The sequence below is a fragment of the Phycisphaerae bacterium genome, from assembly GCA_041652575.1.
GTDB lineage: Bacteria > Planctomycetota > Phycisphaerae > Sedimentisphaerales > UBA12454 > UBA12454.
The window spans coordinates 1-57,671 of sequence record JBAZHC010000010.1 but is presented as its reverse complement, the minus strand read 5'-3'; the positions used below and the strand labels follow the sequence as shown (position 1 = coordinate 57,671).

General features: G+C 44.0%; 53 protein-coding genes and 1 pseudogene (1 of these 54 running past the window's edge). 33 read left to right on the top strand and 21 right to left on the bottom strand.

Going from position 1 to position 57,671, the window contains the following annotated elements:
- Both WC496_08570 and WC496_08565 read left to right on the top strand, forming a co-directional pair.
- Positions 1-218 carry the end of a hypothetical protein gene (locus WC496_08570; protein MFA5293071.1) on the top strand. The gene continues 280 nt to the left of window position 1, outside the view, so 218 of the gene's 498 nt are visible here — the last part of the coding sequence; its start codon lies off the left edge, out of view; it ends in the stop codon at positions 216-218.
- Positions 215-1,033: a nucleotidyl transferase AbiEii/AbiGii toxin family protein gene (locus tag WC496_08565; protein MFA5293070.1), complete on the top strand. Its 819-nt coding sequence runs from the start codon at positions 215-217 to the stop codon at positions 1,031-1,033. Before WC496_08570 ends, WC496_08565 begins: the two co-directional genes overlap by 4 nt.
- On the opposite strand, the gene WC496_08560 is transcribed toward WC496_08565, so the two are convergent.
- Both WC496_08560 and WC496_08555 read right to left on the bottom strand, forming a co-directional pair.
- A complete protein-coding gene (locus WC496_08560; protein MFA5293069.1) occupies positions 1,023-2,270 on the bottom strand; it encodes a tagaturonate epimerase family protein in 1,248 nt (415 codons plus the stop codon). The two genes, WC496_08565 and WC496_08560, sit on opposite strands and share 11 nt — an antisense overlap.
- 26 nt (positions 2,271-2,296) lie before the next feature.
- Entirely contained in the window at positions 2,297-2,989 is a 693-nt protein-coding gene (locus WC496_08555; protein ID MFA5293068.1) for a FadR/GntR family transcriptional regulator, read from the bottom strand.
- Between the two features lie 170 nt (positions 2,990-3,159).
- On the opposite strand from WC496_08555, the gene WC496_08550 reads away from it, so the two are divergent.
- The 5 genes from WC496_08550 (at position 3,160) to miaB (ending at position 8,195) form a co-directional block, all read left to right on the top strand.
- On the top strand, positions 3,160-5,004 hold the full coding sequence (locus tag WC496_08550; GenBank protein ID MFA5293067.1) for an amino acid permease: 1,845 nt from the start codon (positions 3,160-3,162) through the stop codon (positions 5,002-5,004).
- A gap of 81 nt (positions 5,005-5,085) precedes the next feature.
- A complete protein-coding gene (locus tag WC496_08545; protein MFA5293066.1) occupies positions 5,086-5,661 on the top strand; it encodes a flavodoxin family protein in 576 nt (191 codons plus the stop codon).
- Positions 5,662-5,672: 11 nt separating this feature from the next.
- The gene (locus WC496_08540; GenBank protein ID MFA5293065.1) at positions 5,673-6,542 is read left to right on the top strand and encodes an alpha/beta hydrolase; all 870 of its coding nucleotides are present in this window, start codon (positions 5,673-5,675) and stop codon (positions 6,540-6,542) included.
- A 1-nt stretch (position 6,543) separates the two neighbouring features.
- Complete coding sequence (locus WC496_08535) at positions 6,544-6,831, top strand: GIY-YIG nuclease family protein (GenBank protein ID MFA5293064.1); 288 nt, start codon at positions 6,544-6,546, stop codon at positions 6,829-6,831.
- Positions 6,828-8,195, top strand: a complete 1,368-nt coding sequence (gene miaB / locus WC496_08530) for a tRNA (N6-isopentenyl adenosine(37)-C2)-methylthiotransferase MiaB (protein MFA5293063.1) — start codon at positions 6,828-6,830, stop codon at positions 8,193-8,195. The genes WC496_08535 and miaB overlap by 4 nt, the downstream gene beginning before the upstream one ends.
- Here miaB and tsaB read toward each other — a convergent pair.
- Positions 8,184-8,912: a tRNA (adenosine(37)-N6)-threonylcarbamoyltransferase complex dimerization subunit type 1 TsaB gene (gene tsaB, locus WC496_08525; GenBank protein ID MFA5293062.1), complete on the bottom strand. Its 729-nt coding sequence runs from the start codon at positions 8,910-8,912 to the stop codon at positions 8,184-8,186. The two genes, miaB and tsaB, sit on opposite strands and share 12 nt — an antisense overlap.
- Positions 8,913-9,250: 338 nt before the next feature.
- Between tsaB and WC496_08520 the strand changes: the two genes are divergently transcribed.
- Complete coding sequence (locus WC496_08520; protein ID MFA5293061.1) at positions 9,251-12,151, top strand: hypothetical protein; 2,901 nt, start codon at positions 9,251-9,253, stop codon at positions 12,149-12,151.
- 69 nt (positions 12,152-12,220) lie between these two features.
- Here the strand turns inward: WC496_08520 and WC496_08515 are convergent, their stop codons facing one another.
- From WC496_08515 to pyrR, 9 genes are all read right to left on the bottom strand, one after another.
- Complete coding sequence (locus WC496_08515; GenBank protein ID MFA5293060.1) at positions 12,221-13,549, bottom strand: chorismate synthase; 1,329 nt, start codon at positions 13,547-13,549, stop codon at positions 12,221-12,223.
- 63 nt (positions 13,550-13,612) lie between these two features.
- Positions 13,613-14,890, bottom strand: coding sequence for a 3-phosphoshikimate 1-carboxyvinyltransferase (aroA, locus tag WC496_08510; protein MFA5293059.1), 1,278 nt, complete (start codon positions 14,888-14,890; stop codon positions 13,613-13,615).
- Complete coding sequence (locus WC496_08505; GenBank protein MFA5293058.1) at positions 14,890-16,299, bottom strand: L-fucose/L-arabinose isomerase family protein; 1,410 nt, start codon at positions 16,297-16,299, stop codon at positions 14,890-14,892. The genes aroA and WC496_08505 overlap by 1 nt, the downstream gene beginning before the upstream one ends.
- 63 nt (positions 16,300-16,362) lie before the next feature.
- Positions 16,363-17,055 (bottom strand): L-ribulose-5-phosphate 4-epimerase AraD, encoded by a 693-nt coding sequence (gene araD / locus WC496_08500; GenBank protein MFA5293057.1) that lies wholly within the window; start codon positions 17,053-17,055, stop codon positions 16,363-16,365.
- Positions 17,055-18,740, bottom strand: coding sequence for a ribulokinase (locus tag WC496_08495; protein ID MFA5293056.1), 1,686 nt, complete (start codon positions 18,738-18,740; stop codon positions 17,055-17,057). Before WC496_08495 ends, araD begins: the two co-directional genes overlap by 1 nt.
- 16 nt (positions 18,741-18,756) lie before the next feature.
- Positions 18,757-19,236, bottom strand: coding sequence for an NYN domain-containing protein (locus WC496_08490; protein ID MFA5293055.1), 480 nt, complete (start codon positions 19,234-19,236; stop codon positions 18,757-18,759).
- Positions 19,237-19,264: 28 nt separating this feature from the next.
- Positions 19,265-20,557, bottom strand: a complete 1,293-nt coding sequence (locus tag WC496_08485) for a dihydroorotase (GenBank protein MFA5293054.1) — start codon at positions 20,555-20,557, stop codon at positions 19,265-19,267.
- A 1-nt stretch (position 20,558) separates the two neighbouring features.
- The gene (locus WC496_08480; protein MFA5293053.1) at positions 20,559-21,506 is read right to left on the bottom strand and encodes an aspartate carbamoyltransferase catalytic subunit; all 948 of its coding nucleotides are present in this window, start codon (positions 21,504-21,506) and stop codon (positions 20,559-20,561) included.
- Complete coding sequence (gene pyrR, locus WC496_08475) at positions 21,503-22,030, bottom strand: bifunctional pyr operon transcriptional regulator/uracil phosphoribosyltransferase PyrR (protein MFA5293052.1); 528 nt, start codon at positions 22,028-22,030, stop codon at positions 21,503-21,505. The genes WC496_08480 and pyrR overlap by 4 nt, the downstream gene beginning before the upstream one ends.
- A gap of 209 nt (positions 22,031-22,239) precedes the next feature.
- Between pyrR and WC496_08470 the strand changes: the two genes are divergently transcribed.
- The 4 genes from WC496_08470 to WC496_08455 all read left to right on the top strand — a co-directional run bounded on the left by WC496_08470 (position 22,240) and on the right by WC496_08455 (position 26,374).
- A complete protein-coding gene (locus tag WC496_08470) occupies positions 22,240-23,715 on the top strand; it encodes a S8 family serine peptidase (GenBank protein ID MFA5293051.1) in 1,476 nt (491 codons plus the stop codon).
- A 265-nt stretch (positions 23,716-23,980) separates the two neighbouring features.
- Positions 23,981-24,748 (top strand): hypothetical protein, encoded by a 768-nt coding sequence (locus WC496_08465; GenBank protein MFA5293050.1) that lies wholly within the window; start codon positions 23,981-23,983, stop codon positions 24,746-24,748.
- 17 nt (positions 24,749-24,765) lie between these two features.
- Positions 24,766-25,653, top strand: coding sequence for a hypothetical protein (locus WC496_08460; protein ID MFA5293049.1), 888 nt, complete (start codon positions 24,766-24,768; stop codon positions 25,651-25,653).
- Between the two features lie 34 nt (positions 25,654-25,687).
- A complete protein-coding gene (locus tag WC496_08455; protein ID MFA5293048.1) occupies positions 25,688-26,374 on the top strand; it encodes a hypothetical protein in 687 nt (228 codons plus the stop codon).
- A 59-nt stretch (positions 26,375-26,433) separates the two neighbouring features.
- On the opposite strand, the gene sppA is transcribed toward WC496_08455, so the two are convergent.
- Positions 26,434-27,462, bottom strand: a complete 1,029-nt coding sequence (gene sppA / locus WC496_08450; GenBank protein ID MFA5293047.1) for a signal peptide peptidase SppA — start codon at positions 27,460-27,462, stop codon at positions 26,434-26,436.
- A gap of 173 nt (positions 27,463-27,635) precedes the next feature.
- Between sppA and WC496_08445 the strand changes: the two genes are divergently transcribed.
- The 6 genes from WC496_08445 (at position 27,636) to WC496_08420 (ending at position 32,995) form a co-directional block, all read left to right on the top strand.
- On the top strand, positions 27,636-28,553 hold the full coding sequence (locus WC496_08445) for a magnesium transporter CorA family protein (protein MFA5293046.1): 918 nt from the start codon (positions 27,636-27,638) through the stop codon (positions 28,551-28,553).
- A gap of 92 nt (positions 28,554-28,645) precedes the next feature.
- Entirely contained in the window at positions 28,646-29,056 is a 411-nt protein-coding gene (locus WC496_08440) for a zf-TFIIB domain-containing protein (protein MFA5293045.1), read from the top strand.
- Complete coding sequence (locus tag WC496_08435) at positions 29,046-30,086, top strand: aldose epimerase family protein (protein MFA5293044.1); 1,041 nt, start codon at positions 29,046-29,048, stop codon at positions 30,084-30,086. The genes WC496_08440 and WC496_08435 overlap by 11 nt, the downstream gene beginning before the upstream one ends.
- 14 nt (positions 30,087-30,100) lie before the next feature.
- Positions 30,101-31,183: an aldose epimerase family protein gene (locus tag WC496_08430; protein MFA5293043.1), complete on the top strand. Its 1,083-nt coding sequence runs from the start codon at positions 30,101-30,103 to the stop codon at positions 31,181-31,183.
- An 18-nt stretch (positions 31,184-31,201) separates the two neighbouring features.
- Entirely contained in the window at positions 31,202-31,756 is a 555-nt protein-coding gene (locus WC496_08425) for a LemA family protein (GenBank protein MFA5293042.1), read from the top strand.
- A 42-nt stretch (positions 31,757-31,798) separates the two neighbouring features.
- The gene (locus tag WC496_08420; protein MFA5293041.1) at positions 31,799-32,995 is read left to right on the top strand and encodes a M48 family metallopeptidase; all 1,197 of its coding nucleotides are present in this window, start codon (positions 31,799-31,801) and stop codon (positions 32,993-32,995) included.
- Positions 32,996-33,091: 96 nt separating this feature from the next.
- Here WC496_08420 and WC496_08415 read toward each other — a convergent pair whose 3' ends face one another.
- On the bottom strand, positions 33,092-33,733 hold the full coding sequence (locus WC496_08415) for a hypothetical protein (GenBank protein MFA5293040.1): 642 nt from the start codon (positions 33,731-33,733) through the stop codon (positions 33,092-33,094).
- 44 nt (positions 33,734-33,777) lie between these two features.
- Complete coding sequence (locus tag WC496_08410) at positions 33,778-34,632, bottom strand: TIGR02757 family protein (GenBank protein MFA5293039.1); 855 nt, start codon at positions 34,630-34,632, stop codon at positions 33,778-33,780.
- A 185-nt stretch (positions 34,633-34,817) separates the two neighbouring features.
- Here WC496_08410 and WC496_08405 point away from each other — a divergent pair, with 185 nt between their 5' ends.
- Together WC496_08405 and WC496_08400 are read left to right on the top strand one after the other, a co-directional pair.
- The gene (locus tag WC496_08405; protein ID MFA5293038.1) at positions 34,818-35,600 is read left to right on the top strand and encodes an amidohydrolase family protein; all 783 of its coding nucleotides are present in this window, start codon (positions 34,818-34,820) and stop codon (positions 35,598-35,600) included.
- A gap of 18 nt (positions 35,601-35,618) precedes the next feature.
- The gene (locus tag WC496_08400) at positions 35,619-37,211 is read left to right on the top strand and encodes a sodium-dependent transporter (GenBank protein MFA5293037.1); all 1,593 of its coding nucleotides are present in this window, start codon (positions 35,619-35,621) and stop codon (positions 37,209-37,211) included.
- A gap of 500 nt (positions 37,212-37,711) precedes the next feature.
- Here WC496_08400 and WC496_08395 read toward each other — a convergent pair whose 3' ends face one another.
- From WC496_08395 to WC496_08375, 5 genes and pseudogenes are all read right to left on the bottom strand, one after another.
- The gene (locus tag WC496_08395) at positions 37,712-38,413 is read right to left on the bottom strand and encodes a peptidoglycan recognition family protein (GenBank protein ID MFA5293036.1); all 702 of its coding nucleotides are present in this window, start codon (positions 38,411-38,413) and stop codon (positions 37,712-37,714) included.
- A 587-nt stretch (positions 38,414-39,000) separates the two neighbouring features.
- Positions 39,001-39,348, bottom strand: a pseudogene (locus tag WC496_08390) (Bro-N domain-containing protein).
- An 87-nt stretch (positions 39,349-39,435) separates the two neighbouring features.
- Complete coding sequence (locus tag WC496_08385) at positions 39,436-42,318, bottom strand: TaqI-like C-terminal specificity domain-containing protein (protein ID MFA5293035.1); 2,883 nt, start codon at positions 42,316-42,318, stop codon at positions 39,436-39,438.
- A gap of 896 nt (positions 42,319-43,214) precedes the next feature.
- Complete coding sequence (locus WC496_08380; GenBank protein MFA5293034.1) at positions 43,215-43,643, bottom strand: ATP-binding protein; 429 nt, start codon at positions 43,641-43,643, stop codon at positions 43,215-43,217.
- Between the two features lie 60 nt (positions 43,644-43,703).
- Complete coding sequence (locus WC496_08375) at positions 43,704-44,057, bottom strand: STAS domain-containing protein (GenBank protein MFA5293033.1); 354 nt, start codon at positions 44,055-44,057, stop codon at positions 43,704-43,706.
- Between the two features lie 433 nt (positions 44,058-44,490).
- On the opposite strand from WC496_08375, the gene WC496_08370 reads away from it, so the two are divergent.
- The 5 genes from WC496_08370 to WC496_08350 all read left to right on the top strand — a co-directional run bounded on the left by WC496_08370 (position 44,491) and on the right by WC496_08350 (position 49,843).
- Positions 44,491-44,889, top strand: coding sequence for an Rrf2 family transcriptional regulator (locus WC496_08370; GenBank protein MFA5293032.1), 399 nt, complete (start codon positions 44,491-44,493; stop codon positions 44,887-44,889).
- Between the two features lie 8 nt (positions 44,890-44,897).
- Positions 44,898-45,170 (top strand): MazG nucleotide pyrophosphohydrolase domain-containing protein, encoded by a 273-nt coding sequence (locus WC496_08365; GenBank protein ID MFA5293031.1) that lies wholly within the window; start codon positions 44,898-44,900, stop codon positions 45,168-45,170.
- A gap of 527 nt (positions 45,171-45,697) precedes the next feature.
- Positions 45,698-46,939: a hypothetical protein gene (locus WC496_08360; GenBank protein ID MFA5293030.1), complete on the top strand. Its 1,242-nt coding sequence runs from the start codon at positions 45,698-45,700 to the stop codon at positions 46,937-46,939.
- 11 nt (positions 46,940-46,950) lie between these two features.
- The gene (locus tag WC496_08355; GenBank protein MFA5293029.1) at positions 46,951-48,603 is read left to right on the top strand and encodes an ATP-binding protein; all 1,653 of its coding nucleotides are present in this window, start codon (positions 46,951-46,953) and stop codon (positions 48,601-48,603) included.
- 124 nt (positions 48,604-48,727) lie between these two features.
- Entirely contained in the window at positions 48,728-49,843 is a 1,116-nt protein-coding gene (locus WC496_08350; GenBank protein ID MFA5293028.1) for a Druantia anti-phage system protein DruA, read from the top strand.
- Positions 49,844-50,108: 265 nt separating this feature from the next.
- Here WC496_08350 and WC496_08345 read toward each other — a convergent pair whose 3' ends face one another.
- The gene (locus tag WC496_08345) at positions 50,109-50,675 is read right to left on the bottom strand and encodes an AP2/ERF family transcription factor (protein ID MFA5293027.1); all 567 of its coding nucleotides are present in this window, start codon (positions 50,673-50,675) and stop codon (positions 50,109-50,111) included.
- A gap of 358 nt (positions 50,676-51,033) precedes the next feature.
- Here WC496_08345 and WC496_08340 point away from each other — a divergent pair, with 358 nt between their 5' ends.
- The 8 genes from WC496_08340 to WC496_08305 all read left to right on the top strand — a co-directional run bounded on the left by WC496_08340 (position 51,034) and on the right by WC496_08305 (position 57,464).
- Positions 51,034-51,468 (top strand): hypothetical protein, encoded by a 435-nt coding sequence (locus WC496_08340; protein ID MFA5293026.1) that lies wholly within the window; start codon positions 51,034-51,036, stop codon positions 51,466-51,468.
- Positions 51,469-51,581: 113 nt separating this feature from the next.
- The gene (locus tag WC496_08335; protein ID MFA5293025.1) at positions 51,582-53,063 is read left to right on the top strand and encodes an endo-1,4-beta-xylanase; all 1,482 of its coding nucleotides are present in this window, start codon (positions 51,582-51,584) and stop codon (positions 53,061-53,063) included.
- A gap of 62 nt (positions 53,064-53,125) precedes the next feature.
- Positions 53,126-53,467 carry a helix-hairpin-helix domain-containing protein gene (locus tag WC496_08330; GenBank protein MFA5293024.1) on the top strand — a complete coding sequence of 114 codons (342 nt, stop codon included), beginning with the start codon at positions 53,126-53,128 and terminating at the stop codon, positions 53,465-53,467.
- A 47-nt stretch (positions 53,468-53,514) separates the two neighbouring features.
- Entirely contained in the window at positions 53,515-54,009 is a 495-nt protein-coding gene (locus WC496_08325) for a hypothetical protein (GenBank protein ID MFA5293023.1), read from the top strand.
- Positions 54,002-54,856, top strand: coding sequence for a hypothetical protein (locus WC496_08320; GenBank protein ID MFA5293022.1), 855 nt, complete (start codon positions 54,002-54,004; stop codon positions 54,854-54,856). The genes WC496_08325 and WC496_08320 overlap by 8 nt, the downstream gene beginning before the upstream one ends.
- On the top strand, positions 54,856-55,767 hold the full coding sequence (locus WC496_08315) for a homocysteine S-methyltransferase family protein (GenBank protein ID MFA5293021.1): 912 nt from the start codon (positions 54,856-54,858) through the stop codon (positions 55,765-55,767). Before WC496_08320 ends, WC496_08315 begins: the two co-directional genes overlap by 1 nt.
- A gap of 42 nt (positions 55,768-55,809) precedes the next feature.
- A complete protein-coding gene (locus tag WC496_08310; protein ID MFA5293020.1) occupies positions 55,810-56,373 on the top strand; it encodes a hypothetical protein in 564 nt (187 codons plus the stop codon).
- The gene (locus WC496_08305) at positions 56,373-57,464 is read left to right on the top strand and encodes a glycoside hydrolase family 88 protein (protein MFA5293019.1); all 1,092 of its coding nucleotides are present in this window, start codon (positions 56,373-56,375) and stop codon (positions 57,462-57,464) included. Before WC496_08310 ends, WC496_08305 begins: the two co-directional genes overlap by 1 nt.
- Positions 57,465-57,671: the final 207 nt, after the last annotated feature.

Genomic DNA, 57,671 nt, shown 5'->3' with positions numbered 1-57,671 from the left:
TTGTTGCTCGGCCGGAAAAAGCTTTACTCGATTTGGTGTATTTAACTGCCGGGGGTGATACTGAAGAATTTCTCGATGAACTCAGGCTGCAAAATTTGAACAGGCTCAATAAGGACCTGCTTTTTCGATATGTTGAAAAGTCAAAAAATCATAAACTTAAAAGGGCGGTATTGAATATCAAAAAAATAATTGATGAAATGGAAGGCGTAGAACTGTGAAAGATTATATAAAACAAATCATTGAAAACGTTCAGGACAACAATCTCGCAAGATGTATCGTGAGAGAATACCTGCAGGCAAGATTGCTTGAGGGTCTTCAGGAAAACGGAGCCTTTGAAAACTGGGCATTTGTCGGCGGGACCGCTTTGAGGTTTCTTTATTTGATGCCGCGTTTTTCAGAAGACCTGGATTTTTCTATTTCAGCTTCCGGAGTCGAAGATAATTTCACCGGGATTATGAAAAGAATCAAAAGCCTTTTTCTTGCCGAGGATTATTCTCTGATTATTAAAGGAAAGACCGAAAAGGCAGTAAAAAACGCCTTTTTAAATTTTGAAGGCCTGCTTTATGAACTTGAACTTTCACCGCATCGTTCAGAAACTATTTCGATTAAGGTGGAAATCGATACGAATCCGCCGGCTGGGGCTAATTTTGAGACAAGCGTAATAAGAAAACACTGTTTATTAAATGTGCAGCATTACGACAGGGCTTCTTTGCTTGCCGGTAAATTACACGCATTGTTAAGCCGTAAATATGTTAAAGGCAGAGATGTTTACGATTTATTTTGGTACCTGTCCGACAGAAACTGGCCTGCGCCAAATACCATTTTTTTAAATAATGCCCTGCAGCAGACGGGTTGGCAGGGACAGGCAATTACCATTGATAACTGGAAAAATGAAACCGCTCAACGTATTTCCCAATACGATTGGAATAAAGTAATTGCCGATGTCCGGCCGTTTATTGAGCGACAGCAGGATTTAAAACTTCTTGCAAAAGAAAATCTTCTCAAACTGCTCGAAAACGACGTCAATCGATAAAAATTCTCTTTATGTGCCTGTCGTAGATATTTTCTGTTACTGTTTTTGCGATTGTATCTTCGTATTTTTCCAGCGCTTCGATGTAGCAGCTTCCCATCTTGGCGGCGATTTTATAACCGACGTGGATTAACTGGCGGAAGTGAAGATTATAATCTTTACAGCTCTGGTCATGGCGAAGCGTATTGGCGAATTTTACACTGTCCCATTTTGCGACCTCTTCCGGACTTGGCAATTTCGATTTATCGATATCTATGACCGTTGCGTAAGGGCCGCAAAGTTCATCGAAATGTTCGAGAGCCTGGCTGTAAACTTCCTTTGCGATCTCAAGGCCGCATCCGCCGGCCAGAGCCAGACCGATAATTTCCTCCAGCCATGTCGTGCCCGCGGTTTTTAAATGCAGACCGGCGCCGGTCTTCTTCAATGCTTTTTTAATCGGCGTGTAAATTGAAAATTTGTCGCTGCCGGAATGAACGCTTAATTTCAGATTATTCGGCAGGCCGAACTGTTTAACTGCGAAATTAATAACGGCTATATCTTCGTTGAATTCCTTTTCGAATTGTGCAACATTGCCGACGTAATCGACACCTTTGTTAAATCTGCCGGTGAATTTCGGCGCGATTGTCTGGGCTGGAATTTTTTCAGCGGCGATAGCCGAGAGTATAAATAGCATCTCAACTGGACTTTGCGGCTCGTTTGATTCGTCCATTGAAACTTCAGTTACGAAATTATCGGAGCCTTTCTTCTCGGCAACGTGCCTGTAAATTTCACCTGCTTTTTTAACGGCCAGCAGAAATTTTTCGCCGATTTTCTCAAGGTCGCCCTGTGTAATATTTAATTTTTCACTAATTCCGGGGATTTCGATTGTGCCGATGAATTTTTTATTTTGTGCGACAAAATCCTTTAAATCCTTTTCGTCGCATTTTTGGCCGATATAGTCTGCCACATCGAGCGTGAAGAAATTGCTCGGTTCGATGAATGAATCGACCGTGCTTAAATTTATATGGTCTGCATCGACGTAATACGAATCTTTCCAGCCGAGCGCCTTTACGGCCCCGTCCGCTTCGGTTCTTAAATCCGCCGGTTTAGTGCCGATGATGGAATGTTCTCTGTTGGATTTATTCCAGACGGGAACTATATTACAGCCCTGCTGTTTGGCTTTTATTATAGCGGCAAGCTGTGCCTTGCCCTGGTGAGCGAATCTGTCGCCAGTGCCGATGGATAATTTTTCAAGTTTCATTTCATAAGCCTTTCAGTAATTTTTTGTTAAGCGGAGGGATTTTTCCGTTTCGCTGACTTTGCGATATGTTCGGTATGCTCCAGATGTTCGGTAATCGCCTTTGCGGCGTTTTTCACGTTATGGTCTTTCAAAGCGGAAAGCATCTTTTTATGAAATTTTATCGCTATCGATATCTCGCTTTCGTAAAGACTGGAAAAGACCTGTGAATATTTGTGGTATTCCGCGATTGACTCGAACGCCGTGACAAGCGGCACGTTTCCGCTCGCGTGGATTATAAACTGGTGAAATTCCATATCTAATTTTAGGAACTCTATAAGATTATCTTCTGACAGTTCCATTTTTAGTATCAATTGCTCGAGTTCTTCAATCTGACGGGCACTTATTTTTTCACAGGCAAGAGTTATCGCCGCCGTCTCTATTACCTTGCGGGCGCAAATGATGTCCGAAATGGTTACATTGACAAAATCCGGCGGCAAAAAATGTGTCGGCAGTTTACGTTGAGAGACCTTCTGAACATAAGCTCCTGAGCCGGCCCTGATTTTCAGTATGCCCAGCTTCTCAAGGTCGTAAAGAGCCAGCCTTACCGTGCCGCGGCTGACATTAAACTGCGAGCATAGTTTTCGCTCGGCAGGCAGCCTCGTGCCGTCGCCGTATTTGCCCGATGATATCATGGCAATCAGTTCCCGCACAAGTTTTGTATGAAGCAGCTCTTTGTTCATTGACGCCGACGCCTTAAAATAAGACAATTGGTATATTTCATATACCAATATTGTCTGTTCGTCAAGGATAAATCATTAATATAGCGGTTTTTTCGGGTATTGGCATTTATTAGGTTGCACATAAATATCAGCAGAGTATATTATCTGACAAATTACCAGAGGCTTGTTTTATGCTAAAAAAACAATTAGGGCTTTTAAGTGTCTTCAGTATTGCCGCTGGCGCAATGATTAGCAGCGGTCTTTTTATTCTGCCCGGTCTTGCGTTTGCAAAGGCAGGACCATCAATCATTATATCATATTTTCTTGCCGGCCTTTTGATGATTCCTTCGATGCTGTCCAATGCGGAACTTGCAACGGCGATGCCCAAGTCAGGCGGAAGTTATTTTTTTGTCGAGCGAAGTCTCGGCCCTTTGATGGGCACTTTTGCCGGTTTTGCCAACTGGCTCGCAATCGCGCTCAAGGCGACATTTGCGATGGTTGGCATTGGCGCTCTTGCAACGGTTTTTGCCCCGGACACCGGCGAATTGACAATAAAATTTGTCTCGGCGGCGGCGTGCCTGTTCTTTCTGCTTGTAAATCTTCTGAGTGTTAAAGGAACAGGGGGCCTGCAAATCGGTCTTGTTGCCGGTCTCATAGCAATTCTTATCGCGTTTATAGTTAAATCGCTGCCTTTCGTTGTGCCGCAGCAGTATTCGCCATTTGCGCCGTTCGGGGTCAAAAGTATTTTTGCTGTCTCAGGAATGGTATTTGTTTCTTTCGGAGGTCTTACAAAAGTTATAGATGTTTCCGAAGAGGTGCATAACAGTCAGAAAAATATTCCTCTTGGTATGTTTATAGCTTTTTTTGTGGTAAACATTCTTTATGTGCTGGTTGTTTTTGCGACGGTAGGAGTGCTTAAGCCGGAGACTTTAAGCGGTTCACTGACCCCGATTGCTCTTGCGGCGAAAATAGTAGCCGGCAATGCCGGTGAAATCCTGATAAGTATTGGCGCATTTCTCGCATTTGCTACAACCGCCAACGCGGGGCTTTTAAGCGCTTCTCGAACTCCTATGGCTATGAGCAGGGACGGCCTTGTGCCGCAATTTCTTTCCAAATCGAGCAGCCGTTTTCATACGCCGCATTTCTCGCTTATCCTGACCGCGGCTGTTATGCTGGTGGTAATTTTTGCGTTATCCGTCGAAAACCTTGTCAAGACCGCCTCGGCGATAATGATTATTATGTTTATCCTGATGAACGCCTCGGTCGTTATAATGCGGCACAGCGGTATTCAATCATATCGGCCCACATTCAAAGCTCCTTTTAGTCCATGGCTGCAGATTGGCACGATAATAATATACCTGTTTCTTATTTTCGAGATGGGCTATGTGCCGCTTGCACTGACAGGTATCTTTGCGGTTATCGCGATGATATGGTTCCTGTTTTATGTTCAAAGACGCATCGACCGCGAGTCGGCGATTGTTTATCTTGTCAAGACAATCGTTTCAAGACATATCCAGAGGTCGGGACTTGAGGAAGAATTGAAACAGCTTGCGCTCGAGCGAGATGAAATTGTCACCGATAGATTTGACGGGCTTGTCAAAAACTGCGATATTCTCGATATTCCCGACAGAATTACCGCGACTGAACTTTTTCATACGGCCTCCAATGCGTTGTCTAAAAAACTTAATATTGACTCAAACAAACTCTATGATTTGTTCATACAAAGAGAAAGAGAATCCACAACCGTCATAAAGTCCGGCCTTGCCATACCGCATATTGTTGTTGACGGGCTGAATGTTTTTGAGATTCTGCTTGTGCGCTGCAAAGAAGGCGCGATTTTCTCCGAGCTTCACGAACCGGTTAAAACGGCGTTTATCCTGCTCGGCTCATCCGATGAGCGGAATTATCATCTCAGGGCGCTTATGTCCATCGCGCATATCGTCAGCGAGCCGGAATTTGAAAAACGCTGGTTTGCCGCAAAGAACACCGAACAGTTAAGGGATATAGTTCTGCTTTCTGGAAGACGGCGGGACTAAAATTTTTTAAGTCCTCTTTCTTTTTCCGCATTTCTGCATTATTATGCTTTTGTATATGAAAAGCTATAAAGGATAGTTCTTATGTCTAAAAAAATCCTGATACTTAATGGAAGCCCTAAAAAGGATGGAAATACCGCCGTGCTGGTAGATTGGTTCAGCGGGGCCGTCCGTTCGAAAGGCGCCGATGTTGAAATTATCCGTACGGCATTTCTTAAATATAAAACACTGGGTTGTATATCCTGCCGGGCTTGTCAGAAAAGCGATAAATACGAATGTGCCGTTAATGATGAAGCGAAACCTGTTTTAGCCAAAATGGCGGATGTCGATGTGATTGTTTTTGCGACGCCGTTATATTTTTTCGGCGCAAGTGCACAGATAAAACTTATTTTCGACAGGATGTTCTCGCTTTATAAATGGGACAACGATGCCGGTACGATGAAAACCCCGTTGAAAGGAAAAACTCCTGTTGTTCTGGCAAGTGCGTTTGAGGATATCGGTCTTGATGCACTTGAAAAGCCTTTTGCGCTTACCGCTGAATATACCGGAATGAAATTCGAATCAGTTCTTGTTGAAAACGCAGGCGTTTCAGGCGAGATTGCAAAAAAAAGACCTGACGCCAAAGAAAAAATAGAAAAATTGGCTGTGAAAATTTGTTAAGGAGAACAAAAATGAAAAAAGTATTATTAATTATTGTCGTTATAAGTGCATTATTCTCATCTTATTGCGATGCGAAAAATGTTATAGTATCATCTTCTGATGGGCAGTTGATTAGCTATAACGTATTCGGCAAAGGTGATGTTACGCTCGTATTCGTTCACGGCTGGGGCGGCGACAGCAGGTATTGGCGATATCAGATTCCGTATTTCTACAAAAAATACAGAATTGTTTTAATCGATTTAGCGGGGCACGGAAATTCAGAACAGAACCGGAAAGTATATACGCCCGAAGCGTTCGGCCGGGATGTGAAAGCCGTTGTCGAAGATGTCAATGCCAAAAAAGTTATACTAATCGGTCATTCATTCGCAGGCGAGATTGCCGCAGAAGCCGCGGTTTTAATGCCGAATCGCGTGATAGGTATTATCGGAGCCGATTCGATACAAAATGTTGAAGACACTATGCCCAAAGAGCAATTTAAACAAATGCTCGATGGATTTCACAAAGATTTTAAAGGCGAAGTTAAAAATTTTGTCGGGCAAATGCTCGGAAATTTGAAACCTGAATTAAAAAGATGGATTATCGATGATATTTCCTGCGAGCCTCCTTATGTGGCTATAAGTGCATTTAAGGAATATGTTGAAAAATTTGAAAATAAAGGAATGGCGAATCTTTTTAAGAGAGTTAAAGTGCCTGTGCGATGCGTTAATGCCGACCTTTGGCCGACAAATCCACAGGCTAACCGAAAGTATATGTCTTCTTTCGATGTGACGATAATAAAGGGCTGCGGCCATTTTATTATGCTCGAAAGGCCGAAAGAATTTAATAAAAAACTTAACGACACTATTAAAGAGATAATAAAAATAAATAAAGAAAAACATTAAAATGTCGAAGGTGCCGATTCGTAAAGCGGATTACTGGGTTTACATACTTAGATGTAAAGACGGAACGTATTATACCGGCTACACGAGCAATCTTGAAAAAAGAATTGCTTTGCATAATAGCGGCAAAGGGGCGAAATACGTTAGAAATAAACGGCCGGCAACGCTGGCTTATGCCAAAAAATATAAGTATTACAAAAGTGCTTTAAACGGAGAAAAAGATATTAAAACGTTAACAAGACAAAAAAAAGAAGAGCTTGTTAAAAAGCATGGAATCAGGAGGATGTTGTGAAAATATTCCTCCGAAGTTTTGGCTGTCAAATGAACAAGCTCGACACAAATCTGGTTGTTAACTCCTTTATACAGGCAGGTTTTGAATTTACCGAAGAAGTCGGAGACGCTGACGTTGTGCTTGTAAATACCTGCTCTGTCCGCAATCATGCCGAAGAAAGAGTACTTTCGCTTTTGGGGCATATGAAGCACATAAAGAAAACAAATCCTCATCTTGTCGTCGCTGTCTTCGGCTGTATGGCTCAAAGGTTAAAAGAGGATTTGCTCAGCCATCAGGCGGTTAATATTGTCTGCGGGCCGCTGCAGATACCTGAACTTGTAAATCTTGTAAACAAAACCATCGAGCAAAACACGAAATTAACTGCCGTCAGCAGTGATATCAGGCATAAATCTTCACAGCAGCAATCGAATCAGCTTGACGATTTTGAATATTCTTATGACTCAGCGGAAAATAATCTTCCCGCACAGGCGTATGTTCGTGTAATGCGGGGCTGCGACAAGTTCTGTTCATATTGTGTTGTGCCTTATGTAAGAGGCCCGGAAGCGTCGAGGCCGCCTGAAAAAATCGTTGCCCAAATTAAAAAACTTGTCGATGCGGGCATAAAACAGGTAACACTGCTCGGCCAAACGGTAAATTCATATCATTATGAAAAATTTTCATTCGCGGATTTGCTTTACGAAGTAAGCAATATAGGTGGTATTGAATGGATTAAGTTTGTTACCTGCTATCCAAAAAATTTTGACGAAAGAATTTTTAAGACGATGATTGACCTGCCGAAAATTTGCCGGTATCTGCACATACCCGCACAAAGCGGCTCGGACAAAATCCTCAAAACTATGAATCGCGGCTATACCTGCGCCCAATATCTTCAAATTGTAGACAAAGCAAGAGAGATTGTCCCTGATATCGCGATAGCGGGCGATTTTATTGTCGGGTTTTCGGGCGAAACCGATGAGGATTTTCAAAAAACTGTAGAGCTTGTCGAAAAGGCTCAATATAAAAATTGCTATATATTCAAATATTCGCCTCGTCCCGGCACAAGAGCCGATGAAAAACTGGCCGATAACGTGCCGATGGAAGTAAAAAAACAGAGGAATATCGAACTTCTTGCGGTTCAGGAAAAAATCAGTGCCGAACTAAACAAATCTTTCATTGGCAAAACTGTAAAAGTCCTCGTTGAAGGCATAAGCAAAAAATTTCATCTCGATGAAGCCGGCAAAAAGGAACATCCTCAGCTTATCGGCAGGACGGCAGGCGACTATATTGTTGTTTTTGACGGCCCGGCTAATCTGGCGGGGCGGTTTGCGGATGTAAATATTGACAGGACAAGTGCGTTAACACTTTTTGGTAAATTAGCTGATTGATTTAACCTGTTTTTTCTCCCAGTTCTCTTCGGCTTCCGGTCGGCGGATATAGAATGGTACAAGGCTGACCGGGTTGGCGAATTTTCCTTCCGCTGCCATTTGTGTTCCGATTCTGAAAACATTTGACGCTCTCGGCGACCAGTATTCCTTATCGAGTATTTTAATATTGTCTGTCTCAAATTTTTTGGCGTAGTAAAGCAGACCTTCGCCGAGCAGCCATATTGGCTCGCCGCCGAATTTTTCTTTGAACTCTCCGGCCTTTATCATGCAGTCCGGCAAAATCTTCTGCCATGAGCCGTTGTTTTTTTCAAAGACCGCGACGAAAAACTGCTCACGCTTGGCGTCGATTATCGTGGCAATTTTTCCGATACTGTCGTCCTCGACATTCATCGCCATCGCATCGCTTGTGTTTACCGCGACAATTTTACTTTGTGCCGCCAGTGACATCATTTTTGCGACCGCCACCGAAATTCTTATGCCGGTAAAGCTGCCGGGACCGATAGAAATGTAGATATGGCTTGTCTGGTTAGCCTTTTGATTGAACTTTTTAAATAGTTCAGTTGTAGTATCAAATAGTTCGGCACTATGACGAAGCGGGGCAGAAAATGTTTTTTCGTCCGATAAATCTCCATCGCACCCAAGGGCGACAGACCCGATTCTGCCGGTGGTTTCCAGTGCCAGGGCTAATATTTTGTGTCTAATTGCTGATTTTGTCATAAGTTCAGTTCTTTTAGAGAATTATCGGTTTTATATATTTTCTTAAATCGCTCTTTTTTTAAAAATTTTACTCCATAGTCAGCCTTCTGCGGCCGATGTAATAACCGGAATAATAGGATTATATGATGAAATCCAAAAAACGCAAAATACTCTTGAAAACAGTGTTGATTAAAAACATAAATTTAGCTTGAAAAAAAATAGGGTTTTTGTTAAGATGGATAATCTCAGTAACAGTAGTAGATTATATAAAGTATACGGAGCCGAACGGCTTTACGAAATTGGGATGTTGCCTGAGCATCTTAAACTTTTAAGTAATTATAAATTATAGGAGATAACCAGTGTCTATCGGTGTATCGACGACGAGATGGCCTTTGTTGGGTGTCATTTTGGCGGCGCTATTTATTTTTGGCTCGGCAGCTTCGCTTGGTTTAACAGCGGATGATGCTTCTGCCAAAGCTCAGGCTATGCGCCAGACAGGGAAGCAGATTTTTGAAATTGGTTATGAACAGTACCAGAGAGGTATGCATGACCAGGCAAAGGTAACGCTCCAAAAAGCAGCAGCATATCGAGACTATCTTAGCGCCTCTGATGTGAGCAAACTTGACGAACTTCTCGGTGAGCTGGACTCGCAATCCAGTCCGCAGGAAGTTAATCAGGTTGCGCCACCAAATATCGTAACAGAACTGTTAAGCCAGGCAAGAAATTTTGCCGCACAAGGCGAATATTTACAGGCAAAACAAAAGTATATGCAGGTCAAACAAAGCGGTCTGCTTTCCAGTCAGGAACTTGCGGCTGTTGATGCAGAACTTGCCGCCCTTGACCAGACATTTACAGCGGACCAGACACAGACTCAGTCGTCGACTGTCAATCCTGACTATATCAAATTTGTATCTGTAGACGCCAACGACATCAACAATACAGAACAGGTATCGATGCCTGTTGAGCAGCCGCAGGTTGACCAGGAGTTTATCGTTCCTGTCCCGCAGGTAGAGGCTAATGATGCCGTAATTGAGTCGGAGCCTGTCCAGGTGCCGCAGGAACTGGCAAAAGAGAATTATATTGAGGTTGTTAAGCAAAAACAGCGCATTCAGCAAAGCTACACGAAGGCTGTGGTCAATGAAGCCATTGCAAAGGCGAAAGATTATGCAGACAAGCAGGACTTTGCCAAGGCCAGAGATGAAATATCGCGTGCCTCAGCAGTTGTCGAAAAGAATAAACTGCTTTTAGGCGATGATTATACACAATATACTGCCACACTGCAGCAGCTTTTAACCGAGGTTGGTACTCGTCAGTCGGAAACGGAACTTCAGAAAGCTGAAAAGGCCAAGACCGAGGCTCAGGCATCACAGGAAAAGCTCAGAGCCCAGCAGGCTGCCGACAAGCAGAAGAGAATACAGGACCTCCTGACGCATGCTCAGGAATATCAGGAGCAGCAGAGATATGATGAGGCTCTTGCCCAGATGGATACGCTTTTGGCAATTGACCCGCAAAACAGAGAAGCAGCAAGAAACAAGCAGATGCTGGAGGATATTATAAATCTTCGGACACAGCTTGAAATTAAACGTGAAATCGGCAAACAGGAAGAGGCTGTTTTAACTGATACGCAGAGGTCTATGATACCTCATGCAGACTTATACACATATCCGCGTAACTGGCAGGACATAGCTGCTAAAAGGAAGCCGGAGATAATCTCAGGTCTTCCGTCTGTCGATGTCGCGGTTTACAAACAGCTTGAAACGATAGTTGATTTAAGCGCTCTTACTCCGGATACTCCGTTGAATGAGGCGATAGAAATCATAAAAACATCTGTCGAGCCTCCGCTGAAGATTATCGTCCGATGGAAAGACCTCGCCGACAATGCATATATTGAACAGGACACAGTAATAGGAATGCAGGGTTTTACCGGCATCCCTGTTGGGAAAGCCCTGAAAGAAGTGTTGAACACGGTTTCCGGCGGTATTGCAAACATAGATTTCGCTGTTGAAGAGGGTGTTATGACAATAGCGACCAGAGAATCGCTTCCGGGCAAACTTATTCCTAATGTTTATGATATTACCGACCTTATAGCCCCACCGGTTAATTTCGAGTCGCAAATGCAGTTGCCCAGCGGTGGCGGCGGCGGCGGCGGTCTGAGCGGCGGCGGCGGACAGGCTGAAGATACAAGTACAGACTCTGAAGAAAAGGCTACTATTTTAGCACAAACAATACAGGATGCGGTTTCTCCTGAGAGCTGGTTAATCAATGGCGGTCAGGGCACGGTCACTATTTACGGAATCAATGGATTAGGAATCTACAGGCTTGTTATAAGCCAGACGCCTCAGATTCACGACCAAATCAAAGAGTTTATGAAAGAGCTGCGTAAAACAAGCAGCCAGCAGGTCTCGATTGAAGCCAGATTTCTTTTTGTTACAGAAAACTTCCTCGAGGATATTGGTCTTGACACAAATCTCTTTATCAGACCGTTTGGAAAATTTGGCGCAATGATATTTGAGCAGGGCTCATATGAGTTTTCAGCTCCATCTTCTACAACTGTTCCCGGCTCTCTGGGCGGCATAGCCAGCGCGATAGACCTTGTCGGCGGTGGTACGTATGGTTCGATTATGGATGATTTGTCTGTCTCGTTTTTCTTAAGAGCGACACAGGCACACAGAGATGCTAAAATGCTTACAGCTCCAAGGGTTACGGTTCTCAGCGGTGAACGGGCTTCTATCGTGGTAGCCAAGGAATCCGCTTATATTTCAGATTATGAATTTGAGGATATAACTGCTAACGCCGATTTTGCTGCGATAAGAACCATTGCCAATCCTACAACTGAAATTGTTGCAGACGGAGTTACGCTTGATGTAACCCCAAGGATAAGCGACGATAAAAAATATGTTGACCTTGTAATAGTTGCTAATTATTCAAAAGTAGACCTTGACAAGCAATATCCTGTTTATTCTAACACCACTGGTGATCAGTATAATATTCAGCTTCCTGTCGCGGAAATTTCCGAAGTTCAAACGCATGTAAGTGTGCCGGACGGCGGTACATTGTTGATTGGCGGCCAGAAACTCAGTGCTGAAGTTAACAGAGAGGCAGGCGTACCGGGTTTTTCAAAAATGCCTATTATCGGAAGACTGTTCAGTAACCGCAGCAAGATCAAGGATCAGGATGTATTGCTGATACTTGTAAAGCCTACGATTATGCTGCAGAATGAAGCCGAACGCGAATATTTCGCTCCTCTTGAAGAAAAATAGATTTATAACTTTTACTGAATTTAAAAGGCCGACATTAACGTCGGCCTTTTTTTTGACCTGTTTGACGGGCTATTCGAATTTTTGTTTTACCGCTTGATAGCCGTAATGCGCCAGCAGATTATCAAGAATAATCATCGCGGTATAATTTTCAGCTACCGGCCAGATTCGTGCTACAATTGTAGGGTCTCTTCTTGTAATTGCGGCCAGCATTTTATTCTCAAGCGTGTATTTGTCGACGGTTCTTTGTTGTTTATCGATTGTCGGCGTTGGTTTTACTGCAAGTCTTATGACTATATCCTGTCCCGTTGAAAGTCCGCCGGTTATACCGCCGGCATTATTGGAATCGAATACTACTTTACCCTTTTCCGAGTGCATCTGGTCGTTATCCTGCGAGCCGGTCATATCCTTTACAGCAAAGCCCGCACCTATTTCAACGCCTTTTACTGCTCCTATGCCGAGCATTTTCCCCAGTTCGGCGTCGAGCTTGTCAAAAACCGGTTCTCCGAGACCGGCAGGAACGCCCTTGACGACAACCTCCACAACGCCGCCCGCTGAATCACCGCTTGCGGAAATCCTGCTGCAGGCACTTACCATTTCTTCTGCCGTCTCTATGTCGGGACAGTTTAGGATGTGATGTACGCCGTATTTTTCCTCTATTTCAAGAGCATTTGTTTTCGGAGTTTTATTGCGAATCTTATCGATTTCTTTTTCCACCTCTGCAAGAACAGCTATTTTTTCAAGAAATCGCATTTCGGCATTTATTCTGCCGTTTACATATAGTTCCTGATAAAACGGGTCAAGGTCCCGCCGCATCTTTTTATAGTTCTGCGTGGATTTGAAAGCTTTGGAAACATCTAATTGTCTGCATCGTATGCCCGCAAGTTCCCTGACGAAACTAAAAATCTCTATGCCGCACTTCTGAAGCACCTTTTTGGCGATATAACCTGCCGCTACGATAGTTGACGAATATCTTCCGCTGAAGATTCCTGCGCCAATGGCGTCATCGGCAGGCCCGTATTTCATAAACGATGCGTAAGAGGCATGTCCCGGCCGAGGTGTACGGTTTGTATCCTGATACTGCTTTATATGGATAAAGTGCCTGTCGAGATTCGGAATAAGAATAGTCAGCGGAGTGCCGTTGGTTAGTCCCTTGTTATTGGCGTTTTCAACGGTATCTGCGGCGTTAATACCGGTATATATTACCGGCAGGTCGGGTTCTTTGCGAGGCGAGCTAAGCTCATCGGCTCCGGGCTTCCGCAAAAGCAAATCGCCGTAGATTTCCTGTTCAGTTATCGGCATGGCAGGGGGATGACCCTGTATTACAGCGGTTAATCCGTCCTGATACGAGCCTCCGGCTACAGTTACCTGAAACATCCGTCCAAAATGACAGCCTAACATTATATATCTCCTGTTGTTATGAGTAATTCGTTCGCAAGAGTATAAATAGGAAGATTATATTGTTCAAGCTAAATTTATATTTGCGCCCAGTTGCTTCATTAATTTGACGAAATCCGGAAATGTTACATTCATCGCCTCTGCTGTGCCGATTGTGCAGGGTTCATCCAGCCCCATAGCCGCAAGAGAAAGTGCCATTACAATCCTGTGGTCGCCTCTGCCGTTAAGAACAGCTGCCTTTAATTTGCTGCCGTGAACTATCAGGCCGTCCGCCAATTCTTCGACTTTCGCGCCTAACCTGGTCAATTCCTCGGCCATACATTTTATACGGTCGGTTTCTTTTTTCCTTGCCTGCGGAACATTCAGAAATTTTGTAGTTCCCCGGGCAAATGCCGCCGTTACCGCCATCGCAGGCAAAGCGTCAGGCGTTCTGTTCATATCGATTTCGACACCTTTAAGTCGGCTCGATTTTATATGAACGCCGTCAGGAGTAATGTCGATTTTCGCTCCCATCTGTTTAAGATATTCGACAACGGCTTTGTCCGGCTGGCTGTCCGAAAAATCAAGGCCAGTGATGGTAATATCGGCATCGAGTATCGCAGCGGCGCAAAGGAAAAATGTCGCGCTCGAAAAATCTGCCGGAATCTGTTTGTCAAAGGCTTTGTAATTCTGTCCGCCTTTAACAATAAAACGCTTCATATTCTGATTTTCATATTTGATGCCCTGCCAGTCGAGCCAGTCGAGCGTTATCTTCACATAATCAGGCTCATTGAGCAGGGGCACAATAATTTCAGTGTCTTTCTGTGCCAATGGTGCCGCAAGCAGCAGACTGCTCAAATACTGGCTTGTGAAACATTCGATTGTTGTTTTGCCGCCGACGAGCCGGCCTTCGATTTCGACAGGGGCCGAACCGTTATTTTTCAAACTCCCTGCTTTTGCGCCGAGTTCATTTAACGAATCGAGCAGGGGCTGTATCGGTCTTGTTTGTATTTGTGCGTCGCCGGTGAAAGTTGCCTTTTTACCCTTTGGCAAAAGAGCCGCCGAGCCGACTGCTAATCGCAGCGTTGTGCCGGAATTGCCGACGTCGATAATTTTATCGGGAGCATTTAATCTTCCGCATGTGCCGGTAATTTTCCAGCAGGTTTTATCCGAGCAGTCTGTTTTTGCTCCGAGTAGGCTATAGCATTTTATAGCGCTTAATGCGTCATCGGAAATCAGGGGGTTCCTGATAAGACTTTGACCATCGGCCAAAGACGCGATCGCGACTGCGCGGATAGTATGCGATTTGGACGCGGGGATAGCGATGGTGCCTCTTAATCGGGATTTACTTGCCTGCAGTTTCATTATTGATGCCGGTAAATTTCCCAGCCCAGATAATTATCAAGGGCTTCTGTGATTGCATCGGCACTGGAGCAGAGATTTACCGCGACATGATGTTCGAAACCGGCCTTGCAGATATATTTCAGGAGCGACTGAAGGTTTTTAATCTTCATAACGCCGTAGCCGCCGAAACTGTTTATTGTATCGTTGGTGAATTCTCCCTGACCGGTATATGCCGTCATCATGCCGGACGTATCGTCTGTCGCGACCCTGCAGAAAGTAGCCTTGTTCGGAGCGATTCTTCCGACAATAGTTCCATAAGTATTATCTTTTCCGACCGAGCCTGCGATAATTGCCTGGTAGTCCATCTTTGCCGACCTGAAAAATGATTTCGGCAGATTGCTGCAGTGGAACAGCACGCATTTATCGGGATTGGTTCCGAAGTTATTGTTCCAGTCGAGCAGTGCGCTCGGCTTGTTTCCTGCAAGCTGCAGGATATACATTCCCAAAAGGCCGGTTATATCAACTTCGCAGGCGCTTGGACAAAGTCCCTGACTCATCATACTCATAACAGTGCACGGTACTACGCCGAAAAATTCTTCCATACTTGTCCAGCACTGAATCGCCGTTCCGGCCAGATTAAGTTCTTTAATCCAGCAATCGACGACGCAGCCGAATTTCGCCATCCTGACAAGGGCGTTATTCGGAATGCCTTTTGTCGAGACGTATTTTTTTATCGCCGTCAGTTTGTCCTTTACGGCTTTGTCGTTTTCTCTTAATTTTTCAGTTCTGCCGAAAATTTCCGACAAATCGAGTGTTTCGACCGAGACCCCGGCAAGCTCGAGAATTTTTTCGCTGTAACGGACTGTATTGAATGCGCCTGTTCTTGCGCCGATTGCCCCGAATCTTACGTTCTTAAGACCCTTTACAATTCGACAAACTGCGGCGAACTCATCGAGTTCCGCTTTAAACTCCGGCGAGTTTACCTTAACGGTATGTGATTTTGTAAGGGTGAATGGAACTCCAGATTGCCTGAGATTGTTGCAGACGCTGATTTTTCCGCAGAATGAATCGCGTCTGTTTGCGACCTTCATCTTTGCCGCGTCGTCAGATTCGGCCTGGATGAGAATCGGCACATTCAGACCGCAGCTTTTGATAACCTCGGCGGCGCCTTTTTCATCGCCGAAATTAGGCAGCGTTATTATTATGCCGTCGATTTTATCAGCGTTTTTGGCAAACAGCTCCGCGCATTTTTTCGCGTCGCTGTAAGTCTCGACGCTTCCGAACTTCGTATCTTTTTCAGTAAGACAAACAGCGTCATAACCGTTTTTCTTAAGTATGTTCAGTATATCCTCACGGCCCTTTTTGGCCAGCAGTGCCGGGAAAAAACCTCTATTGCCGACTATAACTCCGAATGTCATCTTGTTTGCCATATTTTGTAACTCCTTTTTTAAATTATATATGGAGCGGTATCATATATTCAATAATTAACACGGTCAAGTTTTTTGCCCGTAGTAAGCGTTTTTCCCGTGCTTGCGTAAATAATGCTTGTCGAGCAGCAGTTTCGAAATCGGCGTTATATCCAGATTTAACATTACCGTCCCGAACGCAAGCTTGGCTGTGTTTTCCAAAACTACCGCATTTTCCACGGCCTTTTCCGGACTTTCGCCCCATGTAAACGGCCCGTGACAGGCGACCAGTATCGCCGGCATCTGAAGCGGGTCGATATTTTTAAATCTCTTTGCTATTATCCTGCCGGTATTGAGTTCGTAATCATTTTTGATTTGAGAATCGGTTAAGCAATCCGTAACCGGCACCGCTCCGTAGAAATAATCGGCCCCGGTCGTACCAAGCGGCGGAATCTCCCGGCAGGCCTGTGCCCACATCGTCGCGTATGTCGAATGTGTATGACAAATTCCTCCGATATCGGAAAATATCCGGTACAGTTCGAGATGAGTCAGCGTATCCGATGATGGTTTCAGTTTGCCTTCGATTACGTTGCCCTGCAAATCGAGTAGAACGATTTTCGCGGGCGTTAATTTATCATAAGATATTCCGCTGGGCTTTATGGCGACAACGCCTTTTTTACGGTCAATGCCGCTGACGTTACCGAAGCTGTAGATAATGAGGTTTTGTTTTTGAAGTTCTAAATTTGCTTTGCAAACGGATTTTTTTAATTGTTCAAACATTATTTATTGACCTTTTCTTTAATTTCGAGCAATTTTTTCATAACATCTGAAAGCACAATTTTATTGTCTTTTATGCCGAAGGCATCGTGAAGTTTTTTATAGAGTTTATAAAGCTCTGCGTAAACTTTATGATTTTTCGCGTTTGGCTTATATGTTTTTTTCTTTACGCCGCACATCGCGGATTGTGCCGAGGCGAAATTATCAAAACCGCCTGCCTTTTTGCCTGCGATTACCGCCGCTGCGATTGCCGAACCCAGCGCACAGCTTTGCGATGAACGTGAGACCTTCATTTCCCTGCCGGTAATATCCGCGTAAATCTGCATTACCATCGGATTTTTCTCTGCGATGCCGCCGCAGTTGACGACCTCATTTATTTTTACTCCGTATTCTTCGAAACGGTTAAAAATTGTCAAGGCGCCGAAAGCTGTCGCCTCAATCAGTGCGCGATAAATTTCTTCCGGCTTTGTATGAAGTGTTTGGCCGATAAGTAATCCTGTCAATCTCTGGTCAACGAGAATTGTCCTGTTGCCGTTGTTCCAGTCCAGTGCGAGCAGGCCCGACTGGGCAGGTTTTAATTTCGCGGCTTTTTTTGTCAGTTCTTCGTGCGAGCCTTCGATTTTCCCGCCCGGCTGGATATAATTTACGAACCAGTTAAAGATATCTCCGACAGCCGATTGTCCCGCTTCCAGACCCCAGAAATTCGGCAGTACCGAGCCGTCAACGATTCCGCAAACGCCGGGTATATCTTTTAATTTGCCTTTTTTCGGGCTTACGAGAATGTCGCAGGTGCTTGTTCCTATTATCTTTACGAGCGTACCATTCTTGACGCCGCTGCCTACCGCTCCAAGATGTGCATCGAATGCACCGACAGCGACAGGAATATTTTCAGCAAGTCCGAGTTTTTTTGCCCATTCTTTTGAAAGTCCGCCTGCGGCAGTCTCGACGGTATAAGTTTTTTTGTAGAGCCTCTCTCGCAATGCGCCGAGCTTGGGATTGAGTTTGCTCAGAAAACTTTTTGCGGGCAGTCCGCCCCATTCTTCGCTGAACATCGCCTTATGTCCCGCTGCGCATCTGCTGCACTTCAGATTTTCAGGTTTGGTGTCGCCGACAAGAACAGCAGGGATATAGTCTGAGCATTCGACCCAGCTATACGCAGCGTCGAAAACTTTTTTATCGATGTTGAGGCAATGCAGTATTTTGCTGAAGAACCATTCGGATGAATATGTTCCGCCGCACTTGGCAAGATATTCAGGATAAAGTTTTTTCGCAAGGGCGGTAATCTGCGCCGCCTCAGCGTATCCTGTATGGTCTTTCCAAAGCCATGCCATCGCGTTGGGGTTATTTTTGAATTTAGCCAGCTCAGAAAGGGGAGTGCCGTTTTTATCGACAGGAATCGGCGTAGAACCTGTTGTATCGACGCCGAAGCCGATAATTTTATCTGCTGAAAAATTTTTATCGTTTTTCTTCGCCTGTATCAATGCGTTTTTTACGCTTATCTCGATACCTTTTATATAATCAGCCGGATTTTGTCTTGCGACATTCGCGTCTGAATGGTCGAGTATGATGCCATCTTTGCCCGATGGGTACGAAAAGACAGCGGTTCCTATTTCATCGCCATTTTTTGTATTAACTACAACGCATCTTACGGAATTTGTTCCGTAGTCAAGTCCGATTGTGTAAGCCATAATTTTCTCCGTGTTTTTATTTTAAAAGACCAAATTCCCTCAGCCAGTATTCCGTTTCGGCTTCGGTTATACCTGTAAATTTTGCCTGCGGCTCTAATTTCCTTTTTCTTTTTTTCTCAAGTGTTTTAATTACCTCCGTCCAGAAATCGACAGAATCGACGGCGGTCGCTTTTCTTTTTTCAGCCGCTCTTTTAATCCGTCTGTCGCTGCTGACGACGATAAGACTTTTCGGGGCGCTGCTTTCGACAATCATCGTTTCAATAATATCGTCAGCTTCGCGGCTGGTGCCGGAAAAAGTTATTTCCAGAAAAAATAAATTATTGAAAGGCGATTTGTCTTTCGGCCCGATTCCGTCAAAGACGAGACAGCCTTTCTTTTTTGTTCTGTAAAGATATTCGTTTATTATCCGGCAAATCTGAACATCGGTGATTTCTGAGGAATGCTCTGTCAGATTCTGCACGGTCCGCAGCAAATTATAACCGTCAATTATCAGCACGTTAAATTTTCCGCCTGTTGCGACATGGTTACACCGTGGCGAATGTCGAGTATCTGATTTCTCCGCCGACGATTGTGTATTCGACTTTGCCTTTCAGCTTCCAGCCGTCGTAGGGGCAGTTTTTGCTTTTCGAACGGAACTTATTCACATCGACTGTATATTCGAAATCCGGGTCGATGATGGTTATATCGGCCTGTTTACCTTTGCCTAAAGTGCCTTTATCGACGCTGATTATTTTCGCCGGGTTAACAGCCATTATAGAGACAAGCTGCGGCCAGTCTATTATTTTCGGCTCAATCAGTGCCTTGATATAAAGCCCCAGCGCGCATTCGAGACTTGCTATTCCGAACGGCGCCGCGAGAAACTCAAGTTCCTTTTCGCTTTTCAGGTGCGGCGCATGGTCGGACGCGAGCGCGTCGATTACGCCGTCTTTTATCGCCTGTTTTATAGCCTCGATGTCTTTGGCCGTTCTCAATGGCGGATTGACTTTATAATTTGTATCATAATCACAGCAGGCGTCATCGGTCAAAAGCAGATGATGAGGCGCAACCTCGCAGGTTATCGGCAGACAATCATTTTTGGCCTGCCTTATCAGCTCTGCCGATTTTGCGGTTGAAACATGCTGGACGTGGTATCGCATATTTGTTTTTCGGACAAGCTGAATATCCCGCCAAAGCATCATTTCTTCGGCCAGCGGGTCTATTCCCGGCAGTCCCAGTACCGTTGAATTAAAACCGGCATTCATCGCACCGGCTCCGGCAAGTAAGTTATCCTGACAATGCTGGCTTATAACAATATTTTTAAACATTGATGAATATTTGAGCGCCCTTAGCATTACAGCGGCGTTTTGCACTCCGCTTCCGTCGTCTGTAAAACCGACTGCGCCCGCCTGGGTCATAAATCCCATTTCGCTGAGTTGTTCGCCCGCTCTGCCTTTTGTGATAGCTCCCATCACATATACGTGCGTCCTTCTTGCCTGCCTGCCCATTCTGTGGATGTACTCGACGCTTGTCGCGTCGTCAATCGCAGGGTCGGTGTTCGGCATGCATACTACCGATGTGAATCCTCCCGCCACTGCCGCTGCCGAACCGGATGCTATTGTTTCTTCTTCTTCATCGCCGGGCTCGCGGAAGTGAACGTGAATATCAATCAGACCGGGCAGCACGTATTTGCCTGCTGCGTCGATTATTAAATCTGCCTTTGGTTCAAATTTGCTGACCTCGGCGATTTTACCATCGACTACGTAAACGTTAGCCTTTTGATTTATCTTGTTGGCCGGGTCGATTACGAAACCATTTTTTATAAGTATATTTTTTGCCATATTATTCTTTTGCCATTGCCGCCTGATTAACAAGGAACAGCACCGCCATTCTCACCGCAAGGCCGTTGGTTACCTGCTGCAGGATTACGCTGTTCGTACCGTCGGCTACTTCGCTTTCTATTTCCACGCCTCTGTTAATCGGACCCGGGTGCATAACGAGGATGTCTTTTTTCGCTTTTTTCATTCTCTCGACCGTCAGACCGAAATAGTGAGAGTATTCTTTTATTGATGGAAACGGATTTGTTCCCATTCTTTCGAATTGTATTCGCAGCATATTGATTACATCTACCTGCCCGATAACCGCGTCCAGCGAATAGCTTACCTGTACCGGAAGCTGGCTGACCTTTGCCGGCATAAGAGTAGGCGGGCCGACAAGAGTTACTTCGGCGCCGAGTTTTGTCATCGCGTATATATCGCTTCTTGCAACCCGCGAATGAGCGATGTCGCCCACGATTGCGATTTTAAGTCCTTCCAGTGAGCCTTTTATTTTTCTTATCGTAAAAGTATCCAGCAGTCCCTGTGTCGGATGTTCGCAATATCCGTCGCCGGCGTTGACAACGCAGGCGTTGATATTTCTGCTTAGAAATTTCGGTGCGCCTCCTGCGCTGTGTCTTATCACAACGATGTCGATTCCCATCGCTTCGAGGTTCCTTGCGGTATCCAGAAGCGTTTCGCCCTTGCTTACGCTGCTGCTTTTCTGTGTGAACTCTATGACGTCCGCGCTCAATCTGTTGGCCGCCAGTGTGAAACTGTTTCGGGTTCTTGTACTGTCTTCGAAGAACAGGTTGACTACTACCTTGCCGCGAAGAGTAGGGGCCTTTTTAATGCTTCTCGTACTTACCTGCTCGAAGCCCTGAGCGGTGTCGAGAATATATTCGATTTCCTCTCTGCTCAGCTCCCGCAGCCCGATAAGGTGTTTGCGATTCCATATAAATTCTTTTTTGCTCATATTACGATTACTCTGTCTTTGCCGTCGGATTCCACGAAATTAACCTGTACGGACTTATCTGCAGGCAGGTCGACTTTAAGACCGGCAAAATCCGCGTGTATGGGGAATTCTCTGCCGGCTCTTTCGACCAGCACGGCAAGTCTTATTGCTTTTGGTCTGCCCAGGTCAATCAGAGCGTCCATTGCCGCGCGGGCGCTTCTGCCTGTATATAGAACATCATCTACGAGGATTATTATTTTATCATCTATATTAAAACCTATTTCTGTGCTTCTTACGACAGGCTGGCTTTCGCCCTGGGGATTATTAATGTCGTCGCGGTAAAGGGTTATGTCTAAAGTGCCGCAGGGGGTTTTATTTTTGAGTTTTTTGGATAGTACCTCGGCAAGACGCTTGGCAAGAATCTCTCCTCTGCTTCTGACACCGATAACAACAATCTGGTTGTCTCTGGTCGCCTTTGAGATAATCTCATTGGCCAGATTTGTAATGCAATCAGCGATTTTATCGGAGCTTAAAAGAATTTCCATATTATTGCTTAATCCCAATCTCCAGACGTCCGAAATAACTTAGAAGAGTATAGCAACCGGATTATCCTTTAGCAAGGCGTAAATCGGCCTTATTTTATGCCGTTAACCGTGTGCGTCTAAAGAGTTAAAAAATAAAGTAGGCAGTCTGGAAAGACTAAGCAGAATATGGTATAATAGATATGAATTTTTCTAATTTTTAAGGGTGTTTTTTGGTTCGCAGATTTTTAAAATTGGCAGCAGTTGCATTGTTGTTTTCTACGGCTTTGGTTGTCGCGGCAGCCGTTCAGCCGGCCGCTCTCGATTTTATCGGGTTGTACAACCTCGGCGATATAGACCCTAATCTTACGGGCAAAGGTCTGAGCATCGGCCTTGTCTGCAGAAGCGATACGTATGTGGATTCCAAACCTCAGAATGATTACAGGCCGGATATTTCTCATAAATGTTTTGAAGGCCTCAAGGTAAATTTTTACGATGACCGGTACGGCCAACCCGGCACTTCAAGTCACTCAACAGCTATCGCTTCGATTCTTGCCGGTTTAGACGCAAACGCATTTTATCAGCCGATTGGCGATTTTTCATACAGGTCCGCTGCTCCTGATGCGCAATTGAATGTCTATGAATTCTGGCATTTTATAACGGACTATGTTTACCCGAGTCGCTGGCCAAAAGAAGATTTGCTTACGATTAGTCTTGGCTGGTCTTGCGAAGCCTGGTGGACAAGGGGCATTGACAATATGGCCGAGAATTTCGGTCTTTTGGTAGTTGCTTCAATCGGCAATGGGAAGAGTTCTTATGATTTGCCGTTATACCCGGCGGCAGGTGCCAATATACTTGCCGTTGGTGTTGTCGATTCAAATGCTTCATTGGCCGATTTTGGCGTGCCTGATGCGAATCGTTCGAGCGCGGGCCCGACGCTTGACGGCCGCTGCAAGCCGGACATAGTTGCCCCGGGCAATTGTCTTGTTGCTGTAGCGGATACTAACAGCCTTTACAGACCCAGCGGCGATTATTCGAGTTTTGCTGCGCCGGTAGTAGCAGGCGTTGCTTCCATGCTTATGCAAAAAGCTAAACAGGAGCCTGATTTGCAGCTTGCCGCCTCTCCTTTTGCGGGCAATTGTGTAATGAAATCTATTTTAATGACCAGTGCGAAAAAGCTCGCCGGCTGGCACAAGGGTTTCGCTGACAGTAACGACGATTCTGAATATCCGCTCGATTTCAGACAGGGAGCCGGGCTGGTGGACGGCCTTGCCGCCTATAATGTTCTTACCGCGGGCATGCGGCGTGACGGCGATGTGAATACCGCAGGCTGGGACATCAATATTATTGAGCCTAATTATATCGTCGAAAAAGTTTACAGATTCCAGACCGGCCCCGCCGCAAAAAGCCGGTTGACCGCGACTCTTGCCTGGAACAGAATTTATGAAAACCGGTATCCCTTTAATCTTCAGTTGAGCTTATTCAGCAATTTACAGCTTCAGTTATGGGCCATTGACGGCGAAGGCAGGTCTGAACTTGTCGATTACAGCGATAGTCCCGTTGATAATGTTGAGCATCTTTATGTTTCCCTTGACCCTGATACCGTGTATGAACTTGTTGTTTCCTGCAGCCTCGGTTCTCAGCTTCCGGATAGTTTTACCTCTTACGGCCTTTCCTGGCGGCTTGCCGGCGAAAATTCCGAAAAATAAAAATTTATCACGGAATATTACGCATTGAACGCCTAAGTATCGCCTTTAAATCCTGCACATTTTAAGACCACAAAATTTTTTTTTCGTAGTTTCATCCGCTCATACCTCAATATTCTTTTATTAAAATTTGTATTACAGGACCTTGAGGATTCTTACGCCGCTTCATTCAGCATGCACCGTTTTATTTCGTAGTATATATATAAAGAACGATTTTATGCGGGGGTGCTGTACCCCTGAAAATTGAAATTTGGAGGTTTAAAGGTTGATGAAAACGAGATTAACGGTGGTTTTGATTATCACGCTTTTGCTGTGTGCCGTATGTGTGGCTACTCCGATTTACGGAACTGTTACTATGAGCCAGTCCGGCTACGGGGCAAAGGACACAATGACAATATGGGGCGGCGGCTGGAACGGTCTTAATGTTTCCGCCGGCGTTTTTCTCTTTAACAAAACCGCAGGAACGGGCGAAGGTCAATATATCGACAATGGTCTTTTTAGCGGTTTCTGTATGGACCTTTCTGAATACACAGCGCCAGGAACTCTTACTTATGACGTGCTCAAAGTGCAGGATGGGCCAAGGCCGACGGCGTTTCTCGGCGGTTCTATGGGACAGGCGAAAGCTGATTATCTGGCCGAGTTATGGGGCAGATTTTACAATCCGGCATGGGCCGCAACCGGCAGCTATACTTCTCAGCAGAAAAATGAAGCCGGAGCCTTTGCCGCAGCAGTCTGGGAAATTATTTATGAGGATTTGCCGACTTCTTCTGCAGGCTGGGATGTTACCAGTGACGGCACCGGCGGCAGCAGAGGATTCAAAGCGACCAATCTCGATTCTCAAAAAGCAAATGACTGGCTGCATGCTCTCGACGGAACAGGTCCTATGGCGGATTTGAGGTCGCTTTCTTATCTCGGCGCGCAGGATTTCCTTGTTGCGGTGGATACCGGTGCAATTCCGGAACCTGCCACACTCGCATTCGTAGCTTTCGGTTTTCTTATGGTTGTCAGTAAAAAGAATTCGGCAAAGACTGCCTGATTTTTTGGGGGTTTAAAGTGTTTAGACTCAGATACAGTAGAATTGTAGTTTTATTTTTTGTCGCGGTTTTCACCTTAACCGCACAGGCAACTACTATAAATATCGACGAGCTTTCCTTATGGGCCGGCGGGACTATTGGTTTTGGAAATACTGTAACCGTCGGCGGGCCTGTTGCTTCCGCGGGAAATATTTCTGCAGGTAACGGGACAAGCCTCAGCTCGATATATACTCAGGGCAATCTCTGGCTCGGAAATAATTCCGTTGTAAGCGGCAATGTCCTCGCCAACGGCTATGTGCATACCGGCAATAATGTTTTAATCAGCGGTACTTCCGTCAGCTTTGGAGATTTTGTATTGCCGCCGCTCGATTCACTTCAGCAGAACGCTGTCGGAACAAATAATATTTATGGTGAAAAATACAGTACTAAGACTCTTCAGCCCGGCGAATATCGAGACTGGAGTTTTGACAAAAATGTGACGCTTAATCTTTCCGCCGGCGAGTATAATCTGAAAAACTTCTGGATGAACAAAGACGGCGTTGTAAATATCGATACGAGCCTCGGCGATGTCGTTCTTAATATTGCCGGCCAGTTCGATACGGGCAAAAGTGTAACTTTCACAAACTCAGGTTCGGGCAATCTGTTTATCAATGTTTTCGGTCACGATGCCTGGCTGGGTGAAAATACAAAACTTGCAGCCGTTGTAAAAGTTTACGGCGGCGATTTCGGCACTGACAGTTCTTCTGACCTTTCCGGAAGCTTTTATGCCGCAGGCAATATCTGGCTCGGTAATAATTCACAGGTCGTCTATAGCCCGGTTACGGTAATACCTGAGCCTGCTTCGCTTGCTTTGTTTGTTATGATGGGATTTTTCCTGTCGGGCAGAAAAAGTTTAAAGCTTGGTTAGTAAAACAAAGAATAAAAAATATGGGGGAATTAAAATGAGCAAAATTACATTTTGGTTGGCAGCCGCTTTATTGGTTGGCATATTGACTTCAGTTCGTACAACTCACGCGGGCGTTGTTTATTCAAATGACTTTGAGTCGGTTGTCGGTTCGGAGTGGTCGAATATATCGGTAGATATAACTCCTGCCGGGAGCAGGACTTTCCTCGGACAATTTGGCGGTAACGACTTTGTTACTTTATCTCTCGATAATCTGCCCGCCCACCAGTCTGTTACATTGTCCTTTGATTTGTTTGTAATTCAGTCATGGGACGGCACCGGCGCCGATTGGGGCCCTGATGTTTGGCAGCTTAGTGTGGTCGATGGTCCTGAATTATTGAATACTACATTTAGTAATACCGCCCAGGACGGTCATATGCAGTCTTATCCGGCCTCTTATTCCAGTTCGCAGGAATATCCGGCACAAACAGGAGCGGCGGAAACAAACACGCTCGGTTATGAATTCTATGGCGATTCTGTTTACAATCTCAGCTTTACTTTTACTCATTCTGCCAATTCGTTAACGCTCAGCTTTGCAGGATTGGGACTTCAGGATGTCTGCGATGAAAGCTGGGGACTGGATAATGTGACTGTAGCTTCATCTGAATTCGCTATTCCTGAGCCTGCGACTGTTGCGTTTTTCATTATGGCAGGATTTTTCTCGGCAGGCAAAAAAAAGAAATAAATAGACGCCACGACCTGGCAAATTATCTGTTTCGTTGGAAACAGGGGGTTAAAATAAAGTTAAAAGCTCAACCCCCCGTCCCAAAGATACATCAACTGCGGTGTCGTAAGTTCATATATCGTATCGCGGTTAAGATGCAGGAATGATTTTACCCCTGTTTTTCCTCCCAGCCAGTCTTCCAGTGAAAAAGTCTTGTTATATTCCACGACTTTGGCATCGGCAATATTTGCCAGTTTTTTTGCCTCCGCTATCGCTTCGGGCATATAGCCGATTTCGTCGATTAGTTTGTTATCGAGAGCCTGCTGTGCGTTATAAACGCTGCCGTCGGCCAAAGCCCGTATCTGCGGCTCGGTCAGCTTGTCTTTTCTGCTTTTTATCACAACTCCGAGAAACCTTTCATAAGCCGGTATGATAAGTGTTTCATTAAGGTATGCCGTTTGTTCTTCGGTTACAGGCTCGAAACTTGTCGGCCAGTCTTTTTTCGGGCCGGACTTAATAACTACCGGTTTTATGCCCAATTTCTGTTCGAACAAATCCTGAAGGACGAAATGTCCCATTATCACGCCGATTGAGCCTGTGATTGCGGTCGGTTCGGCGATAATTTTATCGCAGGCCGACGAGGTATAAAAGCCGCCCGATGTGGCGATTGTCTGCATAAACGCGATGACAGGCTTGCCCGTTTCGGCTCTGAATCGGGTTATTTCATCGTATATCCGGTCGCTTGCCGAGATTCCTCCGCCGGGCGTAATGGTTTTGAATATTACCGCCTTGACGTTTTTATCCTTTTTAGCGGCCTTAATCTGGCTTGATGCCAGGTCCGCAAGTTCAGTATTGATTATGCCTTCTATTTTAATGACCGCAATTTTATTGTTGGACGAGCTGTCCTCGATTACTTTTTCAACAACAGAGTCGCTCAAATTCGTCCCTGTCAGCAGCTGGGAGCCCACAACAATAAGGGCCAGAAAAAGGACAAAATTTGCTATTATTGACAGGCCCAGGATGATACCGAAGAATATCTTCCAGCCGGTTCCTCTCGATGCGGGCCGGGGCGGCTGGTTTGACAGGTAAGAGTTTTCCATTGGGTCCATTTTTAGTCCTTTCGTTCCTGAATATCCGTACAATTGTAGAAACGCACCCCGAAAATGTCAAAAGATTTAGCCGGCTATTCGGAATTAGCCGCCCAAACCGATATTTTTTGCTTTCTCATCGGAGTAGTGGTTGTTAGAATTGACGCAATCGTAAATATATTTGGAGTACTCGTATGTTAAGAAACCTGCAGATAACCAACGGAAAACTGGTTGAGTGTGCCAATAATGACGCCGCTATATTTGTTTATATCGCTCCGGATGAAAACGAGCGAAAGCATCTGGTCGACCATCTCAAGATTGACGAGCACACTCTTAGTTCTTCTCTTGACCCTGATGAGCCGAGCCGTCTTGAGTTCGAGCCGGAGCATATCGCGATGATTCTTAAACGGCCCAAACATTATGCTCCTGAGGATGAGTTTTTGTTTAAGGCTCTTTCTGTCGGCGTGTTTATTTTCACCGACCGTCTTGTGATTGTGATTGCTGATGATATGCCGTTATTTGACGGCAAGATATTCAACAGGGTTACTTCGATTCTCGACCTGTCGCTGAAGCTTATCTTTCGTGCCATTTTACATTTTGTCGAGCATCTTAGGGGTATCAACAGAATCTCCAACGAGCTTGAGCAGCAGGTAAACGTCGCCATGGAAAATAAATACCTGTTGAATATGTTTACGCTTGAAAAGAGTCTGGTTTATTATCTTAACGCCATACATTCCAATGCCGTGCTTATCAGCAGGCTCAAAACTTATTCGGCCAGGATAGGTCTTTCGCAGGAAAATCTCGAATTTCTCGACGATATGTCGATTGAGAACAATCAGTGTCTTGCCCAGACTGAGATATTTTCTCAGGTGCTTTCGAGTATGATGGATGCACGTGCTTCGATTATCAGCAACAATCTTAATATTCGCATTAAGGCGCTGACGATTCTGACGATTGTTATTATGCTGCCCACCCTTGTGGTGAGCGTTTTTTCGATGAACGTTATTTTGCCTTTCAAACACGATGCCCCGGCCTCTTTCTGGATAATTTTCCTGCTGGCGTTTTTGCCGGCGATAACAGTGGGTATGCTATGGTGGCGCAAAAGGTGGTAAGCCCCCACACCAATATTCTGGTTGGGGAAAATATTAGAGCGTAAAAAGTGGAAACCAAATTTTCAAAAACTTTTATATTGGTGTGGGGGTAAATGGATTGTCCGGCCTGTAAAAATCCGATGATTATATTGGAGCTTGACCGGGTCGAAACAGATTACTGCCAGAACTGCGGCGGTATCTGGCTTGATGCCAGTGAGCTTGAGCTGCTGTTTGAAGACCAGCGGCAGAGCCGTTTGTTTATCGATTCCTTTGAACAGGTAAAATCCTCAAAGGAACAGTCTCGTCCATGCCCGATATGTCTTAAAAAGATGCATAAAATCCAGGTCGGTGGCGATGAGCCTGTTGTTATCGACCGTTGCGCAAATGGCCACGGCCTGTGGTTTGATAAAGGCGAGTTGCCCCGGGTGCTCGCAAGAGGATGTTTGGACAAAGACAGGAAAGTTATTAAACTTCTGACGGAAATATTCGGTAAAAATAAAAGCGAGGCGAAAAATGGTGATTGAAAAAGGTACTTTCGGAAAGCTGAGCCATAATAAAGACATCGAATTTTTTGTTTTAAAAAACAGGGCAGGCATTGAGGCCGGGCTGATTTCATTTGGAGCGACGCTTGTTTCGCTTAAAGTGCCCGACAAAAACGGCAAATTCGCCGATATCGTTCTTGGCTATGACGACCTTGACGGGTATATGAACGACAAATGTTTTTTCGGCTGCACTGTCGGACGCTTCGCAAATCGGATTGCAAATGCCAAATTTACCCTCGACGGCAAAGAATATAAACTGATTACAAATAACGGCAAAAACCACCTTCACGGCGGAATTAAAGGTTTCAACAGGGCGCCTTGGCATGCCGAACCATTCGAAGACAGCGACGGCTGCGGAGTTATATTCAAATATTTAAGCCCCGATGGCGAGCAGGGCTACCCAGGCAATCTCGATGTTACCGTTACTTATACCCTTACGGATGATAACGAACTGAAAATCAGCTACCAGGCCGTAACTGATAAAAAGACTATTGTTAATCTTACCAACCACAGCTATTTCAATCTTGCAGGCCACGATAAAGGCGATATCCTTTCGCATCGCATACAAATAAACGCCGACAAAACCACAGTTGTCGACAGCGGCTACATTCCTACCGGCAAAATTAAATCCGTCAAAGATACCGAGCTTGACCTTACCGTGTCGAAGCCGATTGGCGAAAATATCGGCAAATTCGGAATTGGATACGATTTTAATTATATCCTGAATAAATCATCGCCGGCCGAGCTTTCACTCGCTGCAAAAGTCGTAGAACCTCAAAGCGGCAGGGTGATGGAAGTTTTCACTACTGAACCTGCGGTTCAATTTTATACGGGCAACTTTATTAATGACGTAACGGGCAAGGCCGGCGCACTGTACAAAAAGCACGGAGCTTTTTGTCTTGAGACGCAGCATTATCCTGATTCGCCCAATCATCCCGATTTTCCTTCTGTGACGCTTGAGCCGAAACAGGTTTACAGGCATCTTGTTGTTCATAAGTTTAGTACGATTTAAAAAGGGAGATAATTATGTGGGAAAAAATAAGAATTAGATACTGTTTTATTTTACTGCTTGCACTCGCTTCGGCGGGTGCATTCGCAAAGGCGGACAAAAAATCCAGCGTGGAATCGTTTACCCTGAAAAACAAAAACGGTATGGAAGCGAAGTTTATCTCACTGGGAGCGACGCTTGTTTCGCTTAAAGTGCCCGACAAAAACGGCAAATTCGCAGATGTTGTTCTCGGTTTCGATAGTCCCGCCGAATATATGAAAGATACGAATTATTTCGGCTGCGTAGTCGGCCGATACGCCAATCGTATAGCGAATGGTAAATTCAAACTCTACAACAAGGAATACACACTTGCTGTTAACAACGGCCCAAACCATCTTCACGGCGGCATCAAAGGCTTTAACAGGGTCATCTGGAATGGCAAAAAGATTAAAACTGATAAGTATTCCGGCGTGGTCTTCAAATATTTAAGTCCCGCCGGCGACCAGAACTATCCCGGCAATCTCGATGTTACGGTTACTTATACTTTGACAAATAACAATGAATTGAGAATAAGTTATAAAGCAACCACCGACAAAAAAACGGTAATTAACCTTACCAACCACAGCTATTTTAATCTCGCAGGTCAGGGCACCGGCGATATTCTCGCTCATGAATTGATGATAAACGCCGATTTTTACACGCCTGCGGACGGCAACTGTACCCCGACAGGCGAAATCAGAAAGGTCGAAGGCACCGACCTTGATTTCAGACATCCAATGGCGATTGGAAGCAGGATTGAGAAAGTTGGCGGTTACGATAATAATTATGTTTTGAACAGGGATTCCGCCGGCCAGTTTGTACTCGCCGCCCGGGTAACAGAGCCGGCAAGCGGCAGGGTTATGGAGGTTTTCACCTCGCAGCCGGCAATGCAGTTATATACCGGTAATTTTCTCAATGGCATAAAGGGCGAAAACGGCAGCGTATATAATAAGTATTATGGTTTCTGTCTTGAAACTCAGCATTTCCCCGATTCGCCGAACAGGCTTTATTTCCCATCGGTGCTTTTAAGGCCGGGCGAAACTTTTAGTCAGTTGACAGCGTATAAATTTTCGGTTCAGTAAATTTTCGAAAGGGTGGTTATGGGAATTTTAATTGTTCTGCTCGTAATAGTTGTTTTGTTTATTATGTTTGTAATTGGCATTTACAATTCTCTTGTCTCTCTTCGCAATCAGGTTGCCAATGCATGGTCGCAGATTGACGTTCAGCTCAAGAGAAGGCACGACCTGATACCTAATCTTATTGAGACGGCAAAGGGCTATATGCAGCACGAGCGCGGAACGCTTGAAGCTGTTACCAACGCCCGCAGCCAGGCGATGGGCGCAAAAGGCGTTGCCGAATCCGCCAAAGCCGAAGGTGTTCTTGGCAAGGCGCTGAGCAAATTCCTTTTGACGGTCGAGGCTTATCCTGATTTAAAGGCCAACCAGAATTTTCTTGCCTTGCAGGAAGAGCTTTCCAGCACGGAAAACAAAATCGCCTTTTCGCGTCAGGCTTATAACGACCAGGTTTTGTTCTACAATAACAAAATCCAGATGTTCCCCTCGAATGTCGTTGCGGGAATGTTTAATTTCGCCAAACGCGACTTCTTTGAAATCGAAGACGCCGCCGAAAAAGCCGTCCCTAAAGTTAGTTTTTAATATTTAGCCCCCGGTTTTACCGGGGGTTTTTCTGGTTTTTCTATGTGGGAACAGATAAGAGCAAATAAACGTAATTCGATACTGCTGCTTGTTTTGATGGCGGCGGTTTTGGGCCTTTTGGGCTGGATAATAGGATTATCCGTTTCGCCCGACCCGATGGCAGGCTTTGTCGGTCTGGTCGTCGCGCTGATTATCTGGATGATTCTGGCGATGGTCAGCTTCGCCGGCGGCGATGCGATTTTTCTTGCCGCAAGCAAAGCGACCCCCGTCACAAAGAGTGTCCATCCTCAGCTTTTCAACGTGGTCGAGGAAATGGCGATTGCCGCCCAGTTGCCTATGCCGAAGATTTACATAATCAATGACCCCGCTCCCAACGCCTTTGCCACAGGCAGAAGTCCGCAAACTGCGTCGCTGGCCGTTACAGCGGGCCTTCTTGGCAGGCTTAACCGTGACGAGCTTCAGGGCGTCATCGGCCACGAGATGAGTCACATTCTGCATCGTGATATATTATTTGTAACGATTGCGGGCGTTATGCTCGGCGCGATAACTTTAATTTCTGAAATTTTCCTTCGCAGTATGTTTTACAGTTCGATGGGCAGGCGTTATTCCTCGAGAAACAAAGGCGGCGGTCAGGCTCAGGCACTTATGATGATAATCGCGATTATCGCTGCCGTTCTCGCCCCGATTATGGCCACGCTTTTATATTTTTCTCTGTCCAGAAGCAGGGAGTATCTTGCCGACGCCGGCTCTGCCAGACTTACCCGTTATCCTGAAGGCCTGGCAGGTGCCCTCGAAAAAATTTCCCAGAATACAACTCCTCTTTCTGTCGGCAACAAAGTTACCGCCCCGATGTACATTGTCAATCCTTTGCAGCAAAAGGGCATGAAGCTGTCTGATTTGACCAGCACTCATCCGCCGATTTCCGAGCGGATTAAAATACTTCGCGGCATGGCAGGGGCCTCGTTTACCGATTATTCCAATGCCTTTAAGACTGCGACAAAACACACTACCCCGATACCTTCGTCTGCTCTTAAGGATGAATCTGTTCAGATTCGCTCCGCCGACTGGCAAAAATCGGTGGACTTTAAAAAGCAGACTCGGGATATTGGCGACATAATGCAGAAAACTGCCGGCTTTAGTTTCGTGAATTGTCCCTGCGGCCTGAAAATGAAAATCCCGCCCAATTACAAAGCCGCTCAGGTTAAATGTCCCCGTTGCAGTCAGATTTCATCAATTTAGTTTGCCTTATAACTGTGATGTGGTCGCATATTGAATACGACTTCCGATTGACGTAACCGAAACGAGTCTCGCAGCCGCAACCGTTTGACGGTTTTTCTATCTCATTACCCAATTCTTGTTCTTATAGACAAGCTTGGTATTATTTCGAAGGGTTGGGTCACCGCTGATTGAATACTGCAGTTCGAGTGCTTTTCTAAGATAGATTTTTTCAGGCACTCCGTTAGCGTCTTTTTTGGTTGGGTGTTTAACGGCTGCCGTTTCATTGCTCAGCCCGGCTATGTACAGCGATATATTTTTCGCCTTTGCCTCGAAGTCCGGCCAGATTATCGCAAGGTCTTTTGTGTTGTCCTGCCCCTGTAGTATTTTATTGTCTGCCGATTCGAGTGATTCGAGGAATGGATATCTCTTTTTATATCGGCTCTTGATTTTATCGAACACGACATTTCTTGTGTTTGTATAAGCCGGTATTATCTGAAAAGTATCCGTCACCAGTTCGCAGCCCGGATAGAAAGACGCGTCCATCTTGGATGTATTGGTAACTGTTATGATAATATACCAGAACCTCTGCGGTTTTCTCTCGCCGGGAATCCGGACGGTTATCTGTTGCGGCTGGGTGAATACAACGTTCAAAGTCCACTGATTTTCCCCCGGCACGACCGCAGGCTCAGGCGCCGAAAATGCGTCAGCCAATGTGAAAAATAATAGTATTATAATACCGGCAAATAATTTCTGTTTCATTTTTAAGCCTTTTTCTCAAAATTTGGTTACATCACTATTTTACACTAAATCAGGTTAAAAATAAAGTTTTTTTTACAGAATCCCGCCAATTCGCAGTTCGGGCAGTATTTATTCTTTTTGCCTGTGCAATTCTCCAGAATCCCTATTCTGCAAAGCGCAAAGTCATATTTAACGGGGTCTTCTGGGCTGATTTGGGCGAAACCGGCCGTTATTTCAATCGCCGTTTTAAGGTTAACGGTTTTTTTGTTATGCAGGCCGATAATTTTGCTCAATCGTCCCATATGCACATCGACCGGCACGACGAGTTTTGCCTTGTCGATTTTTTTCCACAGTCCCGCGTCAACCGCGTCGTTTCGCACCATCCAGCGTAAAAAAAGAAACAATCTTTTGCTTGTCCCTCCGCTTGACGGCTCAGCCAGCAGGAATTTCAGGCCTCTGCTGCTTTTCCCGTCCAGTGTCTGAATGAATTTTGTCGCCGCCGGTATGATATTTTTATCGTTGTCGTGATAGCCTTTAAGGAAAAGTTTTTCTATACTGCCGTATCGGACAAGTACTTTTTTCAGGCTTTCCAGTATGATGATTATGTCCTGACTGGTATTAAAGCGGTATTTCAAATTCTCGAAGAGTTTTTTATCTTTAGCCGACAAATTTTTGATAAATTTAGCCGGGCTTTTCCCCATTTTTCCTAAAAGGACGGTAACGAATTTTTCAATCTGTTCCACTGCCCCGTACGCGAATAAAGCCGCTAAAAAACCTGCGATTTCCATATCAGCTTTATCTTTATACCGATAAGCAAATTGCAGCGGGTCAGGCGGTATGAATTTTTTATGGTTATATTTGCTGTAGAGTCCTTCGAGGATAGTTTTCAATATCCTTTTTTTATCGTCATTTAGCTCCATTTTGACGTGAATTTTCCTTACTTCTTTACTTCCTTATTTTTTTATTTCCGCCCTGTCCCCTAAACCCTATACCCTAAACCCTGTTTTAAGGCAAGTTTATTGTTCTTGACAGTTCCTCTGTTTTGCCGATATTATATTACCGATTATAAGTTGTTGTTTTGCAATGGCTTTTCTGGAAAAGAACGATGATAATTGATTGTCATACTCATATAAACTGTCCCGGCCGTAATATCGGCACCGAGGATCATTTCGCTGATTCCGCCCCGGTCGATGTTTGCTTTGTGCTTGCGAGTCCGTCTCAGTCTAATATCGAGTCGAATGAGCTTGTCAGCAAATACATTACCCGTCATCCCAAAAAGATGGTCGGCTTTGCCGTTGTTGACCCCGTTAATGACGACATTTCAAAACGGTATTGGTCCGGCATGAAAAACGATTTGGCTTTCAAAGGCGCCGTGCTTCACTGCAGCGACCAGGCTTTTCATCCCGCTCACAGCAGGGCTTTGCAGTTTTACGAAGTTGCACAGGACCTGAAAATCCCGTTATTCTTCCACAATGCTCCGCCATATACCGCCGATTCGGTTCTCGAATATGCCCGGCCGTCTTTGCTTGACGAGATTGCCCGCAGCTTCAGCGACCTTAAGATTATCATCGGCTCTATGGGCAGGCCGTTCATCAATGAAACTGTTTGTATGCTCGCCAAACACGAAAATGTTTTCGGCGATTTGACTATAAATCCTCAAAAAGTCTGGGAGGTTTATAATACTGTTCTTGCCGCGCACGAGGCGGGCGTCTTGGGTAAATTATTTTTCGGTTCCGGCCTGCCTTTTAATAAGCCGCAAACCTGTGCCGAGATTCTTTTGGGCTTTAATAAATTGCTCGCAGATACGAATCTTCCGACTGTCCCGCGCGAAAGCATTCGCGGCGTGATTGAACGTGATACCCTCACCGTTCTTGGAATTGAACGCTAAATACCAACGGATTGATCGATGTCCAGACAACGATGGAGCAGTAAACTTGGTGTAATCCTCGCCGTGGCCGGAAGTGCCATCGGCCTCGGAAATTTTCTCAGGTTCCCCGTCCAGGCCGCAAATAACGGCGGCGGTGCCTTTATGATTCCCTATTTCATCGCGCTGCTTCTGGTCGGCCTGCCGCTGATGTGGATTGAATGGACTATCGGAAGGTTCGGCGGCGGCTTCGGCCACAGCACCGCGCCGGGAATGTTTCACACTCTCTGGGAAAAAAATAAATTCATCAAATACTTCGGCGTCATCGGCATCTTCGGCCCAATAGTCATCTTTATCTATTATATTTACATCGAATCCTGGCTCCTCGGCTACAGCGTCTTTGCCTTGACCGGCAAATACAATGCCTGCGTTACCGAGCAAACTATGACTGCCTTTCTGCATGGCTATCAGGGCCTTGTCAAAAACGAATTTTTTTCAAGCCTTGCTCCCGCCTATTTCTTCTTTCTCATCACTTTTATTTTAAATGTTTTAATAGTTTATATGGGCATTAGCAAAGGCATCGAAAAAGTCTGCGAATATGCCTTGCCCGTTTTGTTTATCTTCGCCGTAATTCTCATCGTCAGGGTTCTTACGCTCGGTGCACCGGACCCGGCCAAACCAGACTGTAACATCGTCAACGGCCTGGGCTTTTTATGGAATCCGGACTGGTCTGCGCTCAAAAGCGCAAAAGTCTGGCTCGCAGCCACAGGCCAGATATTCTTCACCTTAAGCTGCGGCATCGGCGTTATCCTTACCTACGCCAGCTATCTTACGAAACAGGACGATGTCGCGCTCTCCGGCCTCGGTGCCGCGGCAACTAATGAATTTGCTGAAGTTATCCTCGGCGGCAGTATCGTTATCCCCGCAGCTTTCGCTTTTTTCGGTTCCGCCGGCGCTGCCAAAATCGCATCAGGCGGCGCATTCAATCTCGGCTTTGTTACGATGCCCCTCGTAATGCAGAAAATCGCATTCGGCAATATGTTCGGCTTTTTATGGTTTATGCTCCTCTTTATCGCAGGCGTTACTTCTTCGATTTCTCTCGCCCAGCCCGCAGTCGCGTTTCTCGAGGATGAATTTAATTTCTCAAGAAAAAAAGCCAGCGGAGTTTTCGCGGTCGTTACATTTTTATTGTGCCAGCCGGGAATTTTCTTTCTCGGCAGGGGAGTTCTTGACGAGCTGGATTTCTGGAGCGTTAATGTCTGCCTGATAGTTTTTGCCACCATCGAGGCGATTCTTTTCGCGTGGGTCTTCGGCATGGAAAAAGCATGGACTCAGCTCCACACAGGCTCAGATATCAAAATTCCCCGAATTTACAAATTTATAATAAAATATGTCACGCCCATCTTTTTGCTTGTCGTTTTGGGAACGTGGTTCTGGCAGGATTGGCGAACTGTAATTGCAATGAAAAACGTATCGAAGGCGGACAAACCGTTTATTTTGGCCACAAGGATTGGCCTTGTCCTGTTCTTTGGTGTTTTAGTTTTGATGGTTCAAAGGGCCTGGCAGAAAAGAAAACAGAATTTATCCGCCGAAGCGTCAGCGAAGGCGGAAGGAGACCAATCAGATGCGTCCTGACGGCTGGATTTTTATGATTCTAAGTTGGCTCACTATCATTGGCCTCTTCACCTTTGTGATTATCAAAATCCTCCGCCAAAAAAAATAACACGAACCGTGTCATTGTGAGGAAAGCCTGCCTCCGCGCAGGCGGACGAAGCAATCTCGATTTCCCGAATTATTAGATATTACCTTTATATTTAACCTTGGTTTTACAGGCCGTTCGTCGTTATGGTGGTTAGCCCTGCCATCACATGGCAGGGTTCAGAGCCCCCGGTATTCCTGTCTCAGCGAAATGCAGTGAAGACAGAACCGCGGGGTCATAAAAATTTGTTTAGCCCGCCGTTTCACGACCGGTTTTAAATCCCTGCGATTTTTAATCTTGTATTCTCCCTGGAGGTTGATTGACGTTCGTCAATTAGTCATTTTCAGGCTAATTTTTGATTTGTTTCTCCCGGCCCAAACGTAACCGTATTACGAAAGACGTGACGAGTCGCGCAACCGATAAACAATTGACGAAATTAAAGATTTGTCTTTACGTAGCTCATCGGGAAGTATCTGCCGGGGCAGTCTGTCGTTGTACTGTGGCCGGGGGTCGTACTGTGGCCGTAGATTCGGCTTGTCGGTATGTCGTATCTGCTGGAAAGGAATCGCACAAGTTTCATAAGTGAAATCATCTGGCTGTTTGACGGTCTCGACTGGTTAAAATTGCCGACAAGACAAATGCCTATCGCTTTTTCGTTTGCCCAGTTCGAAGCGTCGGTTTTGCAGTGAGCGCCGGTTTTCTGTCCGGTCCAGCGGAAAGTCGCGTCGACTTCGCCGTTGCCGCTGCCTGAGCCGTTGCCTATTAAAAAGTCGTATCCTATACCGTCCCAGCCGTTGTTTTTGCGATGATAATCGTCTATCGAAGCGACGCTGCCGGTATCGGTAGCTGAATGATGGATTACGATTGCCTTCCAGCTCTTTTCGTAGCTGCTTGGCGGCGTCCAGCCCGGATATGCTGATGACGTGGCCGACTTATATGTTTTGCTGCTCTCGATTTTATAGGAATTCTGCTGCGTCTGAGGCCTGTAGGATGTCCGATAGCTCGAATCGTGATGCAGGCCGGGCACGACACCGGAAATTTGTGGCGTGTAGGATTCCTCCCCCGCACAGCCGATGAACAGAACAGCGATTGTAGGTACGTAAGCTGCGATGATGAACGCTATTATCTTTTTAAGCACAAACACAACCCATCCTATATTTCAATATTGCTAAATCGGCATAAAAGGGGGATAACTTTACCAATGTATTTCTATTTTACTCTGTAATTAAGACCCTGCCCCTAATCCGCTTCAAAAGACGCTTAATCCTATAATATCCTCAAAAAAATTCAACAAAACTTTATATTTAACCCCAGTCTAAGCGGCGTTCGTCTAATTTTATCCGGAAGCCCCCAATTTCATATTGGGGGTTCGTTAACCGAATAAATGCCGCTGAATAGTTTGAGATGAAAATCCGTTTTTCCGCAGTATTTCAGGATAATCATCTTTGCTGATACGAACAAAATCCTTTATCTTTCCGCGGTGTCCTGTGTTCTTAATCCTTATGCTCTTCTGCCTTTTAAGGTTTATATAACGCTTTCATTTTAGTTGCAAACTACATAATGCAAATACTCAACGGTTTTGTCTGATTTGTATTCTCTGTTTTCTGCTCTATCCGCTTTGAATCGGTTATAATCTTTCGTGAAATATCTATATTCTCCTCTTAAACTCATTGTTTCTTTTATATCATCTAAAGTCATCAGTCCTTCATTGTTATAGTCATTTGTTATCCGTTCATAGCCCACTTTTGCAAGCCACAATTTAAAAGGTTCAGCCTTTGGTGATGGTATCGACTGAATAAGCCTTAACAGTGTTTCAGTATCAGCGGCATCTGTCAATCGCATTTTGCCGTCAACAGCCCGCATTTTCAAACCGTTACATTTTGTAACGGTTTGATTTGAACCTTCATCTTTTAGACGTTTCTTTAATACTCGCCAGTAAACGGCCGGATTTTCGCTATCCGTTAGAACTCCTATTACATCGACAACCGAAAAATACCATTTCTCTTCGTCTTCGTCATAAAATCTGCGAATTTCCTTTTTATTAAACAAAATTATTGAATGTGATTTTTCCATATTTCTACTTTCATATATTTTTACCGTTCATCGTTAGGCCCCTGTTTTACCGGGGTTCATTATTTCCACCGATAACCGATAACTGGATTACTTCCCCTTTACTATCCCTATTTCCTCGTCCGTAAGACCGTATAATTCATAAACTAACTGGTCTATCCTCTCGTCCGTCGAATCTATCTGCCGCTGCACCCGCGTCTTCTCGTTCGGATTCTTTATTGTATTTATTTTCTTATGCAACTCCAGCATCTCCTCAACAAGAGATACCATCTTGTCGTGCTTTTTCACTTCGTCTGGTCTGGAAAAATCAATCACGCAAATTGGTATTTGCGATATTTGCCTTGCTTGAATCTCTGAAAATATTTTCTTGGTAGATTTCAGGTGCTTTACATAATAATAGTTCATTAGCCTTGAATTGAGTATTCCAAGAATGTATTTGAGTGAATCTTTCGTTTGCACAAAAGGAGTAATGACTACCAGCGTATTTAATGCATAAAATTTTGCATCATCGTATGTTGCTATGAGACTGCTACCAACCCGTCTAAACAAAATTTTCCCATCGGCTTCAAATATATCTGTGCGTTTGCACGAATGGATATTTTTGGTATTATATGCTAAATAAGTTCCATCCCATTCAAGAGTATATCGCTGAATATTTCGCCCATCGAGAACTCGCTTATAGTTTGATCCGGCATTTTTTTTGAATAATGATTTACTCCTATCATACTTCAAAGCAATTGCCTGATTCAAGTTGCAGATATTTCCCAGTTGAAGTCCGACCTTGTCCAGTTTTTCCTTAAAAGCAAGGTCTCTTAAATCAACTTTGACTAAAAAAGCATTGTTGTGACTTTTCAAAAAGGTCTTTTGTTGGATTTTTCTCATTTGATAAGACATCGACTTATTATCGCACTCAACAATATTAACGACATTTTTATTTTGAGAATGTTTCTTTATAACAAATACAGTTGTTTCTACAACAGCCCGCTGAAAAACTGGAAAGTTATATGTAGTGATATTATTTAGTTGGTATTGTAATATTTGTTGTCGTAATGACTGGTAATATTCTTGGGTCAAGATTGTATTAGGCACAATAAAACTAAGTAATCCATCTTTGCCTACCAATATGCGTAATGCTTTTTCTATAAAGAATCCATATGTATTTAGTCGCCCCATTGAAGATGAATAATTATGTGAAAGATATTGGTTAACATCTTCATCGTAATAAGCAGACATGGAAAGTTGGATATACGGCGGATTACCTATAACCGCATCAAAACCGCCTTGCTTGAAAATCGGTGCAAATTCCTTTTGCCAATCGAATGCGTTTATCTTTCTCTGCTGTTCTTCATCGAAGCCAAAAGTCATTTGCTGGTTTTGATAAAAGTCCGGCCCAATCAGTGAATTGCCGCACTTGATATTATCCCCCAAGTCCGGCAGCGCACGCTCGTGAAATAATCTCAAACTTTCCTGTGTCTCGTTTTCCAGAACCTTTAACAAAAGGGAAAGTTTTGTTACCTCTGTCGCCTGTGAATCTATATCGACGCCGAAAATATTATTTAAAAGGATTCGTTTCTTTTCTTCGATTGTCAAAAACCATTGCCCGCCCTTACCCTGATAAACCGATTTGTTTAGCCGTCGTCGGGACGACGACGCGTCATTGCGAGCGCAGCGCGGCAATCTCATCGTATCCTCCCCGACATACCAATCCCTATGCCAATCTAAAAGGTACTGATACGCCCCGATTAAAAACGAACCGCTTCCGCACGCAGGGTCTAATATTTTTATCTTCTCAATCTGTTTGGGCGTTTTCCCTTCGCATAATTTGCCGACCGTATTTTTTACGATGTAATCGACAATATACGAAGGCGTATAATAAACCCCACCCGCTTTTTTAACCTCCGGCTTTTCCTCGACCTTCGCCTGGTGCGATGCCGTTAGCCGAATCACCTTGCCGAGGAATTGTTCGTAAACGTTGCCTAAAATTTCCGCCGGCATTACCGAAAACTCATAAGGACTGTGCGGATAATAAAGGTCTTTCAAAATCTGTTTCAGAACATCGTCGTCTATTTTCAGATTCGCCGACAGTTCGTCCGGCCCTTCGGGCCGCTCTTTTTCCCTGCGAAAATGAAATATCCCCGAATTATATCTTTCGTCCGCCTTTTCAAAAAGCTCGAACAGTCTCGGATATATCCTGCCGCCGTTTACAAGACCTAAAAGATTTTCGGCCCGTTCGATTCCTCTGTCTTCGCATATCCTCAAAAACAAAATTCGGTCTATTGTCTTTTGAACGGCGAAATTCAGGTCGTAAACCGATAATTTACTGTTGCGAAGTGCGATATTTTTCGCCAGTGTTTCACGCCAGCCTTCGATTTCCGCCAGGATTTCCTTATCGACAGTGGTTGTGCCTCGTTTTGTTGTCTTTTCGGATGCGTATTTATCGAACGCGCCCTTAAGAACTGCCTCTTTGCTGAATACCCCTGCGATTTGCTCCCACTTCTCGGCATAATCTTTATAATTGCAGTAAAACATTCTTGCCGTCGTTGCCTTGTCGTTTACATTCGGCCTGATTTGGCAGTCATAAACCGCCAACTCCTCGAAATCGGTCAAAATCGACAACGGCAGTTTCGCAGACCACGCGTATCTGCGAAGTTGGTATGCAGGGCTGATGTCGCCTTTTATATTGATGGCTGGCTTTTTTGCTTCGAGAAAAAATTTCCTTGTCGCCCCGATTCTAAAACAGTAATCAGGTGCTTTTGTTGTTCCGCCGATTTTAATGGCGTCTTCATGAATTACGTCTCTGTATGCCGGTGCTATCCCGGCTTTATTTGCGATATCCCAGCCTAATGCCTCGAAGAATGGGTCGATAAATTCCCGTCGCAGTTGCGTCTCGTTATAGCCCGCCTCTTTGAAGGATTCGATATTGCGATTGAAATCATCTGTTAATCTTTTTATCACTTCAGGTGCTTTAGGCATTTTTATCTTTCCCTGAAATCAGAATCTTTTGTTTCGGTATAAATCTTAAATTTGTTTGGCGTCTTTCCCATTATCCTAAAATCCTCGATTCCTTATTCTGAGTTCCGTGTCCTGTGTCCTGTGTTCTTTCTTTTCTCCCCCATTTTATCCCCTAACCCCTTATAAATCAAACCCTATATTACTACTTTTCCCGTTCTTCACACCCTTCTTAATTTCACCCATACCGTGGCATTGCGTTTTTGCTTTAGGGCACAGCCGTATAGCGGCGGAAAATTCAAACACTAAACCCGGCCAAAGCCATGTCCGCAGTAGCTTTAGCGAAGGCGGATTACTTTGAAGAGGGTTTTGTTTGAATTTTTACAGCCCGATTTATCGGGACGCCTTAAAGCAAATACTTCGTGTCATTTTCGTGTTTATTCGTGGTTGAGTAAATTCGCGTTGTTCTGTACTACTATCTTGTAACTTTTTGTTTTTTATGCTCGTTTTTTTAATTTAGCAATTATAACTTAGCTTAAAACAAGGTCTTACGTTTTAGTTTTGGACATTAGAATTTCGGTAATTCAATATTGTTTCGGATTTCGGATTTAGTATTTAGTATTTTGGTTGCGGCCAAAGGCCGCGTCAGGTTCTCTGTGGCTAAAATATTATTTCTCTGTGTTCTCTGTGAACTCTGTGGCAAAATATCTGTGTTCTCTGTGGCTAAAATATTATTTCTCTGTGTTCTCTGTGAACTCTGTGGCAAAATATCTGTGTTCTCTGTGGCTATAAAAAAAAACCGTTCTTGCGAATGGGCTTTTGGTATTGGATGCTTGGAATTTAGTATTTTTCTCCACTAATCCTTACTTCCTGCTTCCTTACCTCTTTGCTTCTTTGTGCCTTAGTGACTTGGTGGCCTGTTATCTGGCCAATTTGCTGTTGAATTTGACCATATGTACCGAATTGCCGGTTTCGTTATATTCGACCTCATCCATATAGGATTTCATAAGCAGTACGCCTCTGCCGCCGGTTTTATAAATATTATCCCCGCAGCGAGGGTCTTCGACATTGTCGGGATTGAAGCCATGTCCCTGGTCTGTTACGGAAACGTCAATTTTTTCGGGTGTTACATCGTATTCGATTGCTATGTTTTTGTTCATATCTCGTTTATTGCCGTGTTTAACGGCGTTAACGAGTGCCTCTTCCATTGCAAGGTGCATAGCGAAAAGGTCGTCGCTCGAATAGCCGAACTGTTGGGCATGGCAGAGGACTTTGGAGCAGACTTTTCTAAGCTCCGATATTATCCCTTTTAGAACAAGTTTTTCATGGGTAGAGGTTTTCAAGGTCATGAAACACTTATCGTCAAAAACAAAGACCGGCATAATTTGCCGGTCTGGCTATAATAAGAATTATTTGAGGCTCAACATTGCTTTCTTTGGGTCGTCGTAGATATCGAAAATCTCGTCGAGTCTGGTAATCTTGAAGATATCATAGATACGGGGCCCGATACCGCAGAGTTTTAGTCTGCCCTCGTGTTCGCTTATTTTTTTGCTTATTCTGATTAGCAGGCCCAGTACTGCGCTGGAGAGAAACCGGACGCTGCTGAAATCAATCACCAGATTCACCGGCGAATCTATCAGCGGCATTATCGAATCTTCCAGAGACTTGATGTCTTCATCTTCGAGAAGTTTCTCATCCGTGAGAGTTACAACGGTCGCATTTTGTGCGTAGTAAATGCTTATCCTTGGTTTGACCTCTTCCATAAGTTTTTACTCCTAAAAATGATATTAGTCTAAGGATAGTAGGCAAAATTTGCTCAAATGTCAAGAAAAGACGCTTTAAAGAGGCATTTATGTTAATTTTTTACTTTTTTCTCAAAAAACTCTTGAAACTCCTGATAGCTTCTGGTAAAAGGGGCGACCTGATAATTTATAGAGTTTCTGGATGTTTACTATACTGTTTTCGGCCTTAAACTGCCATTATATATTTTTTTGATTTTTAGGTATAAAATCATCAGAAATTCTTGAACACCTTGACGCAAACTGTAGTACAATAGTATAGATACCTAAATTATGTCTTTTGGGCCGTATAACTATCTCGATTGAGCTTATCTTATTTAATGTTGTATTTTAAAACTGTAATTAACTGTAACTAAATAGTCTTTAATCACAAAAATATTCTTTGGAGGATATTACTATGAAGATTAGCAGATCAACAGGTTATGCCTTAGTCGCCGTCGGCTACATCGCGCAGTTTTACAAGGATGGTGCGGTATTGGCATCACGGATTTCAAAGCAGTACAATATACCGCTCGAATACCTGCTGAAGATTCTCCAGCAACTCGTCCGCGCCAACGTACTCCGCAGCAAACGCGGACCACGCGGCGGATTCTTCCTCGCAAGGCCGGCAGAAAATATCACACTGCTCGAAATTATCGAAGCCGTAGACGGACCACTATTCAGCCATCTGCAACTGGCAGAACAGACAAATAACGAACCATTCAGTCTGAAAATGGAAAAAGTCTGCCGCCAGGCTACAGAAAAAGTCAGAGATATCTTCAGCGCAGCTAAACTTGGCGATACACTGGCTGACTAAAGTCCCTTATGACAATAAAGGATTTTCAGAAGCTAATTGCCGAAAGGTATCAGCAGCGCGATAGCGTTCGCGGAACACCCAAAACCTTTATGTGGTTCATCGAAGAGGTCGGGGAACTCGCGACCGCGCTGGCAGATGAAAAATCCACCCAAAAAGAAAAAGAAGAAGAATTCGCAGATATCCTCGCCTGGCTGTGCACACTGGCCAATATAAACGATGTCGATATCGAAAAAGCGTGCCTTGAAAAATACCATAAAAATTGCCCCGAAGGATTTAAATAGAACACAGACCGGCACCGACGAAAACACGGACTAACACGGATATACAATAGCCGGCGAAAACAACCGCCGGCTTTTTTTGTAGCCACTAAGGCACTAAGACACAAAGTTTTTTAATCGCTGAGAGCTATGCCACAAGTTATACAGATTCCATTGATTTTAATTAGACACGGATTTGCACGGATTAACACTGTCAATTGCTTTAAGGCATCCCGATAAATCGGGATTGTAAAAATTCAAACAAAACCCTCTTTCAAGCAACCCATTCGACTTCGCTCAGGGCATGGCTTGAGCCGGGTTTAATGTTTGGCTTTTTCTGCCCCTAAAGGGGCTTTACCTTAAAGCAATTCAGGTGCGGGATGTTTTTTGCTGATAACCGATAGCCGAGTTACTGCTTTTCTGCGTTTAGTTTTTCTTTGATTTTGCAAAAAAGAGGGGTATAATTTGTCCAGATACTTTGAGGAATATTTGAGGAATAAAAGAGTTATAAGTTGATGACTATAAGGTTAATTTTTAATAAAGGGTAGGTGGTGGAATTCAAAATACCTCAAGAAGCTATTGACTCCATAGCTAAACATATTAATGACAGGAATAATAAACAGTATAATATTCCGGTTGTTGGTAATGATAACAATATCGAAACTCCTCAAATCTTTGAGATTATACCATTTAATGAAATTGACAATTCTAATTTACGCATATTTGCTGTTGATGGGAGCAAGAACAGTCATTCTTTTTATAATGGAGTTTCGATAGGTTTGTACCGTGCTGGATATGTGTGTTTTGAACATGGCAAACAAATTCGTATGAATGAATATGACGACCCCATAATTTTAGGCAAGGCGTATTCTCCGAAAAATATCTTGGTAACATGCGAAGAACACTTAAATGCAATATACGATGAATTATTATCATTATCTCCTGTTGAAAAATTTATAAAGTTTCTAGATGATTCGGCTGAGAATATATTTTCTTATAAAAAAGATATTTTATGTCAATCCCTTACGACATTATTGGATTTTTGTCAGGAAATACTTGAATGGTCACTCATTTATGAAATTGCATGTAGCGACAAAATAAAGCCTGGAGATTTAATCTTAAGAGATGGTACCTTAAGGTCGCTTAATATTAAACAAAAGTATTTGGTAAAATTTGGCAAGTTCTTAAGTCAAGATAAAAAGATTTGTTTAATTGCAATCACTAAGAATTCTCCTATAAAAATGGAGCTTGCTTACACTCTCAAGCAAATTGATAGTTATTTGCAAGACAAGTTAAAACCTAAATACCCTTTTAAACAAACAGACCCTCTTCAGCAGAAACTATGCTGTTGGTTTGAGGTTCCAGACCCAGTTTTGCGAAACGCATATGGTGGCAATTCAAGCGGAATGTATGCACAAAAAACTCTTACTGGAGGTCGTGGTACAGGGTTATTTTTCGCATCAAGACTTGATTACGTTGAAAAACTACAGAATTATGATTGGGTAATTGCAGATGTAAATATTTTAGATGCAATACCTGCCATTGAGCAAAATGACCCAAAAAGAGACTACAATAAACTAAAAACTGTTTTTTATAACTTGACCCGTTTGACTCAGGAACATTATATTTTAGGATATCCCTACCCGTTAGTGGAGGCACATAATTTTGTTACTTTAAAAAAGGATTTCAAAGAAGAAGTTATCAACAGAGTAAAACATTCGATGTATTCAACGCAACTTATGGATAATATTGATATCGAGAATCTGTTTCTTGATATCCATTCTCGTTTTTAAAGGAGAACTATATGGCAGAGAGAACAGATTTCGGAGTTTTGTATGGCCAAAAAACAACGGAAGACGCATTGCTTATATATTCATCTTACGAAGACGCTAAGGCAAGCCCTAAGAAAGGTGACTTTATTATTTTAACTCCAAAGAACGAGGGGGGGCAGAAGTTTCTTACTCGTGTTGAAGCTGAAATATATGACGAAGACCCAATATTTCGTTCTCAAGACAAAACATTGGTTGCAGTCCATTATGCAAGAATTGCTGAACGTGAACTATCGGAACGTGATAAACAAAAAATGTTTAGTTACACCTATAAAGTTCAAATGCTTGGTACTTTTACTGATAATGGGCAAACAATTGAATTTACTACGGCGGTACGCAAGTTACCTGTTGTTTCATATCATGCAAGACATCTTTCAAAACGAGAAGTTGATTCCATTATAAACCGCCCGGATTCAAACGGAGCACCTATAGGGCAATTGTGCATTGGCGAAGAAGTACATAGGGATAAAGGCGATATATTGTTTAATGTAGAAAGATTGCGAGAAAGCAGAACGATGGTTTTTGCCCAGTCTGGATTTGGAAAAACAAATCTTGTGAAAGTTTTATTGTATCATATTATCGGAGATAATAAATATGGAAAATTGATTTTTGATTTAAATGGCGAATACTTCATGAAAGGCCAGAAAACATATGGACTAGGCAATATTAATGAGCAAAAAATCAAAGACAATTTAATTATTTATACTGACAAGGATATTTCTGGGTATAAAGACAAATTCACTTACGGAGGAAAAGTTGAAATAAATATGCATAAACACCTTAGCGTTGGTGATATTTTAAACTTTTCAACAGGATTTTCTGAGGTTATGAAATCATTTTTACTTTACCTTGACAACGAAGGGGTGAGTGATTTTATACCAAAAATAGATAATTATGTAGCCAACCCTTTAAACTTACATCAGGATTTCCCAGATTTTTTTGCACCCCCAAAAAAATCTGGTGAAGAAGATAAGAGTGCAAGAAAAACAATAGCTGCAATTCGAAAGCGAGTTCGTCACTTAATCGATGAAGGTAAAGGTCTTCATAGTAGCCAATCGATACTTATAGAAAAAGTCTTCGAGCACTTAAAACAAGGTAAGACAGTTATTGTAGATCTTTCCTTAAAAGACAGCACAGATGCCAGCATCATTTCTACTATTCTTGTTCGTAAACTTTTTGATCACAATAAGGCCAAATTTACTAGTAATGATTCTACATCTGTTATCGAAACTGTAATTTTTGTAGAAGAAGCTCAAAATGTTTTGTCTGACGAATTGGTAAAAAGTAATGCTAATCCATTTGTACGGTGTGCGAAAGAAGGCAGAAAATTTAAATTAGGAATGGTTGCTATTACACAACGGCCTTCCGCAATATCAGAGGAAATAAGAACACAAGCTGAAAATTTCTTTGCGTTTTATATGGGCAATTCCGATGATATTAAAGCTCTTATCAAGTCCAATATCCACTACGATGGGGTTATAGCTAATTTTATCCAAAGGGAAACTATAAAAGGCAATCTTTACATGGTCACATCCGAAAGAGCCTTTGTTGTTCCAATTAGAGTGTTGGAGTTTGATAAGCTTATTGAAAACAAAGTTTATAACGAAGATAAATTCCCAAAGGTATAAGATGAATGTTTTGACTGTACCCCAGAACAATAGACTAAATTCGCATTTCAATAATGCATCTTTCTCGCTTCTTGCAGAAGATAATATACCGCGAACGCGATCTTTATCAAATAGGGTTATTCTTTTGTTAGTCAGAGATTTGTTAAGACTGGGATGGTCATTTAGAACTAATAGAGATAAATTTGAGCTTGTTCCACCTACAAATTATGAAAAAGAAATTATTAAGGAGGGGATGTCATTTACACGAGATGCAACAATAACGGGAAATCGTCAGTGGATTGAAAAACATATTGATATAGGCAGAAAAAATTTAACAACAGGGTTCAATGCCCTAAAATCAGAGATTAAGCCTATTATTGAGGTTTGCAACACTCAGAAACAAAAAGATCTTTTTAGATTATATAGATACTATTGGAGTTCGCCTGCTTCTGAATATGTAGGTCGTAGAATAAGAATCCTTATTAGAGATGATGGATTACCAGAAAAACCCGTCATTGGTATTGCGGCCATAGGAAGTAGTATTATTCATATACCCGATAGGGACAAATGGATAGGTTGGAATATTAAAACAAGAACCAAACATATTATATATATGATGGATGCATATATCATTGGTGCTTTACCACCCTACAATGATTTGCTCGGAGGAAAATTAATAACTTACATTTTAGCCTCCGATGAATTGCGTAAAATTTACCATAAAAAATATACTAAAAGTGAAACGATAATAAGTGGTAGAAAACGAATTTCAGATTTAGCATTGATAATGACTACGAGTTTGTATGGGCTCAATAGTTCACAGTATAACCGCTTAAAATATAAAAACTCATTACTCTGTAAACCTATCGGGATAACTTCAGGATTTGGAACATTGCATATTACAAATGAGACTTTTATGGCAATGCGTGAACTAGTTGAAAGTAAAGGTTTCAAAATTTCTCACCAATTTGGAATGGGGCCAAATTGGCGAATGCGTGTTATTCGTACGGCATGTGATCTCCTTAATCTGGATTCAGATATTATCCTGAAGCATTCCTTCAAAAGAGGGATTTATGCAATTCCCCTAATGATAAATTGGAAATCTTTCTTAAATGGTAAAACAAGAAAACCTATTTATCGTAACCTGCCACTGCAAAGTCTAACTAAGCATTGGCAAGAAAGATGGCTTTCGATGCGCAAAAGCAATAATGAAATTCTCAAAAGAGTAGCCCAATTTACGCCAGAACAATTCGTAATTTGAAAAATCGTGTTAATTCGTGTTTTAATCTTCATTTTTTCCGCTTGACCAGTCTTCGTCCTTTGAACTACGCCGCGACTAAGCGAAGTTCAAGACAGCAAAATTGCCGAAGTATTTTTTCGCCCCCTCATCGTATGCCTTTGCCGGTGATGGATAAACTCCCCGCCTCAAGCGGCGGGGGCTAAATATTTTTAAAATACCGCTCCATTACTGTCGCGGCTCTGTTGCGTTGCGAATAATTGGGGCGGTATAAATAAACTAATCCTATCTAACCGAAATTTAATACGGCAAATTTTCCGTGGTATTTTTTTGCGGCGATGTCATAAGCCCTGGCAGCATCAAATTCATTATCGAAATATCCGAGATATATGCGTTTGCCATCAACCTTAATGGCAGACATCCATTTGCCTTCTCTTTTATTGAACCAAACTCCTTTGTATTTCGAGGTGCATTTAGAATCTCTTTTCCTTCGGTTACACGCATTCTGCGAACGAGTCGCTAACTGCAAATTCTGCCTGCTGTTGTTAAGGCCATTGTGGTCAATGTGGTCGATGACCATGCCTGGGGCGGGGGCGAGAACTTCGTTGTGCATATATATTGTTTTGCCCTTTTCAGAGCGAACGGCATAAAAACATTTGGGACTTCTTAAAGCCCGCCATTTATGGCGATTCAGTTTTTCATAATCTTCAAGCGAAACAATCGCATATTTTCCGAGAGTCAGTTTTATGGCTCTTAATTTACAGTTACAACAGATTTCCTTACAGCGCAGCACAATGCAAATGTGAATAAACACAAGCATATCGGGAACAGGAATATTTAGTGAAATGTAAGTCATCTGCGAAATCTGTGGCTATATAAGCCTCTCCGTATTACCTGAAAACTTGCGCGCTTTTGACGAACTTTTCGCAGGAATTTTTGGGGCCAAAATCGTAAATGCTTATGAGGCGGGAAGATAAAAATTTTGAAAAAATCTTATTTTTCACATTTGCGCATTTTTTTTCTTGCGCGCTTTTGATTATGTGGACAAAACTTGGCCACAAAGACACCAAGACACGAAATTATATATATTGTTTTCTTTGTGCCTTAGTGGCAGTGCGTCCGATAATCTTTATTTTGCGGGTTCTTATAATATTTTGGTTAAAGAGGCGATTATATTGGTCGAAATTGCTTATATAGGATTAAGGATGATAAAAATGATAATGGAAAAAGCGACACAGCCGATTTTCGATAGTTTTGAGAATACCGATATAGCCGTTGCGTTGATTTCTAAAGACGGCGATTGCATAGCGAACCGGCCGGAGGTTTTCGATAAGATTTTTTCGAATCAGGAACTGCTCGAAAGTCTCTGCCGCAGGATTGACGATGGTCAGGAGCCTTTGATGACGTGTCTCGATGATTCTCTGGTTGTGGCGTCGGGCCTTTCGACCGGCGACGACGATATTAGTTATGCGGTAATGATTGTGCCGGATTGCAGCCCTGAAAGGGCGATTGGCTGTATGGATTTTGTGGAAATAATATTGAGTCAGATTTCGCAGTTGGCCAGCAAGGGGCAGCGCGATATGGAAGCATCTTCTTTTTTGAACATACCTTACGACCCGCAGTTGCTGACGGAAGCGGCTTTGAATTAGCCTGCCTGTTTTGTCCGCAACGATAGCTTGCAAAGAGATTTATTGCAATTAGTGTCTTTATTGATATAATTCCGCATTATTGAAGTTTTCAGGGTCTATTTTAGGGTTAAAAGGTGAAGTTTCAGGTCTTTAAAGACGGTAAAATCGCGACGGATTTTGTATTGACTGGCGTAACGTTATTTGGAGCTGACAGGATTCCATTTCGCAGTTCGAAGTATATTACGTTTAGCGATGGTATTATAGATTGCAAGATGAGGGGTAGTGAGCCTGCCGGTTTGAGTCTGCTTTGGCCGGTGGAGGGTTTCGGCAATGTGATGTTGTATACGACCCGCCTGCCCGAGCGTGAGCAGCCGTATATTCTCAATGTCGAACTCGCAAGGGCGAAGTTAATGGAGATTGTGACGAAGCGGGAAGACTGGGCGATTTTCGAGCAGGCCAATCATGTCAGCAGCCAGTCGGCGGAAACGCAGAAACTGTTTATCGAAATGCTCGAAAATATCAACGACCCGGCAGCGGCGTCTGTCATAGCCGATAAATGTATTCTAAAAACACTGTTATTCTCCGAACAGCTCGCGAGCAAATACGCCAGCATATTTTTCGAGGCGAGACTGAAAAACAGGGGGTTCGCGCGTTCAAGCCTCGGATGCCGAGTTGACCCGGCTCAACTCGATAATAAGGATTATCTCAAGGAAGCTTTCGAGCTTTTTGCGCATATCGGACTGCCGATTAACTGGGCCAAAATCGAGAAAGAAAAGGGGAAATATGATTTTACCGAGCTCGACCATTGTATGGATATTCTCGGGAAAAAAAGACTGCTGCTCAGTGCCGGACCACTGCTGACGTTTTCTCCGGAATTTCTGCCGGAGTGGCTGGTAAAGGGAAAACATGACTTCGAAACCATCCGCGAGGCAAGCTACGAATTTGTTTCAAAAATAGTAACCAGATACGCAAAATATGTTCATGTCTGGCAGGTGATGTGCGGATTAAATTTTTATAACTATTTCAGCTTCAGCTTCGAGAGGGTTCTTGAAATTACGAGAACGGCGTGCCTTGCGGCGAGAGAGGCCGACAGCAGAAGCCTTAAAATGATCGAAATCGTTCGGCCATGGGGCGAATATTACGCTTACGACCAGGACACAATACCGCCGCTGGTATATATAGATATGGTAACTCAGGCGGGCATAAATTACGATGCGCTGGGCATACAAATTATGTTCGGTAAAGATGAGCCGGGAATGAACGTGCGAGATATGATGCAGATTTCGGCGATGCTCGACCGGTTCGCAACACTTCCAAAGCCGGTGCATATAACATCACTTGCCGTGCCGGATACGAATAACGCAAAACATCAATCCGCGGAATCTGCCGGCGTGTGGCATAAGCCGTGGGACCAGGCGGTTCAGTCGAAATGGATAGATGAGTTCTGCCGAATCGCGTTCAGCAAACAGTTTATTAATACCATAACCTGCGCGGCTCTTGCGGACGGCGGAGAAAAAACAATAGCAGGGGCGGGACTATTGACCGACGAACTTAAACCGAAAAAAGTGTTTATGACTCTGGCGAAACTGCAAAAACAAATTTTGCAAAAAGGATAGTTGATAGTTGATTGTCGTTAGTTGCCGGAGTCGATTTCATCGACGATTATTTTAACTGATATATGAATTATTCGGACAATAACAATCAGGGAACGATTGGGGCGATGAAAACGGCTTTTTTGGCCGGTATGGTTTTTTATGTTTGCTTTACAATTCCAATTTTACAAAATTCCGGCAGAGCCATATTCGAGGTCGATAATAAGATTAATCCCAATACCGCATCGGCAGGCGAACTGGCACAGTTGCCAAACATTGGAATGGCAAAGGCACAGGCAATAGTCGATTACCGCCAAACAGAGAGAAAAACATTCGAAAGGACGGCCGACCTTGAAAATGTCAGGGGAATCGGTAAGAAAACGGTTGATAAAATAGAACAATGGATTAGATTTAACGACACGGAATGACACGGACTTACACAGACTTATACTATTTATTAAATAGGAAGGATTAAATGGCAGACTGGGAAATCCATAAACCGCTGGGGACGTGCGCCGGCAACGGCAGGGTAATAGAGCCGGACGAGGAATTTATCGCAACACTGGTCGAGGCCGGCGGGAAATTCGAACGCAGAGATTATTCCAATGAATACTGGACCGAGAATAAGCCGGAGGTTTACTGCTACTGGAAAAGCAAAATGGCCCGGCCGGACCTGAAGAAAAAAATATTCATAGATAACGATATGCTGCTGGCGTTCTTCGAAAGAATGGCAGAGGAAACGGAAGAGGAAAAAGTAAACTTCCGGTTCGTGCTGACCCTTATCCTGATGCGCAAACGAATTCTTAAATACGACTCGTCCAAGACAGAAGACGGCAAGGAAATATGGACGGTTAAAATCGCCGGCAGAGACGAAACGAGCCAGGTAATAAATCCGCACCTGACCGAGGATAAAATAGAACAACTGTCAGAACAGCTCGGACAGATACTGCAGGTGGAGTTTATTGGATAAAAAAATTAAAAAATCAAAAATCAAAAATCAAAATTGCGGAATCCGCCAATGGCGGATGATTTTTTTATTTTTGTTTCTGTTTTCAATTTTGCTGAGCGGCTGCGCGGTGCAAAAGAGGAGCTGTCCGCCATTGAAAACAATGGCGGAAGCTGCGGCTGTTTTAAAAGAATATTCGGCGGCTCTGAAACCATTTAAGGCGACGGGTAACTGCCTGCTGAGTTACACGAATGAAAAAAAGGAAGTTTTTTCGCTGTCTTTTCCGGTGAGAGTCTGGTTCGACAATCCTGCAAAATTCTGCATTTACGGCGATGTAATGTTCGATTCAAAAGGCGTGTGTTTTGCCGTAGATGGCGATAAATACTGGACCTACGCAAAGCCTTACGGAGTGTATATAACCGGGAAAAACGAGACGGACAATTTTAAAATAGAAGATAATTTTTTCAGTTCGAGAGTACTGCTCGATTTTATAGAGCCTTTCGGCTGGGGCTGCGGCGAAATTGTTATGGAAAATTCGAAAGACAACCGCAATGTTATGACCTGCTCCGGCGAAGATGGCTGTAAATGGAAAAAAATATCCATAGACCGATGCGACAGGCTCATAAGGAAAATCGAATATTTAAACTGTACGAAAGAGCCGGTGCTTGTTGTCGAGCTTGACGAATACAAAAATATCTCCGGCGGGAAAGATATTCTTTTTCCGTACAAACTGATTTATAAACATATTGAAAAACGAAATTCGATGCAGATTAAACTTGATTCTGTTAAACTATGGGAGGCCAGCGACCAGCAGCTAAAGGCGCTGTTTGCCGGGCCTGATGCAAACGATTTCAAAAAGGAGGCAAAGTGATGTCCGGAAAAACTCTTAAACAAAAAATTGCAGACGGTCTTTTGTTCGTCGACGGGGCGATGGGCACACAGTTAATGGCTCACGGAGTCGAAGCAGGCAAGTGCAACGATTATCTGAATATCGAATCGCCGCAGATTATACTCGATATCCACCGAAGTTATTTCGACGCCGGAAGCGATGCGGTCTATACAAATACATTCGGGGCAAATGAAATTACACTTGCCCGGCACAATATGGCCGATAAGGTCGAGGCGATAAACGCAGCGGCGGTAAAAATCGCAAAGCAGGCGGCGGGTGAGGGCAGATATGTTATTGGCGATATAGGGCCTTGCGGGGAATTTTTGAAGCCGCTGGGGACACTTGAGCCGGATGTTCTTAGAAATGCTTATGCCAAACAGGCAAAGGCGATGTACGATGCCGGCGCGGACGGTTTCGTAATCGAAACGTTTATGGCTTTAGATGAGGCGAAGGTCGCGGCAGAAGGCGTAAAATCAGTTTGCGATTTGCCGGTGCTCGTATCACTGGCGTTCGACTCAGCCGGTAATGACTTTAGAACGATGATGGGAGCGAGCGTAGAAGCAGAAATATCTGAATTATCCGCAATTGGAGTTGACGCAATCGGATTTAACTGCGGGACGCTGAAGATGGAGCAGTATTTGCAGTTGACGGAAAAGTTTGTGAAGTTATTGACCCCCGGCACAGGTCCGGGGGCTAAACGAGTTGCGTTGCTGGCGAAACCTAACGGCGGAAAGCCGGAGCTTGTTGACGGCAAGGCGGTATATAAACTTTCAGATACTGATTTCGGCGACTGGCTGGAAAAGATTCATAAAGCAGGGGCGGTAATAATCGGCGGCTGCTGCGGGACAACGCCTGCTCACATAAAAGCGATGACAGGAAAAGTGAAAAGTTAAAAGTGAAAAACTAAAAATTTAAAATATTTTATGGAGGGAAAAATGAAAACTGTAAGGATGCTGTTGATAAGTTTTCTTGTTGTGCTGATGTCTGGCGGGTGCAGTGTTACGCCGAAGGAGCCGGAGGGGAAAGTAGTGTTGTCATCAGAGTCGGACGAGGCTGTCGCACTTATGAAGGCCAAAGACCCATCCATTCAAAGCTTCTTCGATAAATCTTACGGATACGCTGTGCTGCCGAAGATTTTTAAGGGCGCGTTCATAGCAGGCGGCGCGGGCGGCAGGGGTGAAGTGTATGAGCAGGGCCAAATGGTCGGTTACTGCACTATGTCGCAGGCAACGCTCGGTTTTTCGTTCGGAGGCGAGTTCTACCGTGAGATAATATTTTTCAGAGAAGAAGCTGATTTAGATAAATTCAGGGCCGGAGAATTTACATTCGCCGCACAGGTAACAGGCGTAGTTCTAAAGGCAGGGGCAGCGGCCAAAGCGGATTACAAGGACGGTATGGCTGTTTTTATCGCGATGGATGCCGGCGCTATGGTTGACGCATCACTTGGCGGGCAGAAATTCAGTTATGAGCCGAAGTTTATTTTAAAGAAAGTACGGTAATGAAGAAAATTTTATGTGTTTTGATGGTTGTTTTTTTGAACGTGTCGGCATCAGCAAAATACGACAATAAACAAATTATAAAAATCACCAATGAGGTTGCGGAAAATGTATTGGCGGTGCCGGTCGATGCGAAATATCCGACGGTGTGTTCGTATTACGGCGTGCTTAAATTTGCTGAGCAGCAGAATAATCAAAAATTAATAGACGCTGTAAAGGCGAACTACGCGGTCTGTCCGGTAACTTCAGAAGATATTGTTTATACGGATGATAAATCGACGGGCGCGGACAAACGCAAATTGCCGAGGACGAATAAAATCCGGGCAGGGCATGTTGACTGGAATGTTTTCGGGATTCTACCATTCGAATTGTATCTGCAAACGAAAGATAAGCAGTATCTTAAAGTCGCGATGGAACTTGCTGAAGACGAATGGGCAGAGCCGAATGAAAACGGGATGACAGCGTATACGCGGCTGTGGGTTGACGATATGTTTATGGTCGGGGCGCTGCAGGTGCAGGCATACAAGGCGAGCGGGAAAGAAATTTTTCTCGAAAGGGGGCTGACGCAGCTATTGGGTTACGCAAAGATTCTGCAGCAGGATAACGGATTGTTTCAGCATACGGCGGAGGTTCCGATATTCTGGGGACGCGGGAACGGCTGGGCGGCGGCGGTTATGGCGCTGACTTTGGAAAATATGCCGAAGGAACATCCGAAACGGCAGGATTTGATGGATGTTTATAAAAAGATGATGGCTGGGCTGAAAAAATACCAGGCGGCAAGCGGGCTGTGGCACCAGATAATTATAGACCCGGCAAGTTACGAAGAGACGAGCAGTACTGGAATGTTTACATACGCAATCGCGACGGGAATTAAAAACGGCTGGCTCGATACATCTTACCGCACAACGGCGGTGAAGGGCTGGAACGGTCTTGCGAAAAAGGTAAAGGACGGCCAACTCGCAGATATATGTGTCGGGACCGGCGCAAAAAATAATTACAATCATTATCTGAACAGGCCGACAAAGACAGGCGACCTGCACGGACAGGCGGCGTTTCTGTGGGCGGGAACAGCGATGCTGGAGATGGGGAAATAGCTTAAAACTTAAAACTAAAAGTAACCTCTAATAATTCGGGGAATTGAGATTGCTTGGCCCGCCTGCGCGGGGGCAGGCTCTCCTCGCAATGATTTTATGAAAGCGTGTGTCTCCTCTTGCGGTTAAAATGCCGCATGAGAAAACCTAATTCAGCGACCACAAGTCGCAGAAAGGAGACACACATGGAAATTATATCAATGGATTCGC

Excerpts from the sequence above, each read along its gene's own strand:
- WC496_08485 (MFA5293054.1), bottom strand. The coding sequence starts at position 20,557 with ATGGCAAAAAATATACTTATAAAAAATGGTTTCGTAATCGACCCGGCC.
- WC496_08515 (MFA5293060.1), bottom strand. The coding sequence starts at position 13,549 with ATGTTAGGCTGTCATTTTGGACGGATGTTTCAGGTAACTGTAGCCGGA.
- WC496_08355 (MFA5293029.1), top strand. The coding sequence starts at position 46,951 with ATGGCAGAGAGAACAGATTTCGGAGTTTTGTATGGCCAAAAAACAACG.
- WC496_08385 (MFA5293035.1), bottom strand. The coding sequence starts at position 42,318 with ATGCCTAAAGCACCTGAAGTGATAAAAAGATTAACAGATGATTTCAAT.
- WC496_08425 (MFA5293042.1), top strand. The coding sequence starts at position 31,202 with ATGGGAATTTTAATTGTTCTGCTCGTAATAGTTGTTTTGTTTATTATG.
- WC496_08480 (MFA5293053.1), bottom strand. The coding sequence starts at position 21,506 with ATGAGCAAAAAAGAATTTATATGGAATCGCAAACACCTTATCGGGCTG.
- WC496_08405 (MFA5293038.1), top strand. The coding sequence starts at position 34,818 with ATGATAATTGATTGTCATACTCATATAAACTGTCCCGGCCGTAATATC.
- pyrR (MFA5293052.1), bottom strand. The coding sequence starts at position 22,030 with ATGGAAATTCTTTTAAGCTCCGATAAAATCGCTGATTGCATTACAAAT.
- WC496_08465 (MFA5293050.1), top strand. The coding sequence starts at position 23,981 with ATGAAAACGAGATTAACGGTGGTTTTGATTATCACGCTTTTGCTGTGT.
- WC496_08550 (MFA5293067.1), top strand. The coding sequence starts at position 3,160 with ATGCTAAAAAAACAATTAGGGCTTTTAAGTGTCTTCAGTATTGCCGCT.
- tsaB (MFA5293062.1), bottom strand. The coding sequence starts at position 8,912 with ATGACAAAATCAGCAATTAGACACAAAATATTAGCCCTGGCACTGGAA.
- WC496_08455 (MFA5293048.1), top strand. The coding sequence starts at position 25,688 with ATGAGCAAAATTACATTTTGGTTGGCAGCCGCTTTATTGGTTGGCATA.
- WC496_08505 (MFA5293058.1), bottom strand. The coding sequence starts at position 16,299 with ATGGCAAACAAGATGACATTCGGAGTTATAGTCGGCAATAGAGGTTTT.
- WC496_08410 (MFA5293039.1), bottom strand. The coding sequence starts at position 34,632 with ATGGAGCTAAATGACGATAAAAAAAGGATATTGAAAACTATCCTCGAA.
- WC496_08560 (MFA5293069.1), bottom strand. The coding sequence starts at position 2,270 with ATGAAACTTGAAAAATTATCCATCGGCACTGGCGACAGATTCGCTCAC.
- WC496_08370 (MFA5293032.1), top strand. The coding sequence starts at position 44,491 with ATGAAGATTAGCAGATCAACAGGTTATGCCTTAGTCGCCGTCGGCTAC.
- WC496_08400 (MFA5293037.1), top strand. The coding sequence starts at position 35,619 with ATGTCCAGACAACGATGGAGCAGTAAACTTGGTGTAATCCTCGCCGTG.
- WC496_08445 (MFA5293046.1), top strand. The coding sequence starts at position 27,636 with ATGTTAAGAAACCTGCAGATAACCAACGGAAAACTGGTTGAGTGTGCC.
- sppA (MFA5293047.1), bottom strand. The coding sequence starts at position 27,462 with ATGGACCCAATGGAAAACTCTTACCTGTCAAACCAGCCGCCCCGGCCC.
- WC496_08330 (MFA5293024.1), top strand. The coding sequence starts at position 53,126 with ATGAATTATTCGGACAATAACAATCAGGGAACGATTGGGGCGATGAAA.
- WC496_08380 (MFA5293034.1), bottom strand. The coding sequence starts at position 43,643 with ATGACCTTGAAAACCTCTACCCATGAAAAACTTGTTCTAAAAGGGATA.
- WC496_08545 (MFA5293066.1), top strand. The coding sequence starts at position 5,086 with ATGTCTAAAAAAATCCTGATACTTAATGGAAGCCCTAAAAAGGATGGA.
- WC496_08340 (MFA5293026.1), top strand. The coding sequence starts at position 51,034 with ATGATAATGGAAAAAGCGACACAGCCGATTTTCGATAGTTTTGAGAAT.
- WC496_08310 (MFA5293020.1), top strand. The coding sequence starts at position 55,810 with ATGAAAACTGTAAGGATGCTGTTGATAAGTTTTCTTGTTGTGCTGATG.
- WC496_08365 (MFA5293031.1), top strand. The coding sequence starts at position 44,898 with ATGACAATAAAGGATTTTCAGAAGCTAATTGCCGAAAGGTATCAGCAG.
- WC496_08555 (MFA5293068.1), bottom strand. The coding sequence starts at position 2,989 with ATGAACAAAGAGCTGCTTCATACAAAACTTGTGCGGGAACTGATTGCC.
- araD (MFA5293057.1), bottom strand. The coding sequence starts at position 17,055 with ATGTTTGAACAATTAAAAAAATCCGTTTGCAAAGCAAATTTAGAACTT.
- WC496_08375 (MFA5293033.1), bottom strand. The coding sequence starts at position 44,057 with ATGGAAGAGGTCAAACCAAGGATAAGCATTTACTACGCACAAAATGCG.
- WC496_08430 (MFA5293043.1), top strand. The coding sequence starts at position 30,101 with ATGTGGGAAAAAATAAGAATTAGATACTGTTTTATTTTACTGCTTGCA.
- WC496_08315 (MFA5293021.1), top strand. The coding sequence starts at position 54,856 with ATGTCCGGAAAAACTCTTAAACAAAAAATTGCAGACGGTCTTTTGTTC.
- aroA (MFA5293059.1), bottom strand. The coding sequence starts at position 14,890 with ATGAAACTGCAGGCAAGTAAATCCCGATTAAGAGGCACCATCGCTATC.
- WC496_08345 (MFA5293027.1), bottom strand. The coding sequence starts at position 50,675 with ATGACTTACATTTCACTAAATATTCCTGTTCCCGATATGCTTGTGTTT.
- WC496_08420 (MFA5293041.1), top strand. The coding sequence starts at position 31,799 with ATGTGGGAACAGATAAGAGCAAATAAACGTAATTCGATACTGCTGCTT.
- WC496_08440 (MFA5293045.1), top strand. The coding sequence starts at position 28,646 with ATGGATTGTCCGGCCTGTAAAAATCCGATGATTATATTGGAGCTTGAC.
- WC496_08435 (MFA5293044.1), top strand. The coding sequence starts at position 29,046 with ATGGTGATTGAAAAAGGTACTTTCGGAAAGCTGAGCCATAATAAAGAC.
- WC496_08325 (MFA5293023.1), top strand. The coding sequence starts at position 53,515 with ATGGCAGACTGGGAAATCCATAAACCGCTGGGGACGTGCGCCGGCAAC.
- WC496_08535 (MFA5293064.1), top strand. The coding sequence starts at position 6,544 with ATGTCGAAGGTGCCGATTCGTAAAGCGGATTACTGGGTTTACATACTT.
- WC496_08305 (MFA5293019.1), top strand. The coding sequence starts at position 56,373 with ATGAAGAAAATTTTATGTGTTTTGATGGTTGTTTTTTTGAACGTGTCG.
- WC496_08415 (MFA5293040.1), bottom strand. The coding sequence starts at position 33,733 with ATGAAACAGAAATTATTTGCCGGTATTATAATACTATTATTTTTCACA.
- WC496_08495 (MFA5293056.1), bottom strand. The coding sequence starts at position 18,740 with ATGGCTTACACAATCGGACTTGACTACGGAACAAATTCCGTAAGATGC.
- WC496_08540 (MFA5293065.1), top strand. The coding sequence starts at position 5,673 with ATGAAAAAAGTATTATTAATTATTGTCGTTATAAGTGCATTATTCTCA.